Annotated in this window: 46 protein-coding genes (1 of these 46 cut by a window edge); 35 read left to right on the top strand and 11 right to left on the bottom strand. The window is 47.2% G+C overall.

Features of this window, described 5'->3' with window-relative positions; genetic code table 11:
• Positions 1-52: 52 nt before the first annotated feature.
• The 5 genes from asnS (at position 53) to ACFVQB_RS15995 (ending at position 4,615) form a co-directional block, all read left to right on the top strand.
• Entirely contained in the window at positions 53-1,348 is a 1,296-nt protein-coding gene (gene asnS / locus ACFVQB_RS16015) for an asparagine--tRNA ligase (RefSeq protein WP_379440917.1), read from the top strand.
• 17 nt (positions 1,349-1,365) lie between these two features.
• Positions 1,366-2,070: a DnaD domain-containing protein gene (locus ACFVQB_RS16010; RefSeq protein WP_090902502.1), complete on the top strand. Its 705-nt coding sequence runs from the start codon at positions 1,366-1,368 to the stop codon at positions 2,068-2,070.
• 104 nt (positions 2,071-2,174) lie between these two features.
• Positions 2,175-2,840, top strand: coding sequence for an RNA polymerase sigma factor (locus tag ACFVQB_RS16005; RefSeq protein ID WP_379440916.1), 666 nt, complete (start codon positions 2,175-2,177; stop codon positions 2,838-2,840).
• Positions 2,830-3,282, top strand: a complete 453-nt coding sequence (locus ACFVQB_RS16000) for a hypothetical protein (RefSeq protein ID WP_379440915.1) — start codon at positions 2,830-2,832, stop codon at positions 3,280-3,282. Before ACFVQB_RS16005 ends, ACFVQB_RS16000 begins: the two co-directional genes overlap by 11 nt.
• Positions 3,283-3,319: 37 nt before the next feature.
• Positions 3,320-4,615, top strand: coding sequence for a multi-tm2 domain protein (locus ACFVQB_RS15995; RefSeq protein ID WP_379440914.1), 1,296 nt, complete (start codon positions 3,320-3,322; stop codon positions 4,613-4,615).
• Between the two features lie 208 nt (positions 4,616-4,823).
• Here ACFVQB_RS15995 and ACFVQB_RS15990 read toward each other — a convergent pair whose 3' ends face one another.
• From ACFVQB_RS15990 to ACFVQB_RS15960, 7 genes are all read right to left on the bottom strand, one after another.
• A complete protein-coding gene (locus ACFVQB_RS15990) occupies positions 4,824-5,477 on the bottom strand; it encodes a methylthioribulose 1-phosphate dehydratase (RefSeq protein ID WP_379440913.1) in 654 nt (217 codons plus the stop codon).
• Between the two features lie 2 nt (positions 5,478-5,479).
• Entirely contained in the window at positions 5,480-6,157 is a 678-nt protein-coding gene (locus ACFVQB_RS15985; protein WP_379440912.1) for a 2-hydroxy-3-keto-5-methylthiopentenyl-1-phosphate phosphatase, read from the bottom strand.
• Positions 6,154-7,377: a 2,3-diketo-5-methylthiopentyl-1-phosphate enolase gene (locus tag ACFVQB_RS15980; RefSeq protein ID WP_379440911.1), complete on the bottom strand. Its 1,224-nt coding sequence runs from the start codon at positions 7,375-7,377 to the stop codon at positions 6,154-6,156. Before ACFVQB_RS15980 ends, ACFVQB_RS15985 begins: the two co-directional genes overlap by 4 nt.
• Positions 7,374-8,234, bottom strand: a complete 861-nt coding sequence (proC, locus tag ACFVQB_RS15975; protein ID WP_076288972.1) for a pyrroline-5-carboxylate reductase — start codon at positions 8,232-8,234, stop codon at positions 7,374-7,376. Before proC ends, ACFVQB_RS15980 begins: the two co-directional genes overlap by 4 nt.
• 36 nt (positions 8,235-8,270) lie before the next feature.
• On the bottom strand, positions 8,271-9,518 hold the full coding sequence (locus ACFVQB_RS15970) for a glutamate-5-semialdehyde dehydrogenase (protein ID WP_379441395.1): 1,248 nt from the start codon (positions 9,516-9,518) through the stop codon (positions 8,271-8,273).
• Between the two features lie 96 nt (positions 9,519-9,614).
• Positions 9,615-10,718, bottom strand: a complete 1,104-nt coding sequence (proB, locus tag ACFVQB_RS15965; protein WP_379440910.1) for a glutamate 5-kinase — start codon at positions 10,716-10,718, stop codon at positions 9,615-9,617.
• Positions 10,719-11,079: 361 nt separating this feature from the next.
• Complete coding sequence (locus ACFVQB_RS15960) at positions 11,080-12,288, bottom strand: pyridoxal phosphate-dependent aminotransferase (protein WP_379440909.1); 1,209 nt, start codon at positions 12,286-12,288, stop codon at positions 11,080-11,082.
• 260 nt (positions 12,289-12,548) lie between these two features.
• On the opposite strand from ACFVQB_RS15960, the gene ACFVQB_RS15955 reads away from it, so the two are divergent.
• The 3 genes from ACFVQB_RS15955 to ACFVQB_RS15945 all read left to right on the top strand — a co-directional run bounded on the left by ACFVQB_RS15955 (position 12,549) and on the right by ACFVQB_RS15945 (position 16,284).
• Entirely contained in the window at positions 12,549-13,565 is a 1,017-nt protein-coding gene (locus ACFVQB_RS15955) for an ABC transporter substrate-binding protein (protein WP_379440908.1), read from the top strand.
• A 202-nt stretch (positions 13,566-13,767) separates the two neighbouring features.
• Entirely contained in the window at positions 13,768-15,414 is a 1,647-nt protein-coding gene (locus ACFVQB_RS15950) for an ABC transporter substrate-binding protein (protein WP_379440907.1), read from the top strand.
• Between the two features lie 48 nt (positions 15,415-15,462).
• Positions 15,463-16,284: a carbon-nitrogen family hydrolase gene (locus ACFVQB_RS15945; RefSeq protein WP_379440906.1), complete on the top strand. Its 822-nt coding sequence runs from the start codon at positions 15,463-15,465 to the stop codon at positions 16,282-16,284.
• Positions 16,285-16,777: 493 nt separating this feature from the next.
• On the opposite strand, the gene ACFVQB_RS15940 is transcribed toward ACFVQB_RS15945, so the two are convergent.
• Positions 16,778-17,698, bottom strand: coding sequence for a LysR family transcriptional regulator (locus tag ACFVQB_RS15940; RefSeq protein ID WP_064636917.1), 921 nt, complete (start codon positions 17,696-17,698; stop codon positions 16,778-16,780).
• A gap of 356 nt (positions 17,699-18,054) precedes the next feature.
• On the opposite strand from ACFVQB_RS15940, the gene ACFVQB_RS15935 reads away from it, so the two are divergent.
• From ACFVQB_RS15935 to ACFVQB_RS15815, 25 genes are all read left to right on the top strand, one after another.
• The gene (locus ACFVQB_RS15935; RefSeq protein ID WP_379440905.1) at positions 18,055-19,941 is read left to right on the top strand and encodes a beta-glucoside-specific PTS transporter subunit IIABC; all 1,887 of its coding nucleotides are present in this window, start codon (positions 18,055-18,057) and stop codon (positions 19,939-19,941) included.
• Positions 19,942-19,976: 35 nt separating this feature from the next.
• Positions 19,977-20,816 (top strand): BglG family transcription antiterminator LicT, encoded by an 840-nt coding sequence (gene licT / locus ACFVQB_RS15930; RefSeq protein WP_379440904.1) that lies wholly within the window; start codon positions 19,977-19,979, stop codon positions 20,814-20,816.
• A 28-nt stretch (positions 20,817-20,844) separates the two neighbouring features.
• Positions 20,845-22,320, top strand: coding sequence for a glycoside hydrolase family 1 protein (locus ACFVQB_RS15925; protein ID WP_379440903.1), 1,476 nt, complete (start codon positions 20,845-20,847; stop codon positions 22,318-22,320).
• A gap of 352 nt (positions 22,321-22,672) precedes the next feature.
• The gene (gene leuC, locus ACFVQB_RS15920) at positions 22,673-24,094 is read left to right on the top strand and encodes a 3-isopropylmalate dehydratase large subunit (protein ID WP_379441391.1); all 1,422 of its coding nucleotides are present in this window, start codon (positions 22,673-22,675) and stop codon (positions 24,092-24,094) included.
• A 31-nt stretch (positions 24,095-24,125) separates the two neighbouring features.
• The gene (gene leuD, locus ACFVQB_RS15915) at positions 24,126-24,743 is read left to right on the top strand and encodes a 3-isopropylmalate dehydratase small subunit (RefSeq protein ID WP_379440902.1); all 618 of its coding nucleotides are present in this window, start codon (positions 24,126-24,128) and stop codon (positions 24,741-24,743) included.
• Between the two features lie 275 nt (positions 24,744-25,018).
• Positions 25,019-26,425 carry an N-acetylmuramoyl-L-alanine amidase family protein gene (locus ACFVQB_RS15910; RefSeq protein ID WP_379440901.1) on the top strand — a complete coding sequence of 469 codons (1,407 nt, stop codon included), beginning with the start codon at positions 25,019-25,021 and terminating at the stop codon, positions 26,423-26,425.
• A gap of 258 nt (positions 26,426-26,683) precedes the next feature.
• On the top strand, positions 26,684-28,096 hold the full coding sequence (locus tag ACFVQB_RS15905) for an N-acetylmuramoyl-L-alanine amidase family protein (RefSeq protein WP_379440892.1): 1,413 nt from the start codon (positions 26,684-26,686) through the stop codon (positions 28,094-28,096).
• Positions 28,097-28,131: 35 nt separating this feature from the next.
• Positions 28,132-28,815, top strand: coding sequence for a GerMN domain-containing protein (locus ACFVQB_RS15900; RefSeq protein ID WP_379440889.1), 684 nt, complete (start codon positions 28,132-28,134; stop codon positions 28,813-28,815).
• Positions 28,816-28,887: 72 nt separating this feature from the next.
• Positions 28,888-31,626 (top strand): S-layer homology domain-containing protein, encoded by a 2,739-nt coding sequence (locus ACFVQB_RS15895; protein ID WP_379440886.1) that lies wholly within the window; start codon positions 28,888-28,890, stop codon positions 31,624-31,626.
• A gap of 163 nt (positions 31,627-31,789) precedes the next feature.
• Positions 31,790-32,485: an endonuclease III gene (gene nth / locus ACFVQB_RS15890; RefSeq protein ID WP_379440883.1), complete on the top strand. Its 696-nt coding sequence runs from the start codon at positions 31,790-31,792 to the stop codon at positions 32,483-32,485.
• A 23-nt stretch (positions 32,486-32,508) separates the two neighbouring features.
• A complete protein-coding gene (locus ACFVQB_RS15885; RefSeq protein WP_024630585.1) occupies positions 32,509-32,781 on the top strand; it encodes a hypothetical protein in 273 nt (90 codons plus the stop codon).
• Between the two features lie 289 nt (positions 32,782-33,070).
• Positions 33,071-36,742: a dynamin family protein gene (locus ACFVQB_RS15880; RefSeq protein WP_379440880.1), complete on the top strand. Its 3,672-nt coding sequence runs from the start codon at positions 33,071-33,073 to the stop codon at positions 36,740-36,742.
• Positions 36,743-37,063: 321 nt separating this feature from the next.
• Entirely contained in the window at positions 37,064-38,836 is a 1,773-nt protein-coding gene (locus ACFVQB_RS15875; protein WP_379440877.1) for an ABC transporter ATP-binding protein, read from the top strand.
• Positions 38,833-40,683 carry an ABC transporter ATP-binding protein gene (locus ACFVQB_RS15870; protein WP_379440874.1) on the top strand — a complete coding sequence of 617 codons (1,851 nt, stop codon included), beginning with the start codon at positions 38,833-38,835 and terminating at the stop codon, positions 40,681-40,683. The genes ACFVQB_RS15875 and ACFVQB_RS15870 overlap by 4 nt, the downstream gene beginning before the upstream one ends.
• Before the next feature lie 136 nt (positions 40,684-40,819).
• A complete protein-coding gene (purT, locus tag ACFVQB_RS15865) occupies positions 40,820-42,007 on the top strand; it encodes a formate-dependent phosphoribosylglycinamide formyltransferase (RefSeq protein WP_379440871.1) in 1,188 nt (395 codons plus the stop codon).
• Positions 41,997-42,455, top strand: a complete 459-nt coding sequence (locus ACFVQB_RS15860) for a GNAT family N-acetyltransferase (protein ID WP_062328403.1) — start codon at positions 41,997-41,999, stop codon at positions 42,453-42,455. Before purT ends, ACFVQB_RS15860 begins: the two co-directional genes overlap by 11 nt.
• Positions 42,456-42,803: 348 nt before the next feature.
• A complete protein-coding gene (locus ACFVQB_RS15855) occupies positions 42,804-43,574 on the top strand; it encodes a CAP domain-containing protein (RefSeq protein ID WP_379440855.1) in 771 nt (256 codons plus the stop codon).
• Positions 43,575-43,820: 246 nt separating this feature from the next.
• Complete coding sequence (locus ACFVQB_RS15850) at positions 43,821-44,687, top strand: GDSL-type esterase/lipase family protein (protein ID WP_379440852.1); 867 nt, start codon at positions 43,821-43,823, stop codon at positions 44,685-44,687.
• Positions 44,688-45,653 carry an ABC transporter ATP-binding protein gene (locus tag ACFVQB_RS15845; protein WP_379440849.1) on the top strand — a complete coding sequence of 322 codons (966 nt, stop codon included), beginning with the start codon at positions 44,688-44,690 and terminating at the stop codon, positions 45,651-45,653.
• On the top strand, positions 45,646-46,635 hold the full coding sequence (locus tag ACFVQB_RS15840) for an ABC transporter permease (RefSeq protein ID WP_024630575.1): 990 nt from the start codon (positions 45,646-45,648) through the stop codon (positions 46,633-46,635). Before ACFVQB_RS15845 ends, ACFVQB_RS15840 begins: the two co-directional genes overlap by 8 nt.
• Before the next feature lie 76 nt (positions 46,636-46,711).
• On the top strand, positions 46,712-48,691 hold the full coding sequence (parE, locus tag ACFVQB_RS15835) for a DNA topoisomerase IV subunit B (RefSeq protein WP_024630574.1): 1,980 nt from the start codon (positions 46,712-46,714) through the stop codon (positions 48,689-48,691).
• Between the two features lie 12 nt (positions 48,692-48,703).
• The gene (gene gyrA, locus ACFVQB_RS15830; RefSeq protein ID WP_379440844.1) at positions 48,704-51,166 is read left to right on the top strand and encodes a DNA gyrase subunit A; all 2,463 of its coding nucleotides are present in this window, start codon (positions 48,704-48,706) and stop codon (positions 51,164-51,166) included.
• Between the two features lie 229 nt (positions 51,167-51,395).
• On the top strand, positions 51,396-51,833 hold the full coding sequence (locus ACFVQB_RS15825) for a MarR family winged helix-turn-helix transcriptional regulator (protein ID WP_379440840.1): 438 nt from the start codon (positions 51,396-51,398) through the stop codon (positions 51,831-51,833).
• Positions 51,834-52,075: 242 nt separating this feature from the next.
• Positions 52,076-52,522, top strand: a complete 447-nt coding sequence (locus ACFVQB_RS15820) for a MarR family winged helix-turn-helix transcriptional regulator (protein ID WP_379440837.1) — start codon at positions 52,076-52,078, stop codon at positions 52,520-52,522.
• Positions 52,519-54,030, top strand: a complete 1,512-nt coding sequence (locus ACFVQB_RS15815) for a DHA2 family efflux MFS transporter permease subunit (protein ID WP_379440834.1) — start codon at positions 52,519-52,521, stop codon at positions 54,028-54,030. The genes ACFVQB_RS15820 and ACFVQB_RS15815 overlap by 4 nt, the downstream gene beginning before the upstream one ends.
• Before the next feature lie 112 nt (positions 54,031-54,142).
• Here ACFVQB_RS15815 and ACFVQB_RS15810 read toward each other — a convergent pair whose 3' ends face one another.
• The 3 genes from ACFVQB_RS15810 to ACFVQB_RS15800 all read right to left on the bottom strand — a co-directional run bounded on the left by ACFVQB_RS15810 (position 54,143) and on the right by ACFVQB_RS15800 (position 56,197).
• Positions 54,143-54,487 carry an MGMT family protein gene (locus ACFVQB_RS15810; RefSeq protein ID WP_379440831.1) on the bottom strand — a complete coding sequence of 115 codons (345 nt, stop codon included), beginning with the start codon at positions 54,485-54,487 and terminating at the stop codon, positions 54,143-54,145.
• Between the two features lie 112 nt (positions 54,488-54,599).
• On the bottom strand, positions 54,600-55,331 hold the full coding sequence (locus ACFVQB_RS15805; RefSeq protein ID WP_379440828.1) for an RluA family pseudouridine synthase: 732 nt from the start codon (positions 55,329-55,331) through the stop codon (positions 54,600-54,602).
• 2 nt (positions 55,332-55,333) lie between these two features.
• A complete protein-coding gene (locus ACFVQB_RS15800; RefSeq protein WP_024630567.1) occupies positions 55,334-56,197 on the bottom strand; it encodes a class I SAM-dependent methyltransferase in 864 nt (287 codons plus the stop codon).
• Between the two features lie 262 nt (positions 56,198-56,459).
• Between ACFVQB_RS15800 and ACFVQB_RS15795 the strand changes: the two genes are divergently transcribed.
• Both ACFVQB_RS15795 and ACFVQB_RS15790 read left to right on the top strand, forming a co-directional pair.
• Positions 56,460-56,912 carry a flavodoxin gene (locus tag ACFVQB_RS15795; protein WP_379440824.1) on the top strand — a complete coding sequence of 151 codons (453 nt, stop codon included), beginning with the start codon at positions 56,460-56,462 and terminating at the stop codon, positions 56,910-56,912.
• A gap of 6 nt (positions 56,913-56,918) precedes the next feature.
• Positions 56,919-57,671, top strand: the 5' portion of a protein-coding gene (locus ACFVQB_RS15790; RefSeq protein ID WP_379440821.1) for a hypothetical protein. It continues 51 nt past the right edge of the window; only the first 753 of its 804 coding nucleotides appear in the window; it begins with the start codon at positions 56,919-56,921; the stop codon falls past the right edge of the window.

The raw sequence follows: 57,671 nt of genomic DNA, 5'->3' as shown, positions 1-57,671 counted from the left end.
TATGCCTGCCCGCTGCATTTTCAAATTCAGGATTCCAAGGAGAGATATGGGCATGAGTACGGATTGTGTAATTCGTAATGTGAGTGAGCATGTGGGCGAGACTGTTAAGATCGGCGCCTGGATTAACAACAAACGTTCCAGCGGCAAAATTCAATTTTTGCAACTGCGTGATGGAACCGGATATATTCAAGGGGTAGTGGTTAAGAGTGAAGTCAGCGAAGATATCTGGAATGCTGCGAAGAGCTTGACTCAAGAAAGTTCATTGTATGTAACAGGTATTATCCGCGAAGAACCACGTAGTGCGTCTGGTTATGAGATGACGGTTACTGGCGTGGAAATTATCCATCTGACTGAAAACTATCCAATCACTCCGAAAGAGCATGGGGTAGACTTCCTGATGGATCATCGCCATCTGTGGCTGCGTTCGACAAAACAACGTGCGATTATGGTCATTCGTGCGGAGATCATCCGCGCTGTTCAGCAGTTCTTTGATGGTAACGGATTCACACAGGTTGATCCTCCGATTCTTACACCTTCCTCTGCTGAAGGAACGACGAACTTGTTCCACATCAAATACTTTGATGAAGATGCCTATCTGACACAAAGTGGACAGTTGTATATGGAAGCTGCGGCAATGGCGCTGGGCAAAGTGTACTCCTTCGGTCCTACGTTCCGTGCCGAGAAATCCAAAACACGTCGTCACCTGATCGAGTTCTGGATGATTGAGCCGGAAATGGCGTTTGTGGATCACGAGGAAAGCCTGCGAGTGCAAGAGAAGTTTATTGCGCACGTGGTTCAAACGGTTTTGAAAAACTGCCGTGCTGAACTGGAGTCCATCGGACGTGATGTGTCCAAGCTTGAAAACATTGTAGCTCCATTCCCGCGCATTACTTATGATGAAGCGATTGAGTTCCTGAATGGACAAGGCTTCGATATACCTTGGGGAGAAGACTTCGGTGCTCCGCATGAAACGGCGATTGCCGAGAAATATAATACTCCTGTCTTTATCACACATTATCCGGCTGGAATCAAGGCATTCTACATGAAACCCGATCCAAATCGTCCTGAAGTGGTCCTCTGTGCAGATATGATCGCACCAGAAGGATACGGAGAGATCATTGGTGGTTCCCAGCGTATTGATGATCCGGAACTGATGCAGCAGCGCTTTGATGAGCATCAGTTGTCGGAAGAGGCATATCAGTGGTATCTGGACTTACGTAAATACGGATCGGTTCCTCACTCCGGCTTCGGTCTGGGATTGGAGCGGACGGTAGCATGGATCTGTGGATTGGATCACGTACGTGAGACGATTGCATTCCCACGTATGCTCTATCGTCTGTACCCTTAATGCTTAACCGCGAGTCCATGGAAGAAACCGGCTCCAAAGCCTGGTTGAATGGAGCAGCTTACGGTATGGCATCAGGGACAGCGCAGCTCCCATATGCTTTACTGCGCTATTATCATCAGCTGGGGTTAAGTGATGCAGAGGTACTTCTGCTGATTCAATTGTTTGGATTCCGACAAGTCGAATTCAATGAGTTCCCAACGCTTGAAGAGCTAGCTACCCGTATGGGTCTTGCTCCTGAAGGCATCGCCAGAATGCTGCAACGTCTTATGAGAGACGGGTACATTCACATTGACGAGCATCGGGATGAAGAGCGTGACATTCAGTATGAACGTTATGATCTGCATGGATTGTATGCCAAGCTGGCAGGATGTACAGCAGAGGATATGGCCGTTGCTCGTAAGCAGCAGCTGGACAGTAATGCATTGCGCCCGGATTCGAACAGTGTTCAAAAAGAAGAGGAAGAACGAAATATGTTCTCTATTTTTGAAAAAGAGTTTGGCCGCCCGCTTTCCCCGATGGAATGCGAGACCATATCCGGTTGGCTGGATCAGGATCGCTATCAGGAGGAATTGATTCTCATGGCATTGAAGGAAGCGGTGTTTGCTGGTAAAGTCCATTTCCGCTATATAGACCGAATTCTGCTTGAATGGAGCCGTAACCGCGTGAAGAATGTGCAGGACGCCAAGGCATATACACAACGGTTTCGTAACGGTGGACGTTAACATTAATGTTAGATTAAGCAACAATTTCATTCAGAATAAATCAAAAACAGGCCAGAAGATATTCTGAGCCTGTTTTTTTAGATTATAGAGACGTTAAGTTCCCAGTGGAACTGACTTTTCAGGCAATGTGTAACCTTTTTATAAAAAAAATGAATGAATACGCAGGGGTCAACAAACAAGTTGTCGTCTATTGTAGTGGAGAGGAGGGGAGAGTCATTGATGAAGCGCGCTTAATCGAACAAATCCGTCAAGGCGATACATCCCAGATGCGCTTGTTGATTGAAAAGTACAGCCAGCATGTATACCATGTGGCCTACTCCGTATTGCGGAACGATCAGGATGCACAGGATGCAGCGCAGGAGGCGTTCATTCAGATGGTTAAATCTCTCCCCGATTACCGATCCGAAGGATTCAAAACGTGGTTAACCCGAATTGCCTTTCACAAAGCAATTGATGCTAAACGCAAGCTGGGCAGACGAAGCGCTGAGGATCTGGGCGGAGAAGAAAAAATAATGAACATGCCCGGTCGTGAAGAAGATGTTCTTGCCCGCCTCGTGCGTGAGGAACGTCAGGAAAAGTTACGCGAGCGAATCAATCAGCTGCCTGCCCAGCACAGGGACATTATTACTGCGTATTACTTAAGCGAAAAAAATTATGAGCAGATTGCCCGTGATGCACAGGTGGCAGTAAAAACCGTGGAGTCCCGTCTGTATCGTGCCCGGCAGTGGATTCGAAATCATTGGAAGGAGGATGAGTGGCGTGAGGAATAAAAGGATGTATACCGTCCAGGAATGGACTGATTATATTGAAGGCCGAATGACTGCAAACCAGGCAAGTATGATGGAACAGATGCTTATGGACGTTCCGGAAGCGATGGACAACTATCTCGAAGCACTCGGCATTCATCGGGAGTTGCCACAACTGAAGGACCCGGTAGGCTTCGCCGATTCGGTCATGAATCAAATTACGGAAATGCAATCCTCCAAGCCAAAGCGCAAATCGCGTTCTGGACGAAGACGTCTCTGGCTGGATCACAAAGTGTTTCATTATGCCGTAGCGGCTTGTCTAACGTTAATCTTCCTCTCCTCGGGACTGTTTGACAAGGTAGCGCCTTATCATAAGTTCCAGGAAGGTGATCACAGGGGGTCATTTACGGAAAAATGGACGGAGGCAGCCACTTCATGGCTGGATCACTTCAAGCCTGGACCATAAATTGTTTCGCATTGCCTGAAAAGAAAGGATGACGACTGTGCAATCAGATCGTAACAAATTACTTGCATTTCTATTAAACCTGATTCCGGGTCTGGGTTTTCTCTATTGGGGTCGGCCTGCCAGAGCGGTAATCTATCCATTACTCTTTTTTGGGACAGCTGTTGGTTCGTTTATGCTGGCAATTCTGGTGAGTGAGAGGGAATTAATGATTCTTGGGGCCTTGGGAGCCATATTCTTCTGGTGTGTCAGCATGCTGGATATGATTATCGTTCTGCTGCGTGCCCCATCTCCTAATGATGCCCGATACCATGGATATGGCGCACATTACAGTGGACCGCCTCAGGGGACGGCATATCAGGGAGCATACGCTGGTCAGGAAGGTCATCTGGGACAGATGGAGATGGACCAGGAGGGAATACATCAGCATCAGGGCGCTGAGTATGGTGGCCCCGAAGGGGGTTACGGTCAACCGCTCTATCGGAAAGGTAGTGAAAGCGAACGGTTTTTTACGATTTTACTTTCCTTTGTTCCAGGTCTGGGACACCTTCATCTCGGACTGTTACATCGCGGATTATCGTTCCTGATCGCGTTCTTCGGTTCATTTGCCATGATGGTTTTTGTAGCTTCCATTACGAATGAATCCGTATTTCTGATGTTCTTGCTCATTCTGCCTGTCATTTGGGTATACTGCATGTTTGATGCCGTCCAGCACGTGCATCGCAAGCAGGCTGGTGAGATATTGCAGGATCGAACGTTGTTCGAGGAGCTGGAGATGGGCAGGGCATCTGGACGGCGCAGCAAAGTGCTGGCAACCTTGTTATCAGCCTTTCCGGGTGCGGGTCATCTGTATCTGGGACTGCAAAAAAGAGGCATGCAACTCATGTTCCTCTTTCTCGGCAGCATCTACATTCTGGACCTGCTTCATTTATCGGTGTTCCTGTTCATGATTCCGTTGATTTGGTTCTACAGCTTCTTTGATGGACTTCAGTGTTCAAGCCGGTATGGCCGTGAACCGTTGACAGATCAACCCATTTTCAAGGATTGGGCTCGTCACCAGCGCCTGATAGGATTCGGAATTGCTGCATTGGGACTGTACTATCTGTTTATCCGCTTGGTCATTCCACAGCTGAATGAGATGTTCCCGGATGCCTTTATGACGTACGAGATTCGTTCGTATGTGAACACCGTGATTGTGTCCTTGCTGCTCATTTTTGGCGGTCTGAAGCTGTTGTTTGGCAAGCAGAGGGGGACGGGTATCCATAGTACAGTTCATCGAAATGATGAGGGAGCAGACAGTCTCTTTTTGTTCAAGGATCGGGATGATCGACTGTAGAACTAAAGAACAGTTACACTGACACTACGATGACAGAACAACCTTCCAATCGCTGTTATCCTCAGATTTTATCGATTCCCTTTTCCAAATGGAACAAAGAAATCATAGAAAACAAGGAATTCCCCAAACATAAAAACACGCCGAGGGCTATGTATATCAGCCTTGGCGTGTTTTTGGTTTTTCCGCTTTGATTTCGAATGAATAATTTCTATTTGGTAGCACCCTTCAGCAGAAGTTGACGGTACATCACTTCGAACAGGAACTCGAACGCTTCCAGGTGACGTTTCGCTTCGAAAGCATCCTTGCCCCAGGCATAAATACCGTGATTACGCAGCAAAATTCCCGGTACATTGGCGTCAAGTACACCTGGCACCAATTCAGCGATGGATGGAATATCTGCGAAGTTAGGCAGAACCGGTACACGAATCTCCGCATTTTCTTCCCAGATGTTGAAAGCCTTGATCAATTCGATGCCTTGAATCGGTACGTGTCCATCTGCTCCAAAGAACTCACTGATCAGGTTGTTAAATACGGTATGCACATGGAACACGGCACCGCAGCCGGTTAAACGATAGATTTCGCAGTGAATCAACGTTTCAGCGCTCGGTTTCAGGGTTGTGCTCTCAATGGCCTTACCATGCTTGTCCACAAACAGAAAGTCTTCCGGTGTACGGAGAGATTTGTCTTTCCCTGATGCAGTAACCGCAAAGTAGAACTGCTCCGGGTCGAAGTCGCCCACACGCATCGACAGGTTGCCACTTGTACCAGGGAACCAGTTCCGGCTGGCAAACAGCGCTTTGATATCAGCCAGTTCTTCGAGGACCTGGCGTTTATGTTCCAATGTAATCTTTTCAAAACCCATCTTTACAGCACTCCTTGTGTTTGCTTCTGTTTCATATCTTCCATAATATCGTAGAAGGTTGTGAATGGGACATGATCCACACCCAGCTCTATACACTTATCCGTCAGGATGGAACGGGAGTAGACAAGATCAGCGATTTTGGCGCCTTCAAAATCCGTGAGGCTGTCGCCAATGAGGATACGATTATATTGTTCTTCCGGGAATGTACGAATAACCGTCGTTTTACACATGCCGCAGCCGTTCTCACAAGGAGGCTGACACGGATTAGGCCATTCAATACGGATGAACTCATCTGTGAAATCTGCCCCGTTGCAATAAACGTGATCCTGTGGAATATCGAATGGAGCGAGCAAAGGCTCGATAAAAAAGTCCATTCCGCCGCTGGTGACATTGAATTCAATACCTTCGTCCCGCACGTATGCAAGAAATTCGCTGAACCCTTCTCGGATGCCAGCTTGCCCAAGTACAAATTCCACAATCTCATCTTTCTGCGAAGAAGGCAACAGATCGAACATCGCTCCCACACCTTCGCGGAGCGAAATTCGCTGTTCAATCGTGTCTTTCATAATCGATTCAATACCTTCAGGTTTAAAATGTTTCATAATCGCTACTATATTGTCCGAAAGGGTGATCGTGCCATCAAAATCACAGAAAATGACCGTTTTTTTATCACTTCTCATCGTTCGTCACCCCACAGATCCAGTGCACTTTTCAGCTCGAGATGTTCGACTGCATATTCTGCCAGTGGAATGGAACGCTGGGCTGCCTCGATAGCCTGCAAGAATGCCCGTCCGCCTGCCTCAGTGCCCATGGGATGTCCATGAATGCCTCCACCGGCATTAACGATGACATCGGTGCCGAAGTCACGCAGAATAAGCGGTACAAGCCCCGGATGTATACCAGCCGAAGGCACAGGCATGCTGGTTCTGACCGGAAGCTCAGGTGATAGCAATTGTTCTGTAATGGCCATATTCTCTTCCTTTGGCATTGTCACTGATCCGTAAGGGGAAGGGAAGAGAACCAGATCCGCTCCGGCAAGTCGCATCAGCTGACCCAGCAGGACGGAAGCCGAGATACCATAGTGTGGTGAAGGATATAGTGCACCTGCAAGTGCAGGGTGAGCCATGATCGGCACATTGATGTCCGGATCACTGCTAAGTTCGTGCAGCACGTCATATCCGTAGGACAAGACATTGAACAACAGCGCATTTGCTCCTGCATCTATCGCGCGTTCAGCCTGTTGTTTCAGACGTGAAGTAGGTCCAGTCAAATTCGCGGCATAAAGAAGTTTTTTGCCTGTCTCCTTGCGTGCCTGTTCCGCAGCTTTCATGCAGACCTCGACTCTTTTCTCAATCGGAGTCAGTTTGTTCTCAAACAGAATTTCATCGTCTTTAATCAAGTCTACTCCACCAAGAGCTTGGCGAATAAACTGTTCCCTCAATTCGTCTGCATCCAGTCCAATGACTGATTTAAAGATACTCATTAACAATGGACGATCATGTACACCTAGCAGATCACGAACACCGTTCAGTCCAAACTTGGGACCGGGGAATGCACGGAGGAAATTATCCGAGAATCCAAGCCGTGTCAGTTTGATGCGTCCATCCATTGAGATTTTGCCAAATACCGTCACGAGCAGGGCAGGAATATCACGGCTGAAATTTACATCTGGATAACCGATGGTAATATCAGCGTAACGCTCACCTGGGGCCATGCCCTCAGCTTCATGCACCTCAACGCTGATCACTTCACCCAGATGTTTCTGCATCGCCTCACGCTTGGCCAGAGGTAATTCAGTCCAACTGCCAACAGTCATGCCGACAGCAATGGACTCAGCCTTCTTGCGGAAGTCTGCACGATCATCATGCAGACGATATGTGGCTGTGCACATATTATTCATTTTAAATCTCCTTCCAAAGCAGCTCCCATCTCCCGTGAGCGCTCTGCACAGCGGTTGACGGCTGCGATTACATTTTCAAAGAAATCTCCCTCGTCCAGCGTTTTTAGTGCTGCCTGGGTTGCGCCTCCCGGGGAGGTTACATCACTACGAAGTTTCATTGGTTCCAAGCCAGTCTGTTGCACCATGCGTGAAGCACCCAGTACGGTTTGAACAGTCAGATCGCGGGATTGCTGGCTGGACAAGCCGCCACGAATACCTGCGGCAATCATGGCCTCCATCAAATAGTATACATAAGCCGGACCACTTCCGGAAATACCTGTGAGGACTTCGAGTTTATCTTCAGGCACGATGGTCACGATTCCAACAGCTTCGAACATCGTCATGACTGTACTGCGCTGTTCATCCGTAATCTCTTCAGAGAAGGCAAGTCCGGTTGCGCCAAGTCCGATTGTACTAGATGTATTTGGCATGGTGCGGGCGATCGGTTGCTTGCGTCCCAGTAGGGATTGCATCGTACGGATCGACAATCCGGCAATAACCGAAACGATTAATTGATCAGGCGACAGGAGCGGCCCAAGTTCACGCAGCGCTGCGGCAGCATCCTTCGGTTTCATACAGAGTACAATAACCGGAGAAGCGGCGAGATGATCCAGCGATTGTGCAGCAGTTCCGGTATGTACGGCATAACGGGTGCTGAGCTCCTCCTGACGTTTCTGGTTGCTGCGGTTCAGCATCGTAATATCCTGAGGACGTACGACAAGGCGGGAAATTAATCCGCGCACGATGGCTTCAGCCATCGCACCTGCTCCGTGAAAAGTAATCTTCTGTTGTAATAACGTCTGTTGTTCTTGACTCATATTTATCGTTCCTCCTATATAACTGTAGCTGCGATATTATTGCCGGATTTGTCCATTTCCAGTGATACGGTATTTGGTTGACGTTAATGCAGGCAGACCCATAGGTCCACGAGCATGCAGCTTCTGGGTGCTGATCCCAATTTCGGCTCCATAACCGAATTCAAATCCGTCTGTGAAACGAGTAGAAGCATTATGGTATACAGCAGCCGCATCTACATCATGTAAAAAACGTTCTGCATTGCTGGTATCCTTGGTGACGATACACTCTGAATGCTTCGTGCCATAACGTGCGATATGCTCCATCGCTTCATCCAGGTTCTGAACTACACGAATATTTAAAATATAATCATTGTACTCTGTCGCATAATCTTCTTCCGTCACAGGCAGGGCAGAGGGAACGAGACGGCGAACCGTGTCACACCCCTTCAACAGGACGTTCGCCTCACGGAGTTGTTCAGCCAGTGTCGGCAGATGCTCCTCGGCGTAAACGGCGTGCAGCAACAGAGTTTCCATGGAGTTGCACACGGATGGACGCTGTGCCTTGGCATTAACAGCAATCTCCGCTGCCATGACCGGATCGGCAGATTCATCCACATAGGTATGACAGATACCTGCGCCGGTTTCGATCACAGGCACTGTTGCATTGGCGACCACATTGCGGATTAGTGAGGCTCCGCCGCGTGGTATGATGACGTCCAGCAGTCCGTTCAACTTGAGCATTTCGTCCACGGAAGAGCGGTCTGCATCCTCGACAAGCTGCAAGGCATCAGCTGGCATATCCGTTGTTGCCAGTGCCTGATGGAGTACCTCCACAATTTTGCGATTGGAGGAGAGGGCAGAGGAGCCGCCTCGCAGCAGTACAGCGTTGCCTGTTTTGAGGCATAGTCCGGCTGCATCCACTGTAACATTTGGGCGGGCCTCGTAGATGATGCCGATCAGACCAATCGGCACTCTCAGTTTTTCAACATGCAATCCGTTCGGACGAGTAAATGTCTCCAGCACTTCGCCTACAGGGTCCTGCAACTCCACGATCTGACGCAATCCTTCAGCGATACCGGCGATACGCTCCTTATTCAAAGCGAGGCGATCCAGCATCGATTCTGGCGTGCCTTGCTGTCTGCCACGTTCCAGATCGTCAGCGTTTGCTGCAATAATGGAATCCGCTTGCGCAATCAATGCGTCCGCCATGACCAGCAGGGCGTTATTTTTTTGTTCTGTGCTCAGTCGATTCAGCTGCGGAACCACGGCTTGGGCCTTGCTCGCTTTTTCTCTGACTTCACTCATCATAAATTCCTCCCATATATTAATTGGAAACAAAAGATTATTTAATGGCTATATCATATGAACCTGAGTAGTACACTCGGTAGTATTATAGTTGTTCTATTTTAACGTAATCCACTCGTCCCGGTGAATAACCTCAAGTCGATGGATACTGTTCAACTGCTTCATCACTTCGCCACTTGGCAGTCCTGCGATGAGCCGTAGCTGGTCATCATCATAATTGACGATACCACGACCGAGTAAGGATTCATCCATACCCAGTACCTCTACAACATCTCCGGCATGGAAGGTACCCAGCACGCGTTTGACGCCTACAGGCAGGAGACTATGACCACCATGGACCAGTGCTTCTTCGGCACCATTATCCACAACGACGGTACCGAGCGGGGTCGACATGAAGCCAAGCCATTGTTTTTTACGAGAGAGAGCGGCAAGGCGAGTCTCGAAATACGTTCCTTTTCCAGTTCCATCAACCGCTCTTTGCATATCTCCAGGTTCCTTCACACTTCCCACAAAGACAGGCACGCCTCCACGCGTTGCCACTTTGGCTGCATCTACCTTGGATCGCATACCGCCGGTACCTACGGATGATCCTGAACCGCCAGCATAGGCGTAAATTTCTGCCGTAATTTCGGGGATGCGGTCATAACGCACGGCAGATGGATCTTTTCGTGGATCGGCCGTGTACAGACCGTTGGTATCTGTAAGAATGACCAGATGCTGTGCCTTGACCAGATTTGCTACCAGAGCAGACAGGAGATCGTTATCTCCGAACTTCAATTCATCGACAGATACAGTATCATTCTCGTTAAAGATCGGAATGACGCGCTGCTTGAGCAGCTCTTCCACGGTCATGCCCGCGTTGCCCATACGTTTCCGGCTGTGAAAGTCGGTACGGGTGAGCAGAATTTGTGCTGTAGTAACGCGGTGCGCTGCAAAAGCCTGTTGATATGCCTGCATCAGCAATGCTTGCCCAACAGCCGCTGCGGCTTGTTTTTCATGTAACTGCTTGGGACGCTGGGGGTAACCGATCTCCCGAAATCCGGCAGCTACCGCTCCCGAAGTGACCAGAAGAACCTCGTGGCCTTGTTCAGCCAAAGCAGCAATTTCTCCGGCAAAAAAAGTAATGGCACTTCGATCGAGCCCGCCTTCTTCCGTAGTAAGCGAACTGCTTCCGATCTTAACTACAATACGTGAGGTCATGTTTTCACTTCCTTAAACAATATTAATGATTGACCCTGAAGCAGACCGTTGGGTACAAAAAAAACTCCCGCCCTTTTGGTTAAAAAGGACGAAAGTTCGTTACTTCCGCGGTACCACCTTTATTGATGATTGGATCATCCGGCTTCATGCCCTGTAACAGAAGGCACTGTCCTGTGCATCACAGGCCGCTCAGGGGTAGGTTTCGGAGAGAAGCCGCGGTAAATTCTTGCAGCCCGATGGAATTTACTCTCTGGGCGCGGCTGATCCTCTCGTACTGGTCCCGTCATCACGTTTCGTTCAATATTTCCTTATAACATACCATGGAAACTTGGCAGATGCAAAGGGGTTATGCACCTGTAAATTACTTGAATAAATTCAACTTGCCAATCCGCTCCGCAGCTTCCCTTAATCGATCTTCATCACTTAGCAGTCCTGCGCGTACATAGCCCTCACCATGTGAACCGAAACCAATACCCGGTGCTACCGCGACCTTTGCTTCACGCAGTAACACGTCAGCAAAGGAAGCAGAAGTAAAGCCTGCAGGTACAGGCAGCCAGCTAAAGAAGGAGCCTCCCGGTTTAGGGGCCTGCCAGCCGATGGATGAGAGTGCATCATAGAAAGCATCGCGACGTGATTCATAACGTGCAACCAGTGAAGTGACACATTCCTGGGATGATGTCAGTGCAGCCGCAGCAGCGGCCTGGATGCCTCCGAAGAGGCTCACGTAGATATGATCCTGCAGCAGATTGATTTTGGAGATGATGTCCGCATTGCCCAGAGCAAATCCGACACGCCAGCCTGCCATATTGTACGTTTTGGATAATGTGTAGAACTCAATACCCACTTCTTTGGCACCTGGTGCCTGCAAAAAGCTCACTGGACGATGTCCGTCGAATCCAATTGCACCATACGCGAAGTCACTGGCTACGACGATTTTATTTTGAATGGCGAACTCTACCGTATCTTCATAGAAGGAAAGCGGGGCCGTTGCCGAGGTTGGATTGTTGGGATAGTTCAGGAACATCAGCTTGGCCTTTTCCCGATCCTCGGTAGAGACTGCTTCATAATCAGGCAGGAATGCATTGGACTCCAGCAGTGGCATAAAAGACATGTGCGCTTTTGCCAGTGCTACGCCGGACCAATAATCCGGATAACCTGGATCAGGTACGAGACAGACGTCGCCGGGATTGAGCAATACCTGGGGCAACTGGACCAAGCCCGTTTTGCCGCCAAACAAAATCGCAACTTCCGTTTCGGGATCCAGGTCCACGTTGTAATCTTCCTTGTAACGCTTCGCAATGGCTTCCTTCAGGAAAGCATGCCCGCTAAAAGGCGAATATTTGTGATAGAGCGGGTTTTCCGCCGACTCCTGCAATGTTTTAACAATGTGGGGCGGTGTCGGTGTATCCGGGTTACCCTGACCCAAGTTAATGACGTCGTGACCACTTGCGATTTCGCGGTTTACATTTTGAACTAGGGAAGCAAAAAATTGCGTGGGAAGCTGTGTCATTACATCGGATGTAGGTATGGTAAAGGCTGAACGACCCGATGCTTTAGGCTGATTAGTCATGCTATACATCACTCCGGTTATTAAAGATGGCAATATAGTACTCATTAATTTATCACGTCAATCCCGAGCTGTATAGGGGGAAAACACTTCATGAATCTTTGCAGTGAGCCAATATTCGAGTTTTTGTACAAAACTGAAATGAGGTATTTTGTTTTGTCCATTGAGATTAGGGGAAATCCTGTTTTATGATAATACTCGATAATGATAATCAATATCATCGATAAATAGGAACGAAGCACTTATTAGGGGGAGAAATAGAAATGAAAAAGGGTATACGAAATACGGCAGTATTATTGACGGTTACATGGTTGTCCATTCTCCTGCTGGCTTGCGGAAATCAGGCTTCAACTCCATCTGCCGGAACGGATGATTCCAAAACAGTCAATGAAACACAGACAGATGGGGATCGGTCCAAGCAGGAACAGACGGCATCCGCGGATAACAGTGAGGGTGAAACCCGGATGTTCAAGGACTGGACAGGCCATGAAGTTGAAGTTCCGGTTACGCCAAAGCGTGTAATTTATCATGGTGAAGTTACAGGAGATCTGCTAGCGCTGGGCGTTGTACCTGTAGGTATTCTTCGTCAGGATGGAACAGTATATGATGATCAGGTGGCCCAAGCGGAAGATGTGGGTTTCCCGATGAGTGTTGAAAAGGCGCTTACCTTGAATCCTGATCTGATCATTTTCTCGAATAGCGATGAGGCACAATATGATCAAATCTCTAAGGTTGCGCCAACGGTTACCTTTGATTCGTTTGCCTCACTGGAAGACCGCATGCGTACTCTTGGCGATCTATTGAACAAAAAGCCGGAAGCGGAAGCTTGGATCACGGCCCATCAAAAAGCAACGGAAGAGATGTGGAAGCAGCTTCATGAGAATGGACTGAAAGAAGGGGAAACGGCTTCGGTATTCACCATGTATCCTGGTAATCGTCTGTTTGTCATGGCTGGAGCAGGATTGCCACAGTTGTTATATGGAGCCAATGGGATGAAGCCAACCACGGAAATTCAGAAAGTATTAGATGAAGGAATGGGCTTTGCAGAGATTTCTACTGAGAAGCTGCCGGAAATTGCGGGTAATCGCGTATTTATACTTGATCCAGTAACGGATGATGCGAAGCAGTCTACCAAAGAATTGCTGGATAGCCCGATCTGGAAGAACTTGCCCGCTGTAAAAGAAGGAAAAGTATATCGCTTTGATCTGGTCAAGGCTTCAAGTGATGCAACTTCAAGAGAATGGCTTTTGAAAGAGTTGCCGAAACAGATGATTCAATAGTCGTTTATAGATTGATAAATCATAATATTGTATTGGATTAAGAACGAAAATGCCGACTAAAAAAGAGCCTTCAACATTTCGTTGAAAGCTCTTTTTTTGCTGATTACAGCCAGATCTGGATTAATGACAAAAGCTCGCTTATAATCAGTTCATACAGATTGAATGATAATAATTCTCAATTTAAAGAACGAGGTGAACCAACATGCAGGCTTTGAATGCCGCTGCGGGAGCGTTCTATTTTTCAGCATTCATGTTTCGGCTGGATCATCTGGAACAACGAATTGAACAACCAGAACAAGTGATGCTGGAAGTAACTTGCGACAAACATACATTCTTGATCTGCGAAGAAGGGGAAGGTCGCTTATATATAGGATATGAACAGTTTCCCTTTACCACCGGATGTGTTTACCCGCTTTCTCCGGGTGAAGGGTACCAGATTGAACATGGAAACCATTTAAAATTGAAATATATGGTGATAACTTTTGATGTTATTCATGTGTTGACGGGAGATCCGGAGCAGTATACACGCCCTGTATTTGAACATAGAAATCAATTGAACGGCTATCCTTATGCCCTGTTAAGCGGGCTGTTGGAGCAATTGTATGCCATTCGGGATTATCAAACAGATGCCGAATACAGCCATTTGAATGCACAGTTTCAGAGATGGATGGAGATGATCATCACCCGGTACACTTCACCAAAAACGGAGCAGAGTATGGAATCGAGACTACACAGTACAATTCAGTATGTAGAAGACCATTACGCTGAAGAAATCACAGTACAGAAACTGGCTCGTCTTGCAGATATCCGCCCCGTGCAATATACAACCCTGTTCAGACAATTAACCGGCCATAGGCCGCTCGATTATGTGAACCATGTACGAATTAAACATGCCAAGGAGTGGCTGCGCAAATCCGATGAACCACTCCGAGATATTGCAACCCGGGTGGGCTTTAAGGATGAATATTATTTTAGCCGGCGTTTTCGTCAAATGACTGGATTATCGCCTCGTCAATATGACCGATCTATTCAGCAACAAACACTGGTTCAGGATTGGTTGGGTCATGATGTGAATATTCCGGCACAGCCGGAGCGAATTATGTTTTATGGTGATTCCGGTGGAGATTTGCAGGTGCTGGGCATTGGTTTATTAGGAGATCAGACATATGATGCGGTTGCCCCGGTTAATGTGGAAGAGGCAGTCCGGATGAGACCAGACTTGATTATTTTCGACAGCACCAATGAACAGCAATATGAGCAATTTTCCCGAATTGCACCTACACTGGCATACAATTCTCACGCAACGCTGGAAGATCGGATTTGCAGGGTGGGAAGCTGGTTTGGCAAGCAATCAGAGGCTGGACAATGGCTCTCCTCCTATCAGGAACGTATGGAAAAGATGTGGATGAAGATTCATATGTCGGTTGAACCAGGGGAAACAGCATCCGTATTCACATATCATCGTGGGGCACGATTGTTTGTCATGGGCAATATCGGCCTGGCCACGCTCTTGTATCATCCGATGGGCTTCAGACCCGTTACGAAAGTGAAGGAGGCGCTTGCGGCTGGCAGAGCGTATAAGGAAATTTCGTCAGAAGCGATTCGTCAGTATGCCGGTGACCATATATTTGTCTTGCTCCCTGAGGAGATGATTGCAAGGCAGGCCACAGAGAAGTTGATGCAGAGTCCAAACTGGCGATCACTTCCAGCCGTGCAGAAGGGGCAAGTGTACGGAGTGGAGGAAACAACATGGAATTTGGGCGATGCACTGACTAGCAACCGTTTGTTAACTTTGCTGCCCAAGTTATTATGTAGGAGTTCAGAACGAAAACAGGTTGCAGATGTTTGAATGATCAAGCTATGATTACAGGTATTACGGTTCAGAGGAGTGCTGGTTATGACAGAACAACAACAAGGGGAAATGCGTGTAGCCCTGATTCAGGGCGATATTCAGCTCGGAGACCCTGAGGCCAACCATAAACATATGCAGTCTTTGCTCGAACGAGCGGTAGAACAGTATCCCGATCTGGGATTGGCTGTACTGCCCGAGATGTGGAATACAGGCTATGCTTTGGAACAAATTCATGAGCTTGCTGACCCGGAGGGCCAGAAATCAAGAGAGTGGCTTGCGGCTTTTGCCCAAAAACATCGAATTTCCATCGTTGGCGGTTCCATTGCGGAGAAACGTGATGGCCAAATTTACAATACAATGTACGCCTATAATAGTGAAGGAACTCAGGTGACACGTTACGATAAATTGCATTTGTTCCGCCTGATGGATGAAGAGAAGTATTTGCATCCTGGTGCAGAACCGGAACTATTCGAATTGGAGAACGGCCTTACCGCTGGAGCTTCGATCTGTTACGATATCCGTTTCCCTGAGCTTGCTCGAACGCTTGCCTTGAACGGAGCCAAAGCATTAATTGTCCCCGCTGAATGGCCGAATCCGCGCTTGCACCATTGGCGCACACTACTTACAGCAAGGGCCATCGAGAATCAGATGTACGTTATTGCCTGCAATCGCGTCGGGAAAAGCGGAGACACCGAATTTTTCGGGCATTCCCTCATTATTGATCCTTGGGGTGAAATTGTGGCTGAAGGCGGAGAAGGAGAAGAGATCGTGACCGGAGTTATCCGTCCTTCGCTTGTGGATGAGGTTCGTGGCCGTATTCCGGTATTCGAAGACCGCAGACCTGGCATTTATTTTGGCAGCAAATAAAAATCTGTAATTTTCCAATAAAGTGTTTATTCATCCGGGAGGCGGGTAATGATAACTATCCCGTCACCAAGGAGGATGATCAATCAATGGACAACCATGTGAAAGATACGCTCAGGAGACTGGAACAGGAAAACACTAGGTTAGATCACTTGAGGCCATTCTTAGAGAATGGGGCAGGAGGGCTATCACCCCCTGAACAATCTGTTCAGGAAGAAGGCCGCCTTGTGAATCAACAGAACAGGCTGACAAGTGAACGTAATTTGCGAAAATAAACCGCCAAACTTGAAATTCTCATATGTACGTTTTACGTTAACAATTCAATGATGATTTAGCAACATTGTGCTGTAACGATGATGTACTGCTAATACCATGTAAGAACTTTATCTTGCGGATGCGGGAGACGAGTATAGAACAAAGGCTTGGCCCCAACGGGTCAAGCCTTTGTTTATTTTATTGCAATGTATAGAGCGGGGCTAAGACGCTGACCGTCCAATTATTCTCCTTGAGAGAGCTCGGCAACGGTTTGTTGAAACGTATGAATGAATGCCTCCGCGGCTTTGGAGAGAACCCGTCCTTGACGGTATGCAACTACAAGGGTACGACTGGGGGTTGGCTCAGCTAGCGGTACATAAACAGGAACAAATTCACTGCGGGGCGCGCGGGCAATAAAGCGCGGAACCAGTGTAATCCCCATACCTGTAGCCACCAGTGACTGCACCGTCTCAATATTTGTACTCTCAAACACCACATTGGGGTCAAACCCGGCTTCCTCACACAGATCAAATGTAAGTTTGCGGAAGCCCTGTCCTTTCTTCAGTACAACAAAGGGTTCATCGCGAAGCTCTTCCATCCGTACTGGAACCGGATGCTCCGGATCTCCTCTGCGTGCCAGAGGGTGATTTGGGGGAACCGCCAAGTCAATTCGCTCTTCACCAATCGTTACATAAGATAGGCTTGGCTCCTGCAATGGGAGCGAGAGCAGGCTTAAGTCAGCCTTGCCACTAGCCGTCAACTTTTCAAGCGTCAGCCCGGAGTCTTCCAGCAAGGTTACTTCAATCTCGGGATAGGCCTGCTGAAATGCGGGAAGCACATGCGGAAGCAGGTGGGAGCCAGTGATCGGCATGCTGCCTACAACGACTTTACCTTTGCGCAGCTGGGAAATGTCCGACATTTCCTGTCTGAGCAGCTCGACCGCATCAATAATTTTCTGAGCCTGCTCTACAAAAGTGACCCCTGCATGGGTCAACTCCACGGTGCTGGTATTACGCTGGAATAACAGTACACCCAGTTCCTTTTCAAGTTTGGATAGCTGCTGACTTAAAGAAGGTTGGGCAATGTGCAGTTTCTCGGCTGCCCGCGAGAAGTTCCGCTCTGCCGCGATTTGCAGCGTATATTGAAGTTGTCTGAATTCCATATCCACACGTCATTCCTTTCGTTATGCCATCATTATATCACTAGAGATGAAGAAATCATTATTTTTGCTGAAACGCTTGCACTGCTTAAAAAGAGCTGATATACTGTGTCTGAAAACGCTTAATGGTTTAAACTTACCCGGGTATAACAAGAAAATCGTTTTCAGATGCATTTTTCTCAGTACGATGAAGATCAACTATTCATATTCTTTTCGTTTATATAATTTAATAATAGTTCATCCAACGATGGCGTGTTACTGTTCGGCAGGCAAGACCTAGATTGGGTGGGAAGAGTTTCTTTTTCCTACCCTATTTAGGTCTTTTTTTGTTCCCAGCAGAAAAAAGGCGGAGGTGCACCATGAATCACAAACAATTAGCCCAATCGATTATGGAGCTGGTTGGTGGCAATGATAATATCAACACGGCAATTCATTGCTCCACCAGGCTTAGACTTACTTTGAAGAACCCTGATGTAGCGAAAACGGCCGAGATCAAAAATCTGGATGGCGTCATCGGCGCAGTGAATAGTGGCGGGCAATACCAGGTGATCATCGGCAACGACGTCGGATACGTGTACAACGAACTTGCCAAGATGGTGGATACCCAACAATCCGGTGAGGTTCAGGAAAAGAAAAAAGCGGATTACAGTCCCAAAGGTCTGTTTAACACCTTTGCCAGTGTAATTGCAGGCATCTTCCAGCCGATTATCCCGGCCATTGCTGCTTCTGGCATGTTGAAGGCGCTGCTACTTCTGGCGACCGTGACTGGACTAATGTCCAAAGAAAGTCAGACGTATACCGTTTTGAGTGTTATGTCGGATGCAGCCTTTTATTTTCTTCCGGTCCTGCTGGCCTACTCCAGTGCAAATAAATTTAAGACCAACCCTTTTGTAGCTGTCCTGTTCGCAGGAATCATGCTGCATCCCAATATGATTGGATTGCTTGGCGGTGAAGATCCGGTATCCTTTATCGGATTGCCTGTGGCTTCTGTTCAAAACGCATCATCGGTTGTACCGATTATTTTAACAGTCTGGTTTATGTCCTATATCGAACGTTTTGCCGACAAGGTCTCACCAGGACCCGTTAAGATATTCCTTAAACCGTTGATTGTCATTCTGATTGTCGCTCCAATCGCGCTGATTGTACTTGGTCCACTGGGCATGTATCTCGGCACAGGCATGTCCAACCTGATCTACTGGATTCAGGACAAAATTGGCTGGTTGACTGTTGTCATCATGGCGATTCTGATGCCTTTAATTGTGATGTTCGGTATGCACAAAGTGTTTTATCCCATTATTTTCGCAGCACTCGCTTCACCTGGTTACGAGACACTTGTATTGGTTGCCATGCTGGCGTCTAATATGGCGCAGGGAGCAGGAGCGCTGGCTGTATCGTTCAAAACTAAGGATGTGAAGCTCAAACAAGTCGCGCTGTCTGCGGGCATCTCCGGTGTATTTGGAATCACGGAACCAGCATTGTACGGTGTACATTTAAGACTCAAGAAAACGCTGTTTGCGTGCATGATCGGTGCTGGCATCGGGGGATTGTTCGCAGGGATAGTGAACCTTAAGGCGTATGCAGCCGTGGGGCCAGGGATTGCATCCATGCCTATGTTCATCAGTGAAGACAACATGAACATTATATATGCCATTATTACGATGCTGATCTCCGCCATTATCGCGTTTATTGCAGTGTATGTCATTGGATTTCAGGATGTTGTTCCAGCAACAGACTCTTCGGTAGCAAAAGTGGAAGAAAAACCTGAGATCAAACCTTCCACCGGGATTAAGTCCAAAAAAGTGGTGTTTGCTCCATTGGAGGGCAAGGTTCTTCCGTTAAGAGAAGTGAAGGATGAGGCTTTCTCCCAAGAAGCGATGGGACAAGGTATGGCCATTCAGCCAAGCATGGGCAAGGTATTTGCCCCGTTTGATGGGACCGTTGAGACGGTATTCCGTACCAAACATTCGATCGGGTTGAGGTCTGTGGATGGGGTGGAACTTCTAATTCATGTCGGATTGGATACTGTGAAATTGAAAGGGCAGCATTTTGATGTAAAAGTAATCGAAGGAGAACAGATCTCCCATAGTCAACTCCTGATGGAGTTTGATCTTGCAGCAATACAAGCCGCAGGTTATGACACCACGACCCCTGTAATTGTGACCAATTCCTCGGATTATCTGGAGGTATTGGGTAATGAATCATCACCAATAACGGGACCGGAGAAACCATTAATTACGGTGTTATAACCGCTGAAATATGAATGAGAGGCAGGCAGCCGGATATGGAAGTCGTGAAAATACTGAACTCGAGCGTTGTACTCGCCAGACGTGGTGAGGATGATAAGGAAATTATTGTGATGGGGAAGGGCATCGGCTTCAAGAGCAAACCTGGAGATGTCGTGAGCGAGGACGAGATTGAGAAGGTATATGTGCTTGAAAATGAAACAATCTCTTCGGATCTCACCGCTCTGATGAAGGAAACGCCAAAAGAATATCTGATTCTGTCTGACGAAATTATTTCCTATGCCAAACATACATTGTCCCGACATCTGAGTGATCATCTCTACGTCTCATTGACGGATCACCTGTATATGGCGACTAAACGGTTCAGGGACAATATGACCATCCAGAATCGCATGCTGTGGGAAGTAAAGAAGTTCTATCCACAGGAATTCAGCATTGGCATGCATGGTCTGTCTCTCATTCACAATCAGCTTGGTCTCTCCCTTCCTGAAGAGGAAGCGGCCAATATCGCCTTTCATCTCGTCAATGCCCAGCAGAATAATGACAATATGAATCAGGTCATGCTGATGACAAATACGGTCAAGGATGTACTCAATATTATTAAAATTCATTATCAGGTGGAGCTGGATACACACAGCATTAACTATTCCCGCTTTTTAACCCATTTGCAATTCTTCATTCAGCGACTGTTTGAGCATAAAACGTTAAATACGCAGGATCATGAGCTGTTTGACCAGATCGCGAGCAAATATCCGCAGGAAGAAAAATGCGTGCTGCTGATCAAAGAGTATATTGAAGCCCGCTTCGAACATACGATTTCTAGCGAAGAAATGATGTACCTGATTATTCATATCAATCGTGTAATGAGTCGCAATTAAGACAGAACCAATCAAGGAGGAATACAAAATGACCAATACAACAAGAACGTTCCCGGAAGGTTTTTTATGGGGAGGAGCCATTGCAGCCAATCAGGCGGAAGGTGCCTGGAATGTGGATGGCAAGGGTCTGTCTACAGCCGATATTGCCATTTATCGAAAAGGTGTTGCCAAGAGTGAGTACAAAAAACATAACGCAATTACGGAAGAACAGATTCAGGAGGCGATGGAATCAACGTCGGACAGAGAATATCCGAAACGCAGGGGCATTGATTTCTACCATCGTTACGAGGAAGATTTAGCCTTGTTTGGGGAAATGGGTCTGAAAACATTGCGTTTGTCCATTGCATGGACACGGATCTTCCCAAATGGGAATGAAACGGAGCCCAATGAAGCCGGTTTGCAATTCTATGAGCGTGTCATTGATGGCATGTTAAAGCAGGGCATTGAACCGTTGATTACGTTGTCTCATTATGAGATGCCGATGTATTTGGTCAATCATCATGGGGGATGGACGGATCGCATAGTGGTCGATTACTTTGTTCACTTTTGCCAAACGGTGTTCAATCGATATAAAGAGAAAGTGAAATATTGGATTACCTTTAATGAGATTGACAGCATCGTTCGTCACCCGTTTACCAGTGGTGGTATTGTTCCGGATCGTTTTGACAACGTGGAACAGGCTGTGTATCAGGCGCTGCATCACCAATTTGTGGCCAGTAGCCTGGCGGTGAAATATTGTCATGAGATCATTCCTGGTTCTCAGATCGGATGTATGCTTACCAAGCTGACGACATATGCCCATACATGTAACCCCGAAGATGTATTGGTCGCTTCCAGGGATAATCAATTTAATCTTATGTTCACGGATGTTCAAGTCCGTGGGGCATACCCATATTTTACGAAGAGATTGTTTGCCGAAAAAGGGATTGTACTGGATATGCTGGAAGGTGACGAGGAGATTCTGAAAGTGCACACGGTGGACTTTATTTCATTCAGTTATTATATGTCGCTTGTATCGAGTGTTGATGGGGATCGATTGGAACAGGTGAGTGGTAACACCACTGGGGGTGTAAAGAACCCTTATCTGAACACCAATGACTGGGGCTGGCAGATTGATCCGGTAGGTCTGCGCATTTCCCTGAACGAACTTTATAGTCGCTATGGAGTGCCATTATTTATTGTTGAAAATGGGATCGGAGCCGTCGATACGTTCGAAGAAGACGGTAGCATTCAGGACGATTACCGGATCGATTATTTCCGTTCCCATATGGAACAGATGCATGAAGCAATTCTCGACGGAGTCGAATTGATGGGTTACACCAGTTGGGGCGTTATTGATCTGATCAGTTATTCTTCCTCCGAAATGGAGAAAAGATATGGTTTTATTTACGTCGATCAGGATAATGACGGTAACGGTACGCTGGAGAGAAAGCGCAAGAAGAGTTTCTTCTGGTACAAAGACGTGATTGCCAATAACGGTCTAAAGAATCCGTGTAGTATCTAGCATAATTACAAAACCGTGTAGAATAGAATTGTCTGTAAAACTATCATGAAGTCATAGCAGCTCTGGTATCAGGGCTGTTTTTTCTATCTAAGATAAAAAGCATTGACAGCGGAGAGACTGGAACGTAGTATAAGACTTATATGATAATGATAATTGTTATCAATTGAAACCTCTGCGTAGAGCAGTGGTTTATTTGCTTTTCCTCATTATAGGTTAAACCTATTACATCTATAGATATTATATCTTGGAACAATGAAGGACAGGGTGATATATTTATGTCATTCAAGAGCGTCACTTTTAGAGGAACAACTGAGGCTCTTCCAAGGACCGAACTTATGATGAGGTGAAAATGATGAGTAAAAAAACGATGTTTGAGAAAATTTGGGAAAACCACGTGATTCATCAGGAAGAAGGAAAACCAAGCATTTTGTATATCGATCTGCATCTGGTGCATGAGGTAACATCCCCACAGGCGTTTGAAGGTCTGCGTCTGAGCGGCCGTAAAGTCCGTCGCCCTGAGCTGACGTTCGCAACAATGGATCACAACGTTCCAACGAAGGATCGTTTCAACATTACGGATCCAATCTCCAAACAACAAATCGACACACTTTCACAAAACTGCCGTGACTTCGGCGTAAAACTGTATGACCTGGATACCATTGATCAAGGTGTCGTACACGTTATGGGTCCTGAGCTCGGTCTGACTCATCCAGGTAAAACGATTGTATGTGGCGACAGCCACACATCCACACACGGTGCATTTGGCGCACTCGCATTCGGGATCGGAACGAGTGAAGTAGAACACGTTATGGCAACCCAATGTTTGCAACAAGCCAAAGCCAAAACGATGGAAGTTCGTTTTGTCGGTAAACGTAACCCGGGTGTAACGGCGAAGGATATGATTCTCGCAGTCATCGCAAAATACGGTACAGACTTTGCTACTGGATATGTTATTGAATATACAGGTGAATCGATCCGTGAACTGAGCATGGAAGAGCGTATGACCGTCTGCAACATGTCCATCGAAGGTGGAGCAAGAGCGGGTATGATTGCTCCGGATGAAACAACATTTGAATATCTGCGTGGACGTGAATACGTACCTGCCGATGGCAAATTTGATGAAGCGGTTGCTGCCTGGAAAGAGCTTGTAACCGACGAAGGTGCTGAATTCGACCATGTGGTTGAAATCGATGTGGAATCATTGATTCCGCAAGTGACTTGGGGCACTAGCCCAGGTATGGGAACCGACATTTCTTCGAAAGTTCCTGTTCCGGCTGAACTGCCAACTGAAAACGAACGTAAAGCAGCTGAAAAAGCGCTTGAATATATGGGATTGGAGCCAGGAACACCAATCTCCGAAATTCCGGTTGATTATGTATTTATCGGTTCATGCACCAATGGACGGATTGAAGATTTGCGTGCTGCTGCACAGGTAGCCAAAGGTCACACCGTATCCAGCAATGTTACAGCAATCGTTGTTCCAGGCTCGGGACGTGTTAAAATTCAGGCGGAAAAAGAAGGTCTGGATAAAGTCTTCACTGAGGCTGGATTTGAATGGCGTGATGCAGGGTGCAGTATGTGTCTGGCAATGAACCCGGATGTATTGAAACCAGGACAACGTTGTGCATCGACATCCAACCGTAACTTTGAAGGACGTCAGGGACGCGGAGGACGTACGCACCTCGTATCTCCTGCAATGGCGGCTGCAGCAGCGGTTAAGGGACACTTCGTTGACGTACGTGACTGGAATTTCAAAACGGAAGCAGCTATCTAACAACGAACGGATTGAAGGGAGAACGAATGATATGGAAGAATTCAAAACACTGCAAGGCATCGTTGCACCGGTAGACCGGGTCAATGTAGATACAGATGCAATCATTCCGAAACAATTTTTGAAACGGATCGAACGGACCGGATTTGGACAATTTTTGTTCTACGAATGGCGTTTTGACGAAGAGGGTAACAACAATCCTTCTTTTGAATTAAATAAACCTCGCTACGAAGGGGCATCCGTTCTGATCTCACGCGCCAACTTTGGTTGTGGATCTTCTCGTGAGCACGCGCCATGGGCGATTATGGACTACGGATTCCGTTGTGTAATTGCACCATCGTATGCTGATATTTTCTATAATAACTGCTTCAAAAACGGAATTTTGCCAATCAAACTGTCGGAAGAGCAGGTAGAGGAGCTGTTCCAACGTACAGCAACTCATGAAGGTTATGAACTGAATGTGAATCTGGAAAACAAAACGATTACAGATGCATACGGACTGCATATTGATTTTGATCTGGATGAACACCGTCGTCAATTCCTGTTGCAAGGACTGGACGATATCGGTCTGACACTTCAACATGATGATGAAATTACAGCTTATGAAGAGCGCCACGCGGATAAATTGTTTGGACAAACGGCCTCAGTCTAATCTTTCATCTGTAGTTCGTATATCAAACCTCCAATTGTGCAGGGAACTTCACCGTTCCTTGGATCGAATTGGAGGTTTTTTTGCATTTGGCAATGATGCAATTATGTCTTCGAGTTGCAGGGTATTCCGACTAAATATGACAACGTTGTAACCGGATGAAGTGACAATATCTGATAAACTGATTAGTAGATTATGGAAGGGTAGATAGAGTCGAGTGTTGCATCACAGCGAATCAGGTCGAAGGTTCAAAAGACAAACAGAATGGTGGTTAATGTATGAAGAAATGGTCGGCAGCAGTCTTTGTTTTTCTGTTCCTGTGTTTATTTCCTGTCATGGCAAATGCCGATTCGTCTCCCTCGATTGTATTGGACGGTGTGACCATTAATCAGCAGTCGGGAGCTCCGGCCGAGAATACTGGCAAAACCGTGATGGTGCCCATTCGGATCGTCTCTGAAAACCTCGGTTATCAGGTGAAATGGGAGAAAGCCACCCAGACTGTTCGTATTCTCAAAGGTAACAGCAGTATCCAGATGACGGCAGGCGAAGATGCTGCGACCGTGAATGGAAATCGGGTGAGTCTCGATTCTCCGCCTCTAATTAAACAGGGGACTACACTGGTGCCGTTACGTTTTGTCGGTGAAGGCATGGGTCTTCGTGTGGGATGGGACAATGGAACCAAGACAGTAAGCCTATTAAGCATTCCTCCTGTAGCAGGTACCGAGAGTGAAAATGACCCGGTGGAAGCTCCTGAATCGGAAGGTCTGTCTGAGCTTCAAAGTATCAGCTTCGGTGGAGATCGTCTGATCCTGGCGACGAACGGGAAAATCACACCGAAGGTTTCCAGTCTCAGCGGACCTGGTCGTATTATCGTAGATCTGCCTGACACTACATTTGCCAAGGAGTTCATCCAAGGACAGGCTTCCAATCCGGATGGCAGCGGAACTCTTCTGGTTACGGATTCATCGCTGGTTTCCAAGGTGCGATATGCAATGTTCAGCCAAACGCCTTCAACAGTGCGTGTGGTCCTTGATCTGAGTCAGGTGGCGACTGCCAAATGGTCACTGGGCGAGAACAACGTGTTGCTTGTTGATCTTGCGGCGAGTAATGGAGAACCAAAAAGTCAGCCTGCTGTGCCAAGCAATGATGGAAAAAAGGTTGTCATTATTGATCCAGGACATGGTGGACGACAGTCGGGGGCCGTCAGTGTGACAGGTGCCTATGAGAAGGACTTTAATTTGGCGGTGGGACTCAAAGTTCAGGCACTTCTGCAACAACATACGGAGATTCAGACGGTGATTACAAGGCAGGATGATACGGAGTTATCCCTGCAGCAGCGTGTAGATATTGCCCAACTGAATCAGGCGGATATTTTTGTGTCGATCCATGGAAACAAGTTTACAACTCCTGTTCCTAATGGAATTGAAACGTTGTACAGTCGTAAAGAAAGCAAGGATTTGGCCGACATTTTGCACAAGCATGTGTTGCCGATTACGGGATTTAAGGATCGGGGAGTCAAAACGGCAAGTCTGCATGTAACCCGTGAAACAACGATGCCCGCAGTTCTGCTTGAACTCGGATTTCTGAGTAATCCAGCTGATGAAGCAATGATGCTGACTGAAGATTATCAGAACAAATGTGCACAGGCCATCGTAGACGGAATTGTTGAATATTTGGGTCTTTAATGTGGGTTGTGCACAAATATGAAGATCAGGGTAGTTCGTTGTTTCGAGATGCATAATTGATAATTAAGGAAAAATACAGACAATAAAATGTAGAAAAAGCTTGATTTGACAACGTTTTTTTTCTGTTATGTTGGAATATATTCGCAACTTTTGAGAGTACGGGGCGTCTAATAGGTGTCTGGTAATGCCTCAGTGGTCAGTCGGAGCTGAAGGTTCACAACATGCGGCAAAAAAATATGAGAATGGTAGGGGTGAAGGATGAAGAAGTTCGGTTTTTTGGTACTGTTATTTGTCTTTGGGCTCGTTTTCCCGGGCTATAGTCATGCAGCAGCAGATACGCACATTATCCTAGATGGGAATGAAATTGTGCAGCCTTCGGATGCCAAAGCGGAAATCATCAATAGCAAAGTGATGGTTCCGATTCGGGTTATTTCGGAGAGCCTAGGATATGGTGTGGACTGGAAACAAGCAACAAGCACCGTGACTATTAGCAAAGACAACACTGCCATGCAGATGATTGTTGGACAGAAGACGGCAACGGTGAACGGCAGTAACGTGAACCTGGATGCCCCGCCACTCGTGAAAAATGGAACCACACTTGTGCCTTTAAGGTTCATTGGTGAGCAAATGGGTCTTAAGGTGGGTTGGAACAATACAACGAAGACGGTAACATTAGTTACCCAGAATTCAGGTTCCGGAAACGGGACAACCACTCCTCCGAACTCTGGTAATGATGGTGGAGGATCGGATCAGGATGGTCTTGTACTGGTGAACGGCATCAGCTTCAGTGACAATCGCTTTTTGATTGCAACAAGCGGAAATACGAAGCCGAACGTCTTCACGATGACAGGACCGGATCGAATCGTTATAGACTTGCCAAATACCGCATTCGCTGACTCTTTTAGTGAAGGACAAGCTCTGGACAGCAACCAGAATGGACAGCTTGTCGTGAGTGGATATCCGGATGTGTCGAAGATTCGTTATTCCTTGTACAGCAATAGTCCTTCTACTCTTCGTTTTGTCATTGATCTGAGCAATGCCAAAGGTTATGACGTGCAAAGTGACTCCGGTCTGGTTATGATTGATCTGAACAAAGAAGGCACTACAACGCCGCAACCTCCTGTTGGAAACAACGGCAAAAAAGTTGTTGTTGTAGACGCTGGACATGGTGATCAGGACCCGGGAGCCATCGGTGTAACCGGCAAGAAGGAAAAAGACTTCAATCTGGCAATGGCTCTGAAAGTGGAAGCATTGCTGAAAAAAGAATCCAACATTGACGTTGTGCTGACGCGCAGCGATGATACATTTTTGGCTTTGAGTGAACGAGTAAAGATCGCAGAAAAATTGAAGGCGGATATCTTTATTTCCATTCATGCGAACAGCGGGTCTGCAGCGGCAAACGGTGTGGAGACGTATTACACCCGTTCGAATAGCAAGGCATTGGCTACGGTGATGCACAAGTATCTCTTGCAATCATCTGGCCTGAAGGACCGCGGAGTAAAAACGGCAAGTCTCCACGTAACCCGTGAAACAACGATGCCGGCTGTTTTGCTGGAAGCCGGTTTCCTGAGCAACAAGAGCGATGAAGCCGCATTGTTCACGGAAAGTTTCCAGAACAGTGTAGCCAAAGGAATTGTTGCAGGGATCAAGGAGTATCTGGGAATTAAATAAGGGTTCAACCCTTATGATCAGGAGGCGGAGTAAGAATGAACAAAAAATTATGGATTGCAGCGCTGCTGGTAACGGTTATGACAGTTGCTGCTGGATGTGGAAGCAAGCCAACAGCTGCTCCAGCTCCAAATCAGACTCAAGGTGCGGGAACAGAGAATAATGCGTCTGAGGATCAAAATGAGACGGATATTACTGAACCTGTAACCGTGGAACCGGAGGATACAACGACAACGACACCGGGTACCACAGAAGGCAGTACGGAGGGGACAACGACTCCATCGGGTGGAACTACTTCGGAGAAGCCTGGAACTTCCGAAAGTAATGAGAAGAAAACCATTGATGTGTACTACACAGATCTGGAAGAGTTGGAATTGCACAAAGCAACGGCAGATATTTCTTACGCTTCGGATGAAGCCAAGTACAAGGCTGCATTTGCAGCGCTGCAACAAAGCAAGGACGACAAACTCGTTCCCCTTTGGGCGAAAGAAATTGAACTGAAATCTGTTCAGTTCAAAGACGGTGCGCTCACTCTGGATATCCACATGCCGGATACAGCACGTCTTGGTGCAGGTGGCGAAGTGTTTGCCATTGATGCTTTGAAGCAAACATTCTTCCAGTTTGATGAAGTCAAATCACTTGATTTGCTGGTAGATGGCCAGCAATCCGAGAGTTTGATGGGCCATGTGGATCTTGAGCATCCAATGACACGATCCGAATAGGTTGTACAGCATGTTGTTTTACCGTGAATCTGCGGAATATCGGCCGTTTTACATGAGAGAGGGGAATCATAGGTGACTTTTAAATATAACAATCCATCACACTCTAAAAAAGTAGTTTCAGCCGTGCTTGCAGGCATGATGGCCCTTAGTGCCGGCGGAGCTGCCATGGCAGCAGAATCAACAGATACGGGGCAAGGCCAGACTGTAACTGTAAGCAATACAGCTGCACCAACCGGTTTGTTCAGTGATATCAAGGTCGGATACTGGGCTGAGAAACATGTGTACAAACTGGCCTATCAAGGCATTCTTCTCGGTAACAACGGCCTGTTCCGTCCGGGAGACGCGGTAACGCAGCAGGAAGCTGTGACGATGGCGATTCGTTTTATGAACAAGGAGAACCAGTTGAACGACAGCACGGCTACGGCATTACCGACAAATATGGAAGTGGGAAACTATTTCAAGCCATATGTCGCTTTGGCGCTTCAACTGGGACTGATTGATAAAACCGAAGAATCTACAGTGGATGTGTCCAAAACATCATGGGGACAGAAGCAGGCATCACGTGAATGGATTACGAAATTGCTGATCCGTTCGTTGAACAAAGATGCTGAAGCGAAAGCGCAAAATAATCAATCTACCGGATTTGCTGATAATGACAGCATTTCCGAAAGTGGCAAAGGTTACATCAATCTGGCTGTAAGCCTGGATCTGGCCAAAGGTGTAGATGGCAACAAATTTAATCCAACTGGCTCTGTAACTCGTGCTCAACTCGCTACATTCTTCAGTCGTGGCGAAACGTTAACGGATACGAAGTATGCGAACACATCTACAGGTTATGTAACAGGATTAAAAGATGGGCAGATTACGCTTGTTGTGGACGGAAAAGCTGTCAACTTCGCAGTGAACAGCAGTACGCCTTACTTTACAAAAGACAGTGAATCCCGTGCATCGTCTGCGGATGTGAAGCTGTATACAAAAGTTCAGGTTGTAGGTGCTACCGGTACGGCTTCCTATGTAGAAGTGGTTGATGCTACGCCGCAGGTAGAAAGCGTTGAAGGTACTTTTGCTCGTTCATTATCAGGTAATAAAATTGGCTTGTTTGTAGGCGAGAATTATGAAACGTACGGCTACGATGAGGCTACGGCATTTATCGATCAAAACGGAAATGCGATCAAACTGTCTGATATTACAACAGACAGCACCATTGAAGTACAGCGTGAGACGTTCTCGGCTGACAAAAAGACAGTTGTTATTCGTGTGAAGTCCGGTATTGTCAACAAAAGTGATAGTGGTGTCGTTGCTGAAGTAACGACTTCTGCCAAAACGATTAAGCTTACCAATGCAGCCGGAACTACTGAACAATACACCTATAACGATAATCTGATCATTCGTTACCAGGACCGAATCCTCTCCCTGGCTGAGCTCAAAGCGGGAAGTGCAGTGAAATATACGGTGAAAGACAGCATCTTGCAAACGATCGAATTGTCGCAAGGTGTTGAGCAGTCTTTACGCGGTACATTGGTGGAGATTGGTGGTAACCAATCCACACTGACGTTTAAACGTGAAGGTGGATCGCTGGAAGCGAAGCTGCTGGTAGAAAAGCCGGAAGTAGTCATTAACGGAATCCAGGATGCAACGCTGAATGATCTGATCACAGACGCGACAAATGGAGATCAGGTCGAGCTTACGTTAAACTCTGAAGATCGCGTGACACGCATTCAAGTGGTAGGGCGTCAAATGGAGCCGATGAACGGCGTATCTGTTGTATCTTACAACAGCAAAACAAAAGTATTGACTGTTCTCGACAGCAATAAAAAACCATTTGTGTTCACGCTTGATGACAAAACAAAGCTGGACTACAACACAACGAAGCCTACACTTGCTGGATTGGAGTCTTTGTTAAATGATGGTCGCAAACTGGATATGACGTATGTGGGAACTCGTGCGCTATCCATTAAAGTGATCTACAAATACGAAGGCACAATCAGCAGCATTGATACTTCGGGCAGAAAAATCAGTTTGTTGTCTGGAAACCAGACGATTACGGTGCCGTACTCCACGGTTCCAACAATCGAGATCTACAACAAATCTGGAGCAAGTCTGAGTGATCTGAAGATCGGTGATAGTGTCACAGTTACGCTGGGTTCGAATCAGGACTATGTGCAGAAAGTGGCTTTGAACACCGCGGCTCAATTTGAAGTAGTCTCTGTAGAGACCAATGGTCGCGTTCGTGTGAAATCGGATTCGCTGACAAGTCAGTTCTATTTCGATCAAGCGGTTCTGACAGGAGAAAACGGTCAGACCATTACGGCGTCACAATTGACAGCGGGCAACCTGATTAATGTTACATTTGAGGGAACTACGCCTAAAGCGGTTCAAGTGGTTAAACGAACGCTTGCGGAGGTTACATCTGTGGATGCTTCGTCAGTTACTCTGAAACTGTTTACTGGTCAAAGTGAGACGGTTCCTGTTAGTGGTACTGTAAAAGTGGTCAAATCGGGATCTACGTTAACCACTCTTGGCAGTCTTACTATAGGTGATCGTGTTGAAATGACAAAGGATACGGATAATTCCACCCGTTTCAGAGTGTTGACAGTCATGAGCAAACAGTTCTGGTCTTATGATGGAGTTGGTAACCAAATTTTGGTTAAACGTGAGTCCACGTCTGACACGAATTATCGTTTTGCACTGGGTACAGGCGCATTTGTTCACCAGGGTGACAACACTTTAAGCGTGCAATCTCTCAAAGATAATGATAATATTGTATTGTATCTCCTGAACAACGTTGTACTGGAGATCCAAAAACAGTAATCGTTTCTTTTCGAGGATCAAAAGAATGACCGTCTTGATGCGGGATCTTTCCCGTATCAGGACGTTTTTTTTGCAAGATTTTTGGGGTCCCTGCAAAGTACTCGAAAGAAGCTTCGAAGTAAGGCTCCACCGCGTGGAGTCATTTTGTGGGAGGTAGCTCTTCATGAATGCAGCCACTGTTAGGCATATACTCGATACAATGGAAGCGATGTTTCCTGATGCACATTGCGAATTAAATCACAGCAATGCGTTTGAATTGACTGTAGCCGTCCTGTTGTCTGCCCAGTGCACCGACGAAACGGTAAACAAGGTGACCGCAGACTTGTTCAAAAAGTACACCAGCCCTGCCGATTATCTGGCTGTTCCTCTCGAAGAGCTGGAACAGGATATCCGGCGTATCGGTTTGTACCGAAACAAGGCCAAGCATATTCAGAACATGTGCCGAATTTTAATAGAGCAGTATGGCGGTGATGTACCGCAGGAACATGATCAGCTTGTGACGCTCCCTGGTGTCGGGCGGAAAACTGCAAATGTCGTTGTATCCAATGCATTTGGAGTTCCGGCAATTGCGGTGGATACGCATGTTGAACGTGTATCCAAAAGATTGGCACTGGCAGGTTGGGATGACTCCGTACTTGAAGTCGAAAAAAAACTGATGAAGCGCGTACCCCGGGATGAGTGGACTTTAACTCATCATCGGATTATATTTTTTGGACGCTACCATTGCAAGGCACAAAACCCTGGGTGTCATATTTGTCCATTGCTGGACATATGCAGGGAAGGGAAAAAGCGTATGAAAACGTCCCAAATCAGGAAAGATAAGGAACGTGCCACAACCCCAAAACGAAAAATAAATTAATGAGCAGAAGAGGATGAGTAATCATGAAATGCATTTCCGTGTACACTGACAATTTTGAGGCCTTCTCCGATATTTTCGAACAAATCGTTGAACAGGAAATGGCTGAAAACGAAGAAAAAGAAGTAGAAGGCATCACTGTAAGCCATTCTGGCGATGTGCCTGAACATTATCTGGAGCGTATGTCCACGAAACCAGAAGTGGTTGTCATGAGAGACAAAGGTCGTGACATTACGATTTTGCAGCATGGACAAGTATTTGAAATTTTGCTGCCTTCGATGGAGAACGCTGTTTCTTAAGAGATTTGGAATAATAAGCTATGCTGCTTCTATGTCACAGGATTATCCTCTTGAAGGTGATCCATTGGGCATGGACGCAGCATGCTTATGGAATACAATCGTTTTACAGATAAAACCGACAGGATCGGTTTTATTTTTTTATGTGGAGAATTGCTATGAGATTTTCTTTGTTAGCCATCTTGCATGCAAACCGTTCAATTTCAAACTTGATAATGGTAAAATAAATGAATTATAAGATAAAGACATCGGACCAGATGTCAAATTAGAGGAGCCAGGGGGAAGGCCAGTCATGTCCAGAACAGATTACCCAGTAGAGATGGCCAAACCTCTGCTTCCACTGCGAGAAGCGATGGAGCAGACAGGGGACCATACCGCTGTACAGGCTTTAACGGATTTGATCAGTAAGGCGGAAATGAAACAGTTAACGATTGCGTTTTGTGGACACTTCTCGGCAGGCAAATCGAGTCTAATTAATAGTTTATGTGGCAAGCGGGTTTTGCCTTCGAGTCCTGTACCTACAAGTGCGAATGTTGTATCCATCCGTAACGGTGAGCCAAGAGCACTTATTTATACGTCATCGAACGTAAGCGCTGACAATTCAGCGGGAGTTCTTGAGGTTTCGCCAGAACAATTGGAAGAGTATTGCAAGAATGGTGGGGCATACACCTCCATTGAAGTATGGGATGACATTCCTCTACTGAAAGATGATGCAGTGTTACTTGATACGCCAGGCGTGGACTCGACCGATCAAGGGCATAGTCTAGCAACACATTCAGCACTGCATCTTGCCGATGTGGTGTTCTATGTGATGGATTATAACCATGTGCAATCGGAAAGCAACCTTTCTTTTGCCAAAAGTCTATCCGATTGGGGCAAACCGTTGTTTCTTATCGTAAATCAGATTGATAAACACCGGGATCGGGAGCTTTCGTTCGACCAATATGTTGAAGGTGTAGAAGCTATTTTTGCAGCCTGGGAAGTCCGGTATGATGGTTTGCTGTTTACTTCACTTCGGGACAAGGAGCATCGTTACAACCAGTGGGAGCAGCTTCCTCAACTGATTGAACATATGATGAATGAGAAGGAAGGATTAATCAGGCACAGCCTTGCAAGCTCAGCGAGCCATGTGACTGAGCAGCATCTGACTAGACGTGTGGAAGAACGCGAAGAGGAAGAGACAGCGCTCCTGGAGGAAGTTGGGGGCAAGGAAGGTATTGAACGCCTGGAACGGGAACTGGGTCTCCTGGATCAAAAGGAAGCAGAACTTCGTTCTAAACCGTCGCGTGAACGAGAGAAGTTTCGGGCGGAGCTGGAACCCCTTCTGGCGAATGCGAACCTGACTCCGGCCGATATTCGTACCTCTGCCGCGGCCTATTTGGAGAGCCGTAAACCCGGTTTCCGGGTAGGCTTATTGTTCTCTGGTGGCAAGACCGAGCAGGAGAAACAGCGTCGGGCCGCTGAGCTTGTAAGACTTTTGCAGGATCAGGCCTCAGGACAAGTTGAGGTGCATATCCGTACCATGCTCAGACAGCTGGGTGAAGCCCATCAGCTGTGGGGTGCTGAGTGGGAGCAGGCGCTTAACGTGGAGCTGCCTGCGGTAGATGAAGCACTGCTGGAGATGAAACGGAGCGCCAGCGCAGAGGTATCTCCCGAGTATGTACTTCAATTCAGCAAAGATGTACGGAGCGAGATTGAGGCCCGTTACCGCAGGGCAGCCATGATGCTGGCCGACCGCTTGCTTGAAGCGCTGGGTGCGCAGGGCGAAGCCGCGCTCCAGGCGCTGGACGCCAGCCGCGCCGCGCTGCTGGCGCAATCCGCGTCGGCGGCGCGCTACACGGCGCTACAGCGCGCCGCCGACGCCGAGGCAGCAGGGCTGCGCAGCCTGCTGCCGCCTGCGGGCCCCCTCACCTCCGGGCTGTTGCCGGAGGTGCAGGGCCCTCCCGTGCCCGCGCACGAGCCGGGTGAAGCACCCGGCCCGCACACGGGCACGGCAGAGTCTGTGGCTGCGCAGCCACAGACTCCAGGGGCACCGCCGCCGCGCAAAGCGGCGGTGCACGGGCAGCCGGCGGCTGGCGCACAGCGCCGCCGGCGCCTGGACGCAGCGGCGGCACGGCTGGAAGCCGCCGCTACGCTGGTAGAGCAGTACCCCGCCATGGGGTCGGCGGTACGGGATCTGCGTGCACGCGCGGCTTCGCTTGCGGGCGGCACGTTTACGCTGGCGCTGTTCGGAGCGTTCAGCGCCGGCAAGTCCTCCTTCGCCAACGCGTTGCTGGGCGAAGCCGTGTTACCAGTCTCGCCGCATCCAACGACAGCGGCAATTAACCGGATCATGGCTCCGTCCGGTGGCGCGGAGCATGGAACTGCCCGGGTCCGGATGAAGACCCCGGACGCCTTCCAGGAGGATCTCGCGTATTCCTTCCGTTTGCTTGGACTGGGCGAGCCTGGGGCAGACTGGCAAAAACGGGTCAAAGCCCTTTCACCACAGGATGTGCATCCGGCGGGGCGTCCGCATTACAGCTTTTTGCAAGCAGCCGCTGCAGGCTGGGAGGATACCGCAGATCAGCTTGGCCAGGACGTGCTGGTAGATCTGAACGGATATCGAAACTTTGTTGCCAATGAGAAGAAATCTTGCTTTGTCGACAGTATTGACCTGTACTACAGTTGTGATGTAACAGAACAAGGCATTGTCCTTGTAGATACACCAGGGGCTGACTCCGTGAATGCCCGTCATACGGGTGTCACATTCAATTATATGAAGAATGCGGATGCACTCATTTTCGTAACGTACTACAATCATGCCTTCTCTCAGGGAGACCGACAGTTCCTGAATCAATTGGGACGAGTAAAAGACAGCTCAGCAATGGATCAGATGTTCTTTGTGGTTAATGCGAGTGATTTGTCTTCCTCTGAAGAGGAGTTGGAGCAGGTTCTTGACCATGTGAGCACTCAGCTGCGCAGTAATGGCATTCGGGCACCACGCCTATTTCCTGTATCCAGCATGCTGGCAATGGAAGGCAAGACGGCCAACGACGCGACATTGCTGGAGCAATCCGGCTTCATTCAGTTCGAGCAAGAATTTAACCGGTTTGCAGGAAGTGAGCTTGCGGACCTTGCGGTCGGTGGAGCTTCTGAAGAGATCGCACGGGTGATAAAACGACTGAAGACACGTGCCGAGGATGCGACCCAGGGGGAAGAGGTTCTACAGCGACGTCGGGATGAACTGGGCTCAATCCAGGAACAGTCCCTTCAGAGGGTACATTTGCTCGCGGAACGGTCCATGAAGGCAGAACTGGCTCAGGAAACGGCTGAACTGCTGTTCCATGTGCGGCAGCGCCTGGGTTATCGTTTTGGTCTGTTCACGGCAGAAGCGTTCCATCCATCCGTTCTTCGTGAGGATCGCGGGAATCTGAAAGCAGCCTTCGCTGCCTGTGGTCGCGAACTGCTGCGCATGATTGCCATCGAATTGGAACAGGAACTGCTTGCGACTACACTCAGACTCGAACAGGCTGGTCAGTCTTGGCTGCACAAGCAGGTGACCGAATGTGTAGATGAATTGAAGCGATTATCCGGAGGCATGGATCTGTCGTTGCCACTGAACGAACGCTGGAGTACACCTGTCCTGGAAGAGGTGCGTTTGGAAGAACCTTCGGGTTGGAAAGCGTATCTGAGTTATTTCCGTAATCCGAAACAGTTCTTCGAAGGAGATGGACGACAGCGGCTGCAGGAGGCACTTGACCCTGTTATTAAACAAATGGTGATCGATGTTCTGCCTGCTGCGGAGAATAAGCTGGTTCAATTCTATGACAACCAGCTTGGGCAGTCTTTGCAGCATCACTCCCGTCAATTGGAAGAGAGACTTGAGGAGGCCGTGGCTGCCCTTCACGAGACACTGACCAGTGGAATTCCTGCCGAAGAATGGGAGAGTCTGTCTGTACAACTGGGGCAGATTGAACGTGAATAAAAGGGATTCAAATCCATGTATGTATGGAAACGGTTTTAAAACAAAATGAGATATACAGCGATATTTTGAAATGTTGTCGTTGTACCAAAAAAGGCTCCTGCCTCTAAAGGCATACAGGGAGCCTTTTTTGGTACGAACAACCTGAAAGGAAGAGAATATTCAAACATTTGATTGATAGGAGGGTATCTACCTCCCTTAATGACGCATTAAGGTGAAAGTAGCCTGAATATGGTCGCTTATTCGCTTTGCCGCGAATGGGGGACGGTGATAAACTTCATAAATGTTCATACTGTTTTTGAACGATATAAGAGGAGGAGAGACATGGATGTTCTCAGGCAATTGCAGATCTTTTTCTGGGAGAAGCGCACGTATTTATTTTTATCGATCTTATGCCTCGCCATAGCGACCGCGCTTGGACTGGTGTATCCGAACCTGCTAAGGATACTGATTGATGACGTCATCACTCCGCGCAATTTTGAAGACGTTCCCAAACTTGCTTTAACGGTATTAGGTGTCGTTATTCTGAAAGCGGGAATGCAATTTTTACACGGTCTTTTTGGAGGACGTCTCGGGAACTTCCTGGCGTACCGACTTCGTAACGCTTGTTACGAAAAGCTTCAATTTTTATCCTTCCGGTATTACGACACGGCCAAAACGGGAGACTTGATGTCCCGCCTCACGGGAGATCTCGAAGCGATCCGCAACTTTATCGGATTTGGCTTCGCTCAAATTCTCAACATGGTTCTGATGGTCGTATTCGGCGCAATCATGATGATGACCATGAGTTGGAAGCTTACCTTGCTAACGCTCATATGTATTCCTCTGCTTGCCTTCGTTGCGCTGAGATTCGAATCCCGAATTCACCCTGCATTCCAAGAAATGCGGCTGGCACTCAGCTCTCTGACGACAGCAGTACAGGAGAATATTACAGGTGTGCGTACTGTAAAGTCATTTGCACGTGAGCCTCACGAAGTGGAGAAGTTTTCCGTCCGCAACGAGCGTTACAAAACGAACCAGATTCATGCAGCAACATTATGGAGCCAATATTTTCCGATCATGGAGATTCTAGCTTCTGTCAGCGTAGTTCTTCTGCTCCTCATTGGTGGGAACATGGTTATTCAGAAATCGTTAACACTCGGTCAACTCGTTGCCTTTTTCAGTTTGATCTGGTACATAATCGGTCCAATGTGGAACCTTGGTTTCCATATCAATAACTATACGCAATCCAAAGCATCGGGTGAACGGGTGTTGGAACTTTTGAATACGCCGGTAGATGTACAAGAGACAGAAGATCCGGTCATTGTAGAGGCTGATCAAGTCAAAGGGCATGTGGCCTTTGAGTCCGTTACCTTTGCCTACGGCAATAAAATGCCAGCAGTGACCGATATTAACTTTGATGCGCCACCAGGCTCCGTCATCGGCTTCCTGGGAGGAACAGGCTCGGGTAAATCAACTATTATTCAACTCCTGATGCGTGCATACAACGTGAACTCGGGCACCATCAAGCTGGACGGCAAGAATATCAAGGACATTGGAATTCACAGCCTGCGGAGTCAGATTGCTTCTGTGTTCCAGGAAACGTTCCTGTTCTCTTCCAGCATTCGCAACAACATTTCATATGGACTCAAAAATGTAACCATGGACGAAATTATCCGCGCAGCTAAGCTGGCTAAAGCCCATGAGTTCATCATGGAATTCCCTGAAGGATACGATACGGTCGTAGGGGAGCGGGGAATGGGCTTGTCGGGAGGACAAAAACAGCGGATTGCAATTGCTAGAGCCCTGCTGAAAAACCCGAAAATTCTCGTTCTGGATGATGCAACCAGTGCAGTCGACATGGAGACCGAACATGAAATTCAATCCGGATTCCAGGAAGTCATGCGTGGAAGAACGACGTTTATCATTGCGCATCGGATCTCTTCCCTGCGTCACGCAGATGAGATTCTGGTACTGGATGAAGGACGTGTCGTTCAACGTGGCACACACAAACGTCTCATTGAAGAGCCTGGGCCTTACCGGGACGTATATGAGATTCAATACGCAGATTATATTGCCCGCGGTAAGCGGGAGGCTGGGGAGCAGGTGAATTCATGAGTACCGAAACGGTAGCCGATAGGCGCGAGGTCAAAGAGACCTCTGACAAGAAAATGAATGAACGTTTTGTATATCAGGACGACGAAATAATTGAAAAACCGTTTAACTGGCGTGAGTTCGGACGTTTGTTCTCGTACATGAAACCTTATGCAAGACAACTCTTGCCACTCATTATTCTAATGATGATTTTGGGTACCATTACGAAATTGTCCGTTCCATTTTTGATCAGTTTAGCGATTGATAAGGCGATTGCACCTGCAACGGGGTTGCCAAGCTTGACGATGCTTTATATTATTGCTGGTTCTGTGCTTGTGTTGTACCTGATTCAATGGGCGGCTAATACGTACCGAATCAAATTGACGAACATTATCGGGCAACGGGTCATTTATGATCTTCGCTCGGATCTGTTCAAACATATCCAGAAGCTGTCCTTTAACTTCTTTGACAAAAGACCTGCGGGCTCGGTATTGGTGCGTGTCACCAATGATATCAACTCCCTGCAGGATCTGTTCACCAACGGTGCGGTCAACGTCATGATCGACTGTGTGCAGCTGTTGGGGATTATCGTCATTTTGCTGCTGATCAACTGGAAACTGGGCCTTGCGGTCATTATTACGGTTCCGCTTATGTTTATTATTTCGACTAAACTGCGTGTGCTGATCCGCCGTGCCTGGCAGGATGTACGTATGAAGAACTCACGCATCAACTCCCATTTGAATGAATCCATTCAGGGGATTCGTGTGACTCAGGCCTATACGCAGGAAAAAGAAAACATGAAGTATTTTGACAACATGAATCTGTCGAGCAAAAAATCCTGGGATAGAGCATCGGCCATGAACCAAGGCTTCGGTCCTCTGATTGAAATTACGGGCGGCTTCGGAACGTTAATCCTGTTCTGGTTTGGTGCTTATCTGATTCAAGAGGGGCAGCTGACAATCGGATTGCTCGTAGCTTTTGCCAACTATGTCGGCAACTTCTGGGACCCGATTAACCGTCTGGGACAGATGTATAATCAGTTGCTCGTTGCCATGGCTTCCTCCGAACGGATCTTCGAGTTTATGGATGAGGAGCCAAGTATTGCAGATAAACCTGGAGCCAAGCCGCTTGCTTCTATTAAAGGAGATATTGTATTTGACAATGTGGTGTTTGAATATGAGAAGGGCAGACAGGCGCTGAAGGGAATCAGTTTCGCTGCAGCTGCCGGACAATCGATTGCACTTGTAGGTCATACGGGTTCAGGTAAAAGTACCATTATCAATCTCATCAGCCGCTTCTATGACATCTCTGGCGGACGTCTCACCATTGATGGTCAGGATGTAAGAGATGTAACGGTTGAAAGTCTGCGCAGCCAGATCAGTATTGTGTTGCAGGATACGTTTATCTTCTCTGGCACCATTCGCGATAATATACGTTTTGGACGGCTTGATGCAACCAATGAAGAAGTGGAAGAAGCTGCGAAGGCAGTTAATGCCCATGAATTTATTATGAAGCTGCCGGGTGGATATGATACGGAGGTCGAAGAACGTGGGAATGTATTATCCATGGGGCAACGGCAATTGTTATCCTTTGCCCGTGCCTTGCTGGCTGACCCTCGAATCTTGATTTTGGATGAAGCAACTGCCAGCATCGACACCGAAACGGAGCTCAAAATTCAGGAGGCTTTAAAAGTGCTGCTACAAGGAAGAACTTCCTTTATGGTGGCCCACCGTCTCTCGACGATCCGAAATGCGGATAACATTATCGTGCTGGATCATGGTGAAATCAAGGAAGAAGGAAACCATGAGCAACTTATCCAGAAACAAGGAGTTTATAATGGATTAATAGAAGCTCAATACAGATTTTTGTAAAAATTGATCGAAAAAACACAAAAAATCTTGTAAAATTCACAAGAAAAATAGGGAGCACTCTTGCATTCTTTAACCAAAACCCCGAAAATAGAGAGATAGATATAGAAGATTTCTCTTTGGGAGGATTGGAAAGAACATGTGGGGTGCTCCATTTTCGGCTCAAGCCAAAAAAATGCTGCTATTGGGCAGCGGAGAATTGGGAAAAGAGGTCGTTATTGAGGCCCAGCGACTGGGAGTAGAAACGATCGCTGTTGATCGTTACGAAAACGCACCTGCCATGCAGGTTGCACATCGGTCTTACTGCATCGACATGTTAAATGCCGAAGCTCTGAAACAATTGATCCGAAAGGAACAACCTCATTACATCGTACCTGAGATTGAAGCAATCGCAACAGAAGCTTTGCTAGAGCTAGAGGAAGAAGGATTTTGTGTCGTTCCTACGGCCCGTGCTGCCCGTTTAACGATGGATCGCGAAGGCATCCGCCGTCTGGCAGCCGAACAATTGAACCTTCCGACAGCGGCCTATCTTTTTGCGGACAACCTGGAACAACTTCAGGAAGCTGTTCGTGAATTGGGTACACCATGCGTCATCAAACCACTAATGAGTTCTTCCGGTAAAGGGCAGAGTGTGTGCCGCACATCGGATGACGTAGAGGATTGCTGGGACATTGCTCTTTCGGGAGCACGTGGCAAATCCGTACGTGTCATTGTGGAAAGCTTTGTGAAGTTTGACAGCGAAATTACGCTGCTCACTGTTAGATCTGTCTCAGGGACTGTATTTTGTCCTCCGATCGGTCACATTCAGAAAGATGGGGATTATGTCGAATCGTGGCAGCCTCATGCGATGACACCGGAGCAATGGGAACAAGCTTGTCATATTGCCAAGTCTGTTACGGATGAACTCGGTGGTTATGGACTGTTCGGGGTCGAATTATTCCTGACATCAGATGGAGTCGTGTTCAGCGAGGTATCGCCTCGTCCGCATGATACAGGCATGGTTACTATGGTAACGCAAGATAGTTCCGAGTTTGCGCTGCATGTGCGTGCAATTCTTGGTTTTCCGGTCACAGGTGTACATTTACTGACACCGGGAGCTTCAGCAACGCTGAAGGCTAATGATGAATCATCTGACTTTACTGTAGGCGGGATTGAAGAAGCACTGGCGCTTCCTCGTACTCAGGTTCGTGTATTTGGCAAACCTGAGACCAAAGTGGGACGCCGAATGGCCGTAGCATTAAGTGCCGGCCAAGATGTGGAAGAAGCTCGTAAAACAGCGGTACAAGCCGCTAATATGCTGAAAGTGGAGGTAAATCATGTCCAATAATGTTGAGGCCCCTGTACTGATGATCCGAGAGTGTGAACTGCGAGATGCTGAAGCGGTAACGGGACTGATGCGAGAGGTCAGCTATCCCACAACAGCCAATGTCATGAAAGAGCGCATTGAATGTTTGGAAAGCAATCCAAACGCATGCATGCTTGTTGCCGAAGTGGATGAACAAATTATTGGTGTGATTGGCTTGCAATGTGTGCAAAGTCATGCCTATCCGGAACCTGCCGCTCAAATTACGTCCTTGATAGTAGGGCAAGAACATCGTGGGGGCGGAATTGGCCGTCGTCTTATGGCTCGTGCCGAGGATTGGGGCAGACAGCAAGGTGGGAAACAATTGTTTGTCACCGGAGCGAACCGTGAAGTGACTTCAACAACCTATTCTTTCTACGAGCATATTGGTTTCCAGAAGAGAGGCTATCGTTTCAGTAAAGTCCTTCTATAGAAAAAGAGTTTTATTATATCGCGATCTTCACGTTTCTGGTGTGGTGAATGATAAATAGAAGATAAGTGGCATTCGGCGAGCATTTTTTGTCCGGATGCCATTTTTTTATGCCGTATTTTAAGGTTGATGGTTGGAGTTTTAGTTGATATACCAGCGTTTTAAGAGCAGATTGCAGGATAGGGTGCAATGTACTATAAACCGTCTACACCCATTTGAAACAGGGTGTAAAAATGACAAAAAAGTTACTTTTCCATAATTTATGGGTTCACAATCTACTATTGAATTGATATACTCCTAGAGTATTAATTACAAAGTTGTCATAACTAATTTCTAAGGAGATGAATGAATTTGAAGAAGAAATGGATGAAAACCGTCGTAACCAGCAGTCTGACAGCCCTACTCGCCGTAGGGGTTATGCTCCCTGCTTCCGCTTCTGCTGCAGATGCATCATATAAAACTACAACGTATAAAATTACGAGTGCGGAAAGCTTAAAAGCGTACATTGAACAATGGCTGAAAGATAATGGTTACACTGTATCCAATGGCGAGGGGCAAACAACAGTAGAGAAGCCTGCAAAACAGCCTGAACAAACTACTAAACCTGCTCAACCGACAACACCAGCAAAACCAGTAACACCAGCAAAACCAACTCAAGAAGAGAAACCGGCAACTACACCGAAAGATCCTTCAAATAGTGGAACTGGAACGACTACAGGCAATACGGGCAACAGTGGCAGTGAGAGCACACAATCGGGTTTTGCAGCTCAGGTAGTAAAACTTGTGAACGCTGAACGTGCCAAAGCAGGCCTAAGCGCATTGACTTCCGATGCTCTGTTGGACAAAGTGGCTGTAGCCAAAGTTAAAGATATGAGCAACAACAATTATTTTGATCACCAATCACCGACCTATGGTTCTCCGTTTGACATGATGAAACAATTCGGAGTAACTTACAGCTATGCTGGCGAGAATATCGCAAAAGGGCAAAAAACACCTCAAGAGGTTGTTACAGCCTGGATGAATAGCGAAGGCCACCGTGCGAATATCCTGAGCAAAAACTTTACGAAAATCGGTGTTGGATACTACAACGGATATTGGGCTCAAGAATTTATCGGTAATTAATTAATTTTATTGAAGAATATTCTGATTTTAGTTCAAAAAAAGGTTATGTCATCACAGCTCGAAGCTGTGCGTGACATAGCTTTTTTTTGTAAAAGCGTATTGGACACCGAATTACACTTATATAGCGGCAAAATTTGCAAATTAACGACAGAACATTTATGTTATTTAGAAAAAGCGTCATCTTAATGTAAAATCATTATAAATTTTAGGTACCCGGCCAGGTGTACATGAGCGGAGATGTGATGAATGAAAAAAAGAAATCTTGATTCAGCGCCATGGATCTGGAGAACCATTAGCACAGTATCCATGTTGACAACATTGCTGCTGTTATTTGGGTTTGGATACGCCATTAAAGATGTCATTTTTCCTGAGGGAGATGCCCAATTAGGTACAGGACAACAGACAACGACACCTGCCAAGGATAGCGGGCAATCAACGCCTGCGGTGAAAGATGGCAAAATTCGAATGGCTGTGATCGGTGATTCCCTGGCAAGAGGTACGGGGGATGATGAAGGGCTTGGTTTTGTAAGACGGGCTGGTAATTTGCTCAAGGATCAGGGATATGATGTGCAGGTGCTGAACAATATGGGTGTGAATGGTTTGAGAACAGATGCATTGTTTAGCAAACTAGATGAACAGGGTGTACGTTATGTTTTACAACAATCCAACTTTATTCTGTTGTCGGTCGGAGCCAATGATCTATTCCAGAGTGGGCAAGTTTTTCAGGGAGAAGACGCACCAACGGCAGAGTCACTAGCTGCGGCATTACCGGAGACGTCGAAGCGTTTGCAGGAGATTTTGAAGAAGGTGAAAGAAATTAACCCTGATGCACAGATTGCCTACATAGGGCTATACAATCCGTTTGGAGATGTGAAGGAACTCAAAGAGCCGGGAAATGCGGTTGTAGCTGCATGGAACGATGCTGCAATGAAGGTTCTGAACAACGAGGACAAGATGACACTCGTGCCTACATTTGATCTGTTTGAAAATCATCTGGGACAGTATCTGTCGTCCGATCATTTTCATCCCAATGGAGAAGGCTACGAGCAAATTGCGGTTCGGATTGCACAGGAATATCAGGCAGAGACTCCAGCAGAAGGGAGCGGAAAATAAATGGCACAAGAACAGACTGATTCCGTATTGTCCGTGCAGCATCTGAAAAAAAGGATTGGACGCAAGTGGATCATTAAGGATGTCACTTTTGACGTCAAACCAGGCGAAATTTTTGGTTTTCTGGGACCCAATGGTGCCGGGAAGACAACAACCATTCGGATGTTAGTCGATCTGATTAAACCAACAGAAGGTAAAATTCAAGTCTGTGGTTATGATGTCAATCGTGATCCTGAACGGGCCCTGAAATACGTGGGTTCCATTGTTGAAAATCCGGAAGTGTACACGTATTTGACAGGATGGGAGAATCTTGAGCATTTTGCCCGGATGCAGCCCGGCGTGGATAATGACCGTATTCAGGAAGTTGTGGATATTGTACGCCTTGATCAGCGGATTCATGATAAAGTAAGAACCTACTCTCTGGGGATGCGTCAACGGCTTGGCATTGCACAGGCATTGCTTGGACGCCCGCGGCTGCTGATTCTGGATGAGCCAACGAACGGACTTGATCCCAAAGGGATTAAGGAACTTCGTGTCTTTATCAAACAGCTTGCAAGTGAAGGCATGGCTGTATTCGTTAGCAGTCATTTGCTCAGTGAGATTCAGCTTCTCTGTGACAGGGTCGCAATTATCAGTGCAGGGCGCGTGCTGGCAGTTGGCGGTGTCAATGAACTGATCGAAGACCATTCTAAATTGGCGATATGGCATGTTACTCCGCTGGAAGAAGGTAAAAAAATGCTGCTGGATGCAGGTGTTTCCCTGGTGGACCGGCCTGCTGATGTTATGGATGATACCATCGTTGCAGGGCTTGGTCCCAATGCTGTCGTTGCTGAAATGCATGAAGATCGGATTCCGGCTCTGGTGCAGCAAATGGTGCAAGCCGGCATCCAAGTTGAAGGTGTGCAACGGATTCAGCCTACGCTGGAACAGCTATTCTTAAAAATGACAGAAGGTGAATCCATTGAGTAACATCATGCCGCTGATCCGAAACGAAACGATCAAGATGGTAAAGAAAAAACGTCTTTATATTATTTTTATCGTACTCGCGGTCCTGGTTCCGATGTTTACGTATGCCCAGATGAAATCTGCGGAAAATAATCGTGATAAGTTTGGCGGCGACTGGCGGCTTGAGCTGCAGCAAGCCATTACGGATAATCAGAACTCGCTTGGCAGTGACCGGGTACCTGAAGAATACAAAAAGTATAGGACTGTGTACATCCAGCAAATGCAATACTATCTGGAGAATGACATCAATCCGAAGGAGCCTGGCGGTGTAACTTTTACGCGGGAATTCATGAATAACGCCGTTGGATTGTTTATACCACTGCTCATTATGGCGATTGCTTCGGATCTGGTATCAGGTGAGCGCACCACAGGTACGATTAAAATGCTTCTGACCCGTCCGGTCAAACGTTGGAAAGTGTTGCTGAGTAAGCTCATTACGTTGATTATGTTCGTGTCGATTATTGTGGTGTCGGCGTACATTATCTGTTATGTCATCTCGGGAGCGGTGTTCGGATATAAAGGTTTCGGCATGCCGATCTTTACCGGGTTCAAGGTTGTGGGTACAGATGTCGATATGTCAGCAGTCCATGCTGTGGACCAGTGGCTGTATATGCTGATGCAGGCAGGGCTGATCTGGTTCGTCAGTATAATTGTGGCGATGCTTGCCTTCATGGTCTCTGTATTAGTGCGGAGTACAGCAGCAAGTATTGTCATCATGATGGCAGCACTCATAGCAGGAACTATTCTCACTAGTATGGCCGCATCCTGGCAGTCAGCCAAATATTTGTTCATGGTTAACCTCGAACTTCCGAATTATTTGTCTGGCGGATTGCCACCAATCGAAGGGATGAATTTAGGTTTTTCCCTTATTGTGCTTAGTGTTTGGGGCATTGCTTCACTCTTTGTGTCATTCATTGTCTTTACGAAACGGGATATCTTGAATTAAAATGGACAAGGATAAGAAAACATCTGTTTGCATTTCAGGCATTTTTTTAGTTGCAAGTTAAGAAGGGGGAGCATGAATGGTCGAGCAAATCGATATGTCGGCAGGTTCGACAGGCGGAGGACAAGGGTCTTCAGGCTACGACGCGGACGACATTCAAGTACTTGAAGGACTGGTAGCGGTACGGAAACGGCCGGGTATGTACATCGGCAGCACCAGTGCTTCGGGTCTACATCATTTGGTATGGGAAATCGTGGACAACGCTGTCGACGAACATCTCGCCAAATTCTGCTCCAAAATCGATATCACGCTGCATAAGGACGGTTCTATTACGGTTCAGGATAACGGAAGGGGAATTCCGACAGGTATACATAAAACAGGGATTCCTACTCCCCAGGTCGTGTTTACGATTTTGCACGCAGGCGGAAAGTTCGGTGGATCAGGATACAAAAAATCAGGCGGTTTGCACGGTGTAGGTGCGTCAGTTACGAACGCATTGTCCGAATGGCTTGAAGTCGAGATTTTCCGTGATGGCAAGATTCATCGTCAACGATTCGAGTATTGGCAGGACAAAAAAGGCGTTGAGCATGTCGGAGAACCAGTGTCTGGTCTCGAAGTATTGGGCAATACCAATCGAACGGGAACAAAAGTTACGTTTAAACCGGATATTCGGGTGTTTCAGAACGGCATTCAATTGAATTATGATACACTGGCAGAACGTCTTCAGGAGATTGCTTTTCTGAATTCGGGTCTGAGAATTGTGCTCAAGGACGAACGTTCAGGCAATCAGGATGAGTACATGTACGAAGGCGGAGCAAGCCAGTTTGTTGCTTTTCTTAACGAAAATAAAGATGTACTGCATGATGTCATTCACTTCTATGCGGAGAAGGATGACATTGAGGTCGAAGTGGCGATCCAGTATAACGCGGGTTATACGGAAACGCTGGCGTCATTCGTAAACTCAATTCCCACTAGGGGCGGCGGTACACATGAGACCGGATTTAGAGCAGCTTATACACGTGTGATGAATGACTACGCACGGCGTACCAGCATGATTAAGGAAAAAGATAAAAACCTCGAAGGTAATGATCTTCGTGAAGGCATGATGGCGGTCATTAGTGTCAAAATGTCGGAGGTTGAATTCGTAGGACAAACGAAGGATCAACTCGGTAGCGCTTCCGCGCGAAGCGCAGTGGATTCCGTCGTGTCTGAAAATATCCAGCGGTTTTTGGAAGAAAATCCGCAGGTCGCGCAAACGTTGATTCGCAAAGCAGTTCAGGCCTCCAGAGCCAGAGAAGCTGCACGAAAAGCTCGCGATGAGATGCGGACCGGCAAAAAACGCAGTGAAAGCTCCAACCTGAACGGCAAACTGACCCCGGCACAATCCAAGGATTTTACCCGGAATGAACTGTTTATCGTCGAAGGGGATTCCGCAGGTGGTTCAGCCAAACAGGGACGTGACTCCAAGATCCAGGCGATACTCCCGCTTAAGGGTAAACCGCTCAATCCGGAAAAAGCGAAATTGGCCGATATTCTCAAAAATGAAGAATACCGTGCCATTACATCCGCGATCGGTGCAGGTATTGGAACGGAATTCGCAGTTGAAGACAGCAATTATTCCAAAATCATAATTATGACGGATGCCGACACGGATGGCGCACATATTCAGGTACTGTTGCTGACTTTCTTCTACCGCTATATGAAACCGCTCATTGATGCAGGCAAAATATATATCGCTCAGCCACCACTGTACAAGCTGACACGCAAATCCGGCAAAATGGCTAGTGTGCGTTACGCCTGGACTGATGAAGAGCTGGCGAATTATATGAAAGAATTTGGGAACAATGTGGAGCTTCAACGTTATAAAGGACTTGGTGAGATGAACCCGGATCAACTGTGGGAGACAACGATGAACCCGGAAACTCGCGCATTGCTCAAGGTAGAAATTGTCGATGCAGCAAAAGCGGAACGTCGTGTATCTACTCTCATGGGTGATAAGGTTGATCCGCGCAAACGCTGGATTGTAGAGAACGTCGACTTTACAGAGTACGAAGAATAGAAGGTGCTTGGAATGAGTCTATCAGAACAATTTATGCCGGCCTTTCTCGAAGAGGTCGTAGGTGACCGTTTCGGTCGCTACTCCAAATACATTATTCAGGACCGGGCCATTCCCGATGTACGGGATGGATTGAAGCCGGTGCAGCGGCGTATTCTTTACGCCATGTACGATTCAGGTAATACACCGGAGAAACCATATCGGAAGTCCGCAAAAACAGTTGGGGATGTTATGGGTAACTACCATCCTCACGGGGATTCCTCTATCTATGATGGTATGGTACGGATGGCACAGCCATGGAAAATGGGGCATATGCTCGTGGACGGTCATGGAAACTGGGGGTCACAGGATGATGACCCGGCAGCGGCCATGCGGTATACGGAGGCCCGTTTGTCGCCCATCGCAATGGAGATGCTTCGCGATATCGAGAAACGGACTGTTCTGTTTAAGGATAATTTTGATAATACGGCCAAAGAACCGGTTGTATTACCATCGCGTTATCCGAACCTGCTGGTCAATGGTGTAAGTGGGATATCGTCAGGATTTGCAACGGAGATCCCTCCACATAATTTGCGTGAAACCATTGATGCTTGTATTGCCGTGATGGAGAAGCCGTCGATTGAACTGGATGAGATCATGATGTTCATGAAAGGTCCGGATTTTCCGACAGGTGGATTAATCATGGGCGGCGACGGAATTCTGGATGCCTATCGCACAGGTAAAGGGCGGATCTATCTCCGGTCCAAAACCGACATTGAGAATATGCGCGGTGGCAAACAGCAAATCGTGATTACCGAGATTCCTTACCAGGTCGTAAAATCCCGTCTGGTTACAGCGATGGAGAACATTCGACTGGAGAAAAAGGTTGAAGGAATTGCCGAAGTGCGGGATGAGAGTGGGCGTGAAGGCCTGCGAATCGTGGTTGAGCTGAAAAAAGAAGCAGATGCACAAGGTATTTTGGCTTATTTGCTGAAGAAAACCGATCTTCAGGTCACTTATAACTTCAACATGGTTGCGATTGTTAATAAAGCTCCTCAGCAATTGGGATTGAAATCAATCCTCGAGGCTTATATTGCCCACCAGCGTGAAGTTGTGACGTTCCGTACCCGCTTTGAGCTGGAGAAGGCGGAAGACCGTGCACATGTCCTGGAAGGTCTGGTCAAAGCTCTCAACATCCTTGATGAGGTCATTGCGGCGATCAAAGCGTCGAAGAACCGTCAGGATGCTCAAAATAACCTGATGTGGATGTTTGGTTTCTCCGAACGCCAGGCGGATTCCATTCTGACTTTGCAATTATACCGATTGACCAATCTGGAGATTACTTCTCTGGAAAAGGAACTTGGCGAACTGATGAAGAAGATCGCGCAATTACGCTCCATTCTGGATAGTGACCGCAAGCTGATCGGAGTCATCCGCAAAGAGCTGATGGAGATTCGTGAGAAATACGGAATTGACCGTCGCTCAGCCATTCAGGGCGAAGTAGAAGAACTCAAGGTTAATCTGGAAGTACTGGTGAACGCAGAAGATGTATTTGTCACATTGTCCAAAGAGGGATACATCAAGCGAACAGGCATGCAATCATTCACACGATCCGGCGGGGAACGTAACGCAAGTGGTGTGAAGGAAGGCGATTATATCGCTCAGGTCCTTGAAGTTAACACGCTTGAGAACCTGCTGGTATTTACGAAGAAAGGCCAGTATTTCCTGTTACCTGTGCATCAGGTGCCGGAATTCAAGTGGAAAGATCCGGGGACGGCGATCGTCAACGTCATTCCTTTGGCAAAAGATGATCGGATCTCAAGTGTGCTTGCCGTTAAATCCTTCGAAGAACCGGACCACAGTTTGGTCTTTGTCACACGCAAAGGACAGGTTAAACGCACCGAGCTGAAGGAATACGTCACCAAGCGATCGGGCGCAGTGGCAGCCTGCAAAGTCGGCAAGGATGATGAGGTATTATCGGTTCATCTAAGTACAGGTGGCAAGGATATCATGCTGATCACCAAAGAGGCCATGGCGATCCGTTTCCGTGAGGATGAAGTGAATCCGATGGGACGTGTGTCTGGAGGCGTACGAGGTATTCAGTTAAGAGAAACGGATGAAGTCGTTTCTGTTCTGTGGGTGGAAGGCGATGAAGGCGAGGTTGCTATATTGTCTGACTTGGGTTATGGCAAACGTTCGTTGCTGCTGGATTATGCTCTGCAGAGCCGTGGCGGCAAGGGACTGGCAACATTTGAGTTCAAGGAAGGCAAACGGGTGAAACCGAACGGTAGCCGAATTGCCGGAGCGTTCTATTGCAGGGAACAACGGAATGTAACGGTGATGACCAAGGAAGGTCAATCACATCATATTTCTTCCGAGGCTGTACCTATTACTGAACGGAAACATATCGGTAAATTGCTTGTGCATGTGGACAAACAGGATGAAATTGTGGAGCTTATCATGGATCTCGCAGAGAATCAGGCAGCTTCTTCCTCCTAATAAGGATTCAACGAAGACTCTTTGCAGAGCAGGGAAACCTGTCATGTGAAGAGTCTTATTTTGTTGTTCAGACGCGGATTAAAAGAGGACCTCCATGCGAAGTTTAACAACCTTCGTCGATTACGGTCGATCGCTGGGAAATTGAAAAAAGGCAGCAGGAATGCGGCTTTGAAGGGCGAAAACTTAAGCAGGTGAAGTGATAACCGGTTGCAGAAGGGAGCGATTCAAGATGTATAATTCCGATTTTGCCAAGTGCTGGTCAAGGCTGACCAAGGACTACAAGCTGCATATGGATCATGAGCTGGCACCGTCGTTAACAGAGGCACAGCTGGCCGTACTGGAGGTTCTTGAGGATCACGAGAAGATGAAGCCATCCGATCTGATTCCTTTTTTGGCTACAACACCCGCAGCAGTAACGATGTTGTTGGATCGTATGGAGAAAAACGGACTGATTCGCCGGGATCGGGATAATCAGGATCGACGAATTGTATGGGTATCCCTATCTGATAAGGGACGCATGGAGACCGAACGGGGAATCACGATTCGCAACGAATTTATGAATTCGGTTCTCAGCAATATTTCAATGCATAACCAGCAATTGCTGGTTTATCTATTAGGCAAAATGACGGCACCAAAAACAAAAGAGCATGTCTTGTCCACATCTTAATGACGATGGAGGCACGAATACTGGTAACCATAGAACTCTTGCTTAAAATGCAGGAGGGCTGTGGTTATTTTTTATTGATGTATACTTTAAAGAGTTTTGCCTGCTATGGAGGACTAAGAATAATTTCTAAAATTTTATATGTAAAGAGTTGACTATGTAAATATTTTTGTTATAATAAGTAATTGTTCCCCTGATATTTCGTGTACGAAATATTATATTCCATAAGTAAAAAGGGTGAATTAATGTCTGACACATACGAAGTATTCTACATTATTAATTCGTTTCGGCAGGTCAATCAAATGCTCTTCCGGGCATTCTGGAATGAAAACAAGGAAATTGAGCTCACTTCGATTCAATTTATGGTGTTATCCATTTTGAAGGAGCGTCCTTCTATCGGTATCAATGAAGTGGCTGAACTCTGTCATATGGGCAGCAGCTCCATGAGCGCTGTGGTGGAGCGTCTGGTCAAGGGGGAGTACATTGTTCGAACACGTTCTGACTCGGACCGGCGATCCGTAAGGCTTCAGATTACGGACAAAGGGGAAAAGGCCCAGCAGGAAACACACCATTTGTGGATGGAGCGAGTGTCACCCATTCTGGATATCCCGAAGGAAGACCTTGAGCACCTGCTAAGAATTCATAATCAAATGATTGAAAAGTTAGAAGGAAGAGAGATGAACAACCAATGAGTACTACTGCAGCAGCAGCGCCATCCTCAGCGATGGACAACATTAAGAAAGGCCCGATTGTGGCCGCATTGTTAATCGGTGCATTCGTCGCCTTCCTGAACCAAACTTTGATGAACGTAGCTCTTCCTAAAATTATGGAGGATCTCGGCATCGGAGCGAATAAAGCCCAATGGTTGACAACGGGTTATATGCTCGTCAATGGTGTGTTGATTCCGGTTACGGCGTATCTGATCGCGAAATTCTCGACACGTCAAATTTTTATTACAGCCATGACGCTATTTACAATAGGAACCTTGGTCTGTGGTTTAAGTCCGAACTTTGGTATCCTGATGGTAGGTCGTGTTATTCAAGCGGCAGGTGCAGGTATCCTGATGCCTCTGATGACGGTTGTATTCTTGACGATCTTCCCGATTGAGAAGCGTGGTCAGGCTATGGGTACGATGGGGATCGCGATGATTCTCGCTCCGGCCATTGGACCGACGTTGTCAGGTTATGTGGTTGAGCATTATTCTTGGAGACTGTTGTTCTATATCATTTTGCCATTCTCCGTTATTGCAACTGCAATCGGTATTGCTTTTGTCAAAAATGTAACACGTCAATCTAAACCTAAATTGGACTATCCAGGTGTTATTTTATCCACACTCGGTTTTGGTAGCTTGTTGTACGGCTTCAGTGATGCGGGTACAGACGGATGGGGCAGTGCAATTGTTATTGCTTGTCTGGTCGTAGGGGCCATATCCCTGATCCTGTTCGTTATTAGACAGATGACAACCGATCATCCGCTTTTGGAGTTCCGTATTTTCAAATACAACATGTATACTTTAACAACGATCATAAACATGCTCGTTACGATGGCGATGTTTGCCGGTATGATTCTGCTTCCGATTTTCCTGCAAAATATTCGTGGATTCTCACCGATTGAATCTGGTTTGTTGATGATGCCAGGCGCCATCCTGATGGGGATTATGTCTCCAATTACAGGTCGCATCTTCGATAAAGTCGGAGCACGCTGGTTGTCAGTTGCCGGTCTTGCAATTACCGCCATCACAACTTGGGGGCTCAGCCGCCTGTCGATTGACACTACTTATGGTTACATGATGTTTATCTACACAGCTCGTATGTTCGGTATGTCGATGTTGATGATGCCAATTCAAACAGCAGGTCTGAATCAGCTGCCACAACGTCTGAATGCGCATGGTACAGCGATGTCCAACACACTGCGTACGGTTGCAGGTGCGATTGGTACAGCTATTCTCGTTACGATTATGAGCAGTAAGCTGAAATCCCATCTGGCAGATACCCTGGCTACAGGCCAAATCGCTACAGATGATAAGGCTGCAATGCTCCGTGCTACCGCAGATGCAACCATCTACGGCGTAAACTATGCGTTTGTTGTAGCAACCGCGATGACTGTAGTTGCACTACTGCTGGCGTTCTTTATCCGTAAAACAAAACCGGCTACTGAACCTATTACAACTGAGCAACAGAAAGTGAATGCAACAGCATAAATCAACTTAGATTACTGTTATTATTCATTCAATAAAGGTCTTATATATACAAAAGAGAGTTCAGGCAGATCACACTGCTTGAACTCTCTTTTTGTTATGCCTTGTTTTGACTTTATTCTTCATCAGTCGATGGATCAAGGAGGAAGGTAGGACCAGGATCATGACCGAAGAGTCTGAGGTTGATGCTCCCATCCATTTGAAATTCAACGCCCTCGCTAATAAGCTCCGTCTCCTGCATCAGGCGTGAATGCTCGTCGGGAATGGCAATCAGACCTTTGGCGTTGACGACGCGGTGCCAGGGAAGGCGCTCCTTCCGGCTCATGGAGTGCAGAATGCGTACAACCTGTCTGGCAGCTCTCGGGCTGCCTGCATGAGCGGCAATCTGTCCATAGGTCATGACTTTTCCCTCAGGGATTGCTGCGATGATGGCGACGACCTGTTTCGTAAACGGTGTCATATTAATTGGGTATCCTTTCCATTTGAGTAAAAAACCGTGCCATTCAGATACGGAATCTGGATGACACGGTTTACGGTCAGATTTGACCTGATCCTGATTTTAAAAATATCGATTAATGCTCCGCTTTAAATGCTTTATCATACACAGCAGCCGGCCACTCTGCCCATGGGAAATCACGGGGAGGCAGGGATTGCAGGACAATTTCTTCCTTCGTTACCGGGTGAGGAAAAGCAGCGATGGCAGACCAGAGAGCAATTTGTTGTCCGGGCTTATTCACGCCTGAACCGTACTTTTGATCTCCGAACAGCGGGCAGCCCATTTCTTTCATTTGCACCCGAATCTGATGAGATCTGCCTGTGTGCAGCTCGATGTGAACCAGACTGTAACGATCGGTTTCGCCAATGACCTGGTAATCCAACACAGCATCTTTACCACCAGCTGTACCCTTAGGCACAACAGTAACGGTATTGGTACGCGCATCTTTCAGCAGCGTGTGTTTTAACGTCCCGTGCTGTGCAGGCAGCTTGCCATGTACAACAGCCGCATATATTTTGCGGAAATGACGTCCCCGAACCGTCTCGGATAATCTTGAAGCCGCCTTCGATGTTTTGGCAAAAATCATCGCACCACCAACGGGGCGGTCAAGACGATGCACTAATCCGAGATAAACGTTGCCAGGTTTGTTATACCGCTCTTTCAAATCCTGTTTCAGCAGTGTAAGCAAATCCGGATCACCTGATGCATCTTCCTGTGTAGGTACATTGACCGGCTTCGTAATGCCTAACAGATGATTGTCCTCAAACAGAATCGGAATATCACCGGTTCCTTGCGAATGGTCGGACATAATCAGGACTCCCAGCGGCCCAAGATGCCGCATGGCAGATCCAGACCACTACGGGTAATTGGAAGACCAATTTCACCTGCTGTAATTTGACCGCCGTATTGGGCAGACATCGTCATGGTCAGCATGTTGCGCAGAACGGTAGACGAAATCCCGGTTGTGTAGGAATTGACCAGCATGAATAATGGGTTATCGGACAAAATTTCCATACAGGATTTAAGGAATGGATAGAGGTTCTCTTCCAGCTTCCATGTCTCTCCGTTAGGGCCGCGGCCATAGGAAGGCGGGTCCATAATAATTGCGTCATACCGATTGCCGCGACGTTGCTCTCGCTGTACGAATTTGAATACATCATCTGTAATGAAACGAACAGGACGATCCGCGAGGCCAGATAACTGAACATTCTCTTTGGCCCACTGCACCATGCCTTTAGCCGCATCCACGTGGACAACTGAAGCTCCGGCATAAGCAGCAGCAACTGTTGCACCACCAGTATACGCAAACAGGTTCAGTACAGAGATGGGACGGCCTGCTCCAGCAATTTTATCCATCATCCAGCTCCAGTTGGCCGCTTGTTCAGGGAACAGACCGGTATGTTTGAAGCTGGTTGGTTTAATATGAAACTTCAGGTTCTCGTATCCAATGGTCCAGCGTTCCGGGATTGGTTTTTTCATATCCCAGCTGCCGCCGCCCGAAGAACTGCGATGATAATGGCCGTGAACCTGGCGCCATTCATTGGTTTCTTTTTCAAGGGGCCAAATGATCTGTGGGTCGGGTCTGCGCAAAATCACATCGCCCCAACGCTCCAGCTTTTCGCCGCCCCCTGTATCGATTACTTCATAGTCCTTCCAGTTCTTAGCTACGTACATAATGATTTATCCATCCTTCAAAAGTCATTTGGATACTATTGTACAACAAAAAAGGGCCTGTACGCCAGTTGTGGTGGGCGCCTGAAAGGGTGAAGCGCTTTTCGTGGTGTTGAATTTGGTTCATCACCATATACTGAAATTGAAAGCGAGTGAAAATTTAATTTGACAATGATAATCATTATCACATATGATTTTGATAAATTCAAATGTTACTTCTTCAGGAACAGTATGACATGATCAATAAAAAGTGAGGGAAAAATAGATGGCTAAATTGTTAGTGGCTTATGCAAGTATGACAGGAAATACGGAAGAGATTGCGGAACTGATCGTCGAAGGAATTAAACAAGGTGGGCATGAAGTGGATCTCAAGTCCGTAACGGATTGCAACGCAGCTGATGTGCTTGATTATGACGGGTTTCTCATTGGAGTATACACGTGGGGAGACGGTGAACTGCCGGATGAATTCCTCGATTTTTACGAAGAGCTGGATGAGCTTGATCTGAGTGGCAAACGGGCAGCGGTGTTCGGAAGTGGAGATACTTCTTACGAGCAGTATTGTGGAGCCGTTGATCTCACAGCAGCGAAGCTGCTGGAACGTGGGGCGGAGGTATCTCCAGAGATGCTGAAGATTGAATACAGTCCGATGGAGCAGGAGAAGGATACGTGCCGTGACTTTGGCAAACGTTTTGCTGCTGCCGGATTACAGGTGTCCTAAGGACTCATGTTAAGACATAATGTTCAGGCAGCTCTGCAGCCGGGAATGTCAGACACCCCGGTACGGCTGCTTGAAGATTACAGATTGGAAGAGATGCTGCGCAACCCGCATCGGTTCATCCGCCCGGAACCGGAGGCTGAACAGCGCTCACCGCTGCAATGGAGACACCGTGTACAATATGCAGTCAGCCATGCAGTTAATGCTTTTTACAGTATGGACCCGGAAGTGCGCAAAGAGGTGCCTGTACAATATTTACTCGAAAAGTGGTGGCCTAGAAAGGCAACCGGATTTGAATCGGTACTTCATTACTGGGATGTAAAAAACAAAATTACGGATGAATTATCCCTTGCAATTGCCATGAACGATGATTTGAAGCATCCGACCATTCTGTTTGAACAATGGAGAACGGAGCTTCCTACCTTGTCGATGCATCTGTCCATGATCTTCCAGGCTGCCTGGCAGCCAGAGGGCTGGGATTCGCTGCTCATCCAAAAATATATGGTTGTCCATGATCCAAACGTGGTTGAGGCGTTCCAGCATATGGTGAGCGTGTTCTGCTGGGAAGCATTTGGCAATCTGCCGGGCATGATCGAAATCTATTGTTTGCTTGAAGGTCGCAAGATTCGATATATCCCGGGACGTCAATCGCTTGTCCGATCGATGGATTATATTCGTCTGATTCGGGACAGCATTCCGAGCACAGAGAAGGTGGAATCTGACCAATTTACGGTACGGGACAAAGCGAGAGTTCATGAAGAG

The organism is Paenibacillus sp. NPDC057886 (genome assembly GCF_042796655.1).
Taxonomy (GTDB): Bacteria; Bacillota; Bacilli; order Paenibacillales; family Paenibacillaceae; genus Paenibacillus.
This window is presented reverse-complemented; position numbering and strand designations above follow the sequence as displayed.

Bases quoted from the DNA above. Each gene is read 5' to 3' on its own strand.
- ACFVQB_RS15795 (WP_379440824.1), top strand. From the start codon at position 56,460: ATGGCTAAATTGTTAGTGGCTTATGCAAGTATGACAGGAAATACGGAA.
- leuD (WP_379440902.1), top strand. From the start codon at position 24,126: ATGGAAGAATTCAAAACACTGCAAGGCATCGTTGCACCGGTAGACCGG.
- ACFVQB_RS15985 (WP_379440912.1), bottom strand. From the start codon at position 6,157: ATGAGAAGTGATAAAAAAACGGTCATTTTCTGTGATTTTGATGGCACG.
- ACFVQB_RS15925 (WP_379440903.1), top strand. From the start codon at position 20,845: ATGACCAATACAACAAGAACGTTCCCGGAAGGTTTTTTATGGGGAGGA.
- ACFVQB_RS15810 (WP_379440831.1), bottom strand. From the start codon at position 54,487: ATGACACCGTTTACGAAACAGGTCGTCGCCATCATCGCAGCAATCCCT.
- ACFVQB_RS15845 (WP_379440849.1), top strand. From the start codon at position 44,688: ATGGCACAAGAACAGACTGATTCCGTATTGTCCGTGCAGCATCTGAAA.
- ACFVQB_RS15805 (WP_379440828.1), bottom strand. From the start codon at position 55,331: ATGTCCGACCATTCGCAAGGAACCGGTGATATTCCGATTCTGTTTGAG.
- purT (WP_379440871.1), top strand. From the start codon at position 40,820: ATGTGGGGTGCTCCATTTTCGGCTCAAGCCAAAAAAATGCTGCTATTG.
- ACFVQB_RS15955 (WP_379440908.1), top strand. From the start codon at position 12,549: ATGAAAAAGGGTATACGAAATACGGCAGTATTATTGACGGTTACATGG.
- ACFVQB_RS15970 (WP_379441395.1), bottom strand. From the start codon at position 9,518: ATGAGTGAAGTCAGAGAAAAAGCGAGCAAGGCCCAAGCCGTGGTTCCG.
- ACFVQB_RS15935 (WP_379440905.1), top strand. From the start codon at position 18,055: ATGAATCACAAACAATTAGCCCAATCGATTATGGAGCTGGTTGGTGGC.
- ACFVQB_RS15815 (WP_379440834.1), top strand. From the start codon at position 52,519: ATGAGTACTACTGCAGCAGCAGCGCCATCCTCAGCGATGGACAACATT.
- ACFVQB_RS15870 (WP_379440874.1), top strand. From the start codon at position 38,833: ATGAGTACCGAAACGGTAGCCGATAGGCGCGAGGTCAAAGAGACCTCT.
- nth (WP_379440883.1), top strand. From the start codon at position 31,790: ATGAATGCAGCCACTGTTAGGCATATACTCGATACAATGGAAGCGATG.
- ACFVQB_RS15880 (WP_379440880.1), top strand. From the start codon at position 33,071: ATGTCCAGAACAGATTACCCAGTAGAGATGGCCAAACCTCTGCTTCCA.
- proB (WP_379440910.1), bottom strand. From the start codon at position 10,718: ATGACCTCACGTATTGTAGTTAAGATCGGAAGCAGTTCGCTTACTACG.
- ACFVQB_RS15820 (WP_379440837.1), top strand. From the start codon at position 52,076: ATGTCTGACACATACGAAGTATTCTACATTATTAATTCGTTTCGGCAG.
- leuC (WP_379441391.1), top strand. From the start codon at position 22,673: ATGAGTAAAAAAACGATGTTTGAGAAAATTTGGGAAAACCACGTGATT.
- ACFVQB_RS15905 (WP_379440892.1), top strand. From the start codon at position 26,684: ATGAAGAAGTTCGGTTTTTTGGTACTGTTATTTGTCTTTGGGCTCGTT.
- licT (WP_379440904.1), top strand. From the start codon at position 19,977: ATGGAAGTCGTGAAAATACTGAACTCGAGCGTTGTACTCGCCAGACGT.
- ACFVQB_RS15980 (WP_379440911.1), bottom strand. From the start codon at position 7,377: ATGAATAATATGTGCACAGCCACATATCGTCTGCATGATGATCGTGCA.
- asnS (WP_379440917.1), top strand. From the start codon at position 53: ATGAGTACGGATTGTGTAATTCGTAATGTGAGTGAGCATGTGGGCGAG.
- ACFVQB_RS15875 (WP_379440877.1), top strand. From the start codon at position 37,064: ATGGATGTTCTCAGGCAATTGCAGATCTTTTTCTGGGAGAAGCGCACG.
- ACFVQB_RS15960 (WP_379440909.1), bottom strand. From the start codon at position 12,288: ATGACTAATCAGCCTAAAGCATCGGGTCGTTCAGCCTTTACCATACCT.
- proC (WP_076288972.1), bottom strand. From the start codon at position 8,234: ATGAGTCAAGAACAACAGACGTTATTACAACAGAAGATTACTTTTCAC.
- ACFVQB_RS15950 (WP_379440907.1), top strand. From the start codon at position 13,768: ATGCAGGCTTTGAATGCCGCTGCGGGAGCGTTCTATTTTTCAGCATTC.
- ACFVQB_RS15800 (WP_024630567.1), bottom strand. From the start codon at position 56,197: ATGTACGTAGCTAAGAACTGGAAGGACTATGAAGTAATCGATACAGGG.
- ACFVQB_RS15825 (WP_379440840.1), top strand. From the start codon at position 51,396: ATGTATAATTCCGATTTTGCCAAGTGCTGGTCAAGGCTGACCAAGGAC.
- gyrA (WP_379440844.1), top strand. From the start codon at position 48,704: ATGAGTCTATCAGAACAATTTATGCCGGCCTTTCTCGAAGAGGTCGTA.
- ACFVQB_RS16010 (WP_090902502.1), top strand. From the start codon at position 1,366: ATGGAAGAAACCGGCTCCAAAGCCTGGTTGAATGGAGCAGCTTACGGT.
- ACFVQB_RS15945 (WP_379440906.1), top strand. From the start codon at position 15,463: ATGACAGAACAACAACAAGGGGAAATGCGTGTAGCCCTGATTCAGGGC.
- ACFVQB_RS15860 (WP_062328403.1), top strand. From the start codon at position 41,997: ATGTCCAATAATGTTGAGGCCCCTGTACTGATGATCCGAGAGTGTGAA.
- parE (WP_024630574.1), top strand. From the start codon at position 46,712: ATGGTCGAGCAAATCGATATGTCGGCAGGTTCGACAGGCGGAGGACAA.
- ACFVQB_RS15940 (WP_064636917.1), bottom strand. From the start codon at position 17,698: ATGGAATTCAGACAACTTCAATATACGCTGCAAATCGCGGCAGAGCGG.
- ACFVQB_RS15900 (WP_379440889.1), top strand. From the start codon at position 28,132: ATGAACAAAAAATTATGGATTGCAGCGCTGCTGGTAACGGTTATGACA.
- ACFVQB_RS15885 (WP_024630585.1), top strand. From the start codon at position 32,509: ATGAAATGCATTTCCGTGTACACTGACAATTTTGAGGCCTTCTCCGAT.
- ACFVQB_RS15850 (WP_379440852.1), top strand. From the start codon at position 43,821: ATGAAAAAAAGAAATCTTGATTCAGCGCCATGGATCTGGAGAACCATT.
- ACFVQB_RS15910 (WP_379440901.1), top strand. From the start codon at position 25,019: ATGAAGAAATGGTCGGCAGCAGTCTTTGTTTTTCTGTTCCTGTGTTTA.
- ACFVQB_RS15990 (WP_379440913.1), bottom strand. From the start codon at position 5,477: ATGGGTTTTGAAAAGATTACATTGGAACATAAACGCCAGGTCCTCGAA.